Raw genomic sequence first — 57,671 nt, 5'->3', positions numbered from 1 at the left:
ACTTGCTAAGAAAGAACTTTCTAACAAGAAACTTTATGTAGTAGATGCTTTCTGTGGCGCTAACGAAGACACAAGAATGGCAGTTCGTTTCATCGTTGAAGTTGCATGGCAGGCTCATTTTGTTACAAATATGTTCATCAAGCCATCTGCTGAGGAACTTAAGAACTTCAAACCGGATTTCGTAGTTTACAATGCTTCAAAAGCAAAAGTTACAAACTACAAAGAGTTAGGTCTTAACTCAGAGACAGCAGTAATGTTCAACATTACAAGCCGTGAGCAGGTTATCGTAAACACATGGTATGGCGGAGAGATGAAGAAAGGTATGTTCTCTATGATGAACTACTACCTCCCATTAAAGGGTATTGCATCTATGCATTGTTCAGCAAACGCTGATATGGATGGAAAGAATACAGCAATCTTCTTCGGTCTTTCAGGTACAGGTAAGACAACATTATCTACAGATCCTAAGCGTCTCCTTATCGGTGATGATGAGCATGGCTGGGATGATAATGGCATATTTAATTTCGAGGGTGGCTGCTACGCTAAGGTTATCAACCTTGATAAAGAATCTGAGCCTGATATCTACAATGCGATCAGAAGAGATGCTCTTTTAGAGAACGTTACTATTGATGATAAGGGTGTTATCGACTTTGCTGATAAGACAGTTACAGAGAATACTCGTGTATCTTACCCAATTGATCATATCAAGAACATTGTACGTCCTGTATCGTCTGCTCCTGCAGCTAAGAACGTTATCTTCTTATCAGCAGATGCATTCGGAGTTCTTCCTCCGGTATCTATTTTGACACCAGAGCAGACAAAGTACTACTTCTTATCAGGATTTACAGCAAAGCTTGCAGGTACAGAGCGTGGAATCACAGAGCCGACTCCTACATTCTCAGCTTGCTTCGGACAGGCATTCTTAGAGTTACATCCTACAAAATATGCTGAAGAATTAGTTAAGAAGATGGAGAAGAGTGGTGCTAAGGCATACCTCGTAAATACAGGATGGAACGGAACAGGTAAGCGTATCTCTATTAAAGATACTCGTGGTATCATCGATGCTATCCTTGATGGTTCAATCAACAAAGCAGATACAAAGAAGATTCCACACTTTGATTTCGAAGTTCCTACATCACTTCCGGGTGTTGATCCTGCAATCCTTGATCCTCGTGATACTTATGCAGATGCTTCTGAATGGGAGACAAAGGCAGTAGATCTTGCACAGAGATTCGTTAAGAACTTTGCTAAGTATGAAGGAAATGAAGCTGGTAAGGCATTAGTAGCAGCAGGTCCTAAGGCTTAATTTTAACAAAAACTCTAAGGTACAATCGTATCCTACAGAGAAAAAAGAAAGTGTAATCGCATTTTTCTTGAAAATATAATATAGAGTATTATAAAAGCAGATACCCTCATTTTGATCGCTTGATCAGAATGAGGGTGTTTGCGATTTTGTATAATATAGATTGGTAAGGGGAGACAAAATGGAATATGAAAACAAACATGGGTTGAAACGTACAATACGTGGAGCTGTACGTGTAGCAATGGCAATTGCGGGTGGTGCTTTTGGAGAAAAATATAAGCAACCCAAATTTATTGAAAATTCCGCGCAGGATTCTTTGTACCGGAAGCTTACCCAAATGGTAGATGAAGGAAAGTTTGAAAAAGCAGAGAATATCCTTTGGGAACGTGCAGAGAAGAAAGATCTGCTGGATTTACAGCTTGCGGCAGCAGTATATTCTTATATGAATGAAAAAGAAGATACATTTATAGAACAGTCCGATTTTTCGCGGGAAGAAATAGAATATGGAATTCGCTGTGTAATGAATATGTATGGTTTTGATGCGTAGCTCGTTGAGACAGACAAAGAGAAAACTAATAATGTTATGGGTAGATTTATAAAAAATGAGTGTAAAAGAAAACTGACACAATTTTATAAAATATAACTTATAAGATGAAAACATCAAATGTTTTTACATTCATAGTATGTTATTTTTATGAAAAACAGGCAGTATATTTTTAAGTGACATTGTAAATGAAACTTTATAAGAAAACATCAGACTGCCGCAAAAGGAAAACTTTGCGTTTATTACGATGATAAAACAAGGAGAAGGAAAAATTATGTATGAAAAATTAGAAGCAATCGAGCAGGAGATTGGGAAAGTCATCAAAGGAAAAAAGGATGTGATCCAGAAGGTTTTAATGGCTATTTGTGCATCCGGTCATGTACTTTTGGAGGATCATCCGGGTTCTGGAAAGACTACTTTGGCAAAAGCGATTGCAAAAGCCATGGAACTGGATTATAACCGTCAGCAGTTCACACCGGATACAATGCCGAGCGACATTATCGGCTATTCTTTTTATAATAAGCAAAAAGAGGAATTTCAATATGTGCCGGGTGTCGTACAGTGCAACCTGCTTTTAGGGGATGAGATCAACCGAACCTCTTCTAAGACACAGTCTGCTTTGTTAGAAGCGATGGAAGAAAAGACTGTGACCGTAGATGGCAATACGATGGCACTTCCTGATCCTTTTATTGTGATCGCAACACAGAATCCGATCACAAGCGGGGGAACACAACCACTTCCTGATTCACAATGCGACCGTTTTATGGTTCGTTTGTCCATGGGATATCCGGCATTTGAGGATGAAGTGACGATCCTGCGTGAAAATTCGGATGAAGATGCCATGCAACAGATTCATCAGATTGCGACAAAAGAAGATCTGTACCGGATCAAGGAACAGATTGCAAAGGTTGTTGTAAAAGATCAGATTTTAGAGTACATATGCCGGTTATGTGAAGCAACCCGCAGTCATGATGAGATTGAGCGTGGTGTCAGCACGCGTGGAGCGATTGCGGTCAAAAGAATGGCAATGGCAAATGCAGCATTTCATGAACGCAATTATGTGATACCAAAAGATGTCGAAGAAATTTTTATTGATGTGTGTGCCCATCGTATTATATGCAATGCAAGAGCAAAGCTTGAAGAAAACAGTGAACAGCACATTTTACAGAGGATCTTAGAACAGGTTACACCACCTTCTCTGTTTCAATAGGATGAACATATATTGTTATCTGATATAAGTATAGTGAAACGCAGTTGACCGGTATGCAATCATGAATAAGACAGCTATCATTATCCGGTACAAGTATATATAGATACCGATTATGGATGTGAATAGGAACGGATGTTTTTTCATTAAACGATATAGATTGGCAGAGCGTGAGTGACAGAAGGAGGGAGAATCGGCATGTGGCTTGTGATTTTGGCAGGGTTTGTTGTTCTTTTGTGTATAGTGGCACACCAAATGCTGAGACATCATGTTACAGTAGCGGTACATGCGACGGAATATACCATGGCAGAACACCCTGTTATAGAAATAGAGATACAGAATACCGGAAGGATACCGCTTTTTCAGGTGAAAGCAGTTTTACAGATAGAAAATCGTGTCTTTGAAGAAACAAAGAAGATAGGTTATACCGGGCTGGTTGCAGCACATAGTAACAAACGGTTTGCCATTCCTCTCGATATGGAATATCCGGGAACCGTATGTATTACTGTACCTAAAATTATAGCAAAAGATTTTTTTCATTTATCTTTCTTTCAGATTGCATTAGAAAAGAAAGAATATTTCACGACGATCATGCCACAGACGATCCGGCTTGACCGGCTTGCACAGGTATGGAAAGAAAATTATGAGAAGGAACGTTTCTTTTTGCATCGGAAAGGCAACAACTTAAGCGAGATTTTGCAATATCGCAATTATGTCAGAGGGGACAGCCGTAAAAATATCAACTGGAAGCTTTCTGCCAAATACGACGAATGGATCGTGCGAGAATTTGATACCCCTACAGATAACTTTGTATTGATCACTTTTGATGTGCCACACAGTCAGTCAAAAGAAGAACGTAAACGGTTCTATGAGGTCTTGGTATCAATCTGTCAGGCATATATGCAGCAGAAAGTAGTTTATAATATCGGCTGGTTTGACTATGCAAGCAGACATTTTATCTGTTATGAGATCGTTGATTTCGCACATTATCTCAAAGCAGTCAGTTTGTTAATGAAAAATAGTCCAACAGATGCAAAAGACTGGTATGATTCGTTACAGTATTTACGAAGTCATAAAGAAGTCGGTGCAAAATATGCAAGAGTAATCTATGTGACAGAGGATCTTACCAAAGAACAGCAAAGAATGCTTCCGATGCAGGAGGGATTTTGCGTAGTAGATATAAAAAAATACGCACCGGTTACACAAAGTCTCGAAGAAGCGACAGGAGCGTTATATGCACTTCTTTCAAAGTAGCTGTTATTGCAGTTTAATGCTAAGTGTATAAGTATAGAAACCAGATCAGCAGGATCGGAATAGGAGCAGTATATGAAAGCATATTCGTATGAAGAGAAAAAGGCAACAGCACATATCGGAATGATCGGGACAAATGTGCTTATTCTCTTTGCGTTTTCTTTACTTGCGGGAATTCTGTTTTGCGAATTCGTTTGTCATAAGAATATTACGATCTATCAGGGTCTCGTGCTTGTATGCTGTTGCGTTGTCATATCATTTCTTTGGTATTTTTTAAAAAGGAAAGTACATCATCCCTTTTTGATAGGAAGTGCCGGGATCTGCCTGCTTTCTTTGTTTGGTGGTGTCTTTTGGTGGAATGGTGCATTACAGACAATAAATGGCATTTTGCAATGGTATAGCAAACGAACAGGAAATCTTGCAGAAGAATATGCTGTCAGTGACCGGTTTGTGGCAGTTGGAACTATCTTTTTTGCAAGCAGTCTGTTACTGCTTTCCTTATGGATCATACAATATTTTCTGGATCGTCGGAACGTACTGGGCATGGTTATCGGTATGCTTCCGTTTTATCTGGTCGCATTTTTCTTTGGAAAGCATTTTGTGATAATGTGTGCGATCGGATTGTGGATAGTATTTTTGTATTGTCTGCATGATGCATTTCGTTATGGTTATGTTCTTTCTGACCAAAAAGAGAAATGCACAATCGGGCTTTTGACATTGTGTATATTGTTGACGGGGATTGCTACCGGAACAGGAATTGTTTATGAGGATCAGTTTGTGCAGTGGAAAAGGGCAGAAAAGAACAAGATAGAAACAAAAGCGTTTGGTACAGCCGATCTTTACGAAGGCGATTTTACAGGAAAGAGAAAAGCGATCGATTCAAAAGAGCTGCGTCTTACAGTAGAGACAGACAGTGACAGCGTATTTTATCTGAAAGGTTTTGTCGGCAGTAATTATCAGGATCGACAATGGAAAGCACCGGATGATTCAGTATATACAAAGAAACACAAAGAACGTTTCCGCTGGCTTGCGAACCGGAATTGGAGTGTCTGGACGCAGGAATTTAAAGCATTGTCGGCAACTTCTTATAGAGAGCAGGGTACGAAAAAGGTTCGTGTTAAGAATGTACAGGCAAGCAGAAAATATCAATATCAGCCGTATTTTGGCATGACAAATGCCGGAAGTATGCTAAACAAGGGTCATGACAGTACATTGCAAAATGAATGGTACGCTGTCAAAAAAGACACGACATACCGGATGATCGAAATGAAAGATATGGATTATCTGACGATTCAGACTTTGGCACAGTTAGAAGCCAGACAATCCCAAAAAGAAATATCTGATTATCTGGAAAGTGAATGGACTTACAGAGAATTTGTAAAAGAAGAATATCTTACCATTCCAAAAGAATTTCAACACTTTTTTACACAACAGATCAAAAAGAATGTACAAACAATGTCTGTGCAGGAAAAAGCAACGATGATCCGCCAGTATTTATTAGATCTGACAGATGGAAATGAAGAGACAGCCGATGATTTTACTGATCAGAACTATGCTGATCCAATCCTTGCTTTTTTGCAGAAACAAAGAGCCGGGGGAAGTGCTTCTTATGCGTCAGCCGGAACGCTTTTGTTTCGGTATCTGGGAGTCCCGGCAAGATATGTGGAAGGATATGTGTCTTTACCGGAGAGTATGAACAGTACGGCTGCCGATACACAGACAGATGAAGAGACAGACGGAACTTTGCACGAAAAAAACAGCGGAAAGTCCGCGCAGACTATCCGTAATATCTATGCAGACGAAGCTCATGCATGGGTTGAGATCTATCAGGATGGACTTGGATGGATACCGGTTGAGGTCTCTCCGAAATATTATGGAGAAGGCGAGAAGGCACACAGAAAACAGCGTGTGGATCAGGTTAAAACAGAAGAATTGCAAATGAATGTTAAGATGCCGCCGAAAAAACTTTCTGAGAAACATACAATACCGATTCAGAGATACGTTGGCATTATGCTTGGTATGATTGTGCTATTAATTGTATTTTTGCTTTTACATCGGAGTATCTGCCGATATCAGAGGAAGAAAGGAAGGCAGCAGGGAACACTGCCGGATCAGATCGGCTATCTTGCAAAAGAATTGTCCTATTGGTTAAAAGCAGATGGAATGCATGAAATGATACAAAGAAGTGATGCCTTTATCGATCAGATGCAAAAGTATGAGCGTCTATCTGATGATCATACTCAAAAGAGCCCGTCAAATGATTTGTCACAGCAACGTGAAAATGATTTGTCACAGCAACGTGAAAATGATTGGAAAGAGCATCAAGATGAAAAATCTAAGAATGGTTTTGCTAAGACAGATAAATATATTCAACGGAATTTTCAGAAAAAAGCTTCTTCAAGCGATTTTGCAAAAGCAGGAAAAAATATATCGTCCGATATTTGGAAAAAGGAATGCAATATTGAGCAGGTTCTTACAATTCTAGAGCGAAGAGCTTTCTCGGAAGAAGAAGCAAAAGCAGAAGAAAAACACTCTATGGAAATCTACGTAGAACATATCAGAAAGCAGATTTTTCGGAACGCAAGTCGTTTCAAAAAGGCAGTTCTTGTAATCTGGTATGGTATTTAAAGAAGGGAGGGTGCCGGTTTGAGAAAGAAACGAAAAAGTATATTATATTTTTTTATGATCGGATCGATAGCAATTATGCTCAGCGGTTGTCAGAAAAAGAAGATTACATATCACCCGACCTCCTATTTAATGACTAAAGAGTCAGGGAAGAACTATCCGGCATTAAAAACACAAAAAAAGTTTGAAGATGCCTTTGCAATGACAAAATTATCTGCTAAAAAAGATACAACGCAGGAAAAGACAGATCGCAAAAGCGATGAGACGCTGAAAGAAGAAAATGCTCCTGCGGTACAGGAGACTGATATGGCGGATCGAATTAACAATCAGACTTCTGACGAAAAGAGAGTCTCACAGAAAGAGCAAAAGTCGAAAAGGAACAGCAGCACTTCCAGTAAAAAAGATTCTGCTGACACAAAGACAAAGAAAGCTGCTACGGAGAAAAAGCCAGAGACAAACCGTACAGCTGATCAGACTGCGCAGCCATCGACTGCGACGCAGACGCCGACAGAAGAACCGAAGCCAACGCAGACTTCCACGCCAAAGCCAACAGCGACACCAAAACCAAAAAAATTAGCAGAAATACAGGTGGATGGCGAATTGCGAAATGACTATAACAAAGGCGAAACCGTAGACTTATCAGTTCTTACTGTAAAAGCCGTTTACGAAGATGGCAGCACTAAAACGCTTTCCCGAGATGAATATGAGATGGATGGGCTAAGCACAGCCTCCCTTGGGAAGCATACCTGCACGATTACTTATCAGGGAAAAAGCAAAGAACTGAACTATCGTGTCTACCAATATATGGTGGCAACGTATGTGGTCTCGGATGAAGATACTGACGACGCGGTATGGCATGAGATCAGCGGTTTTACTTTGACAAAACAGCAGATTGCAAGCCTTTTCGGAAATGGTGTAACAGCAGATGATAAAATCACCTTAACAACCGGAAGTGCAGTAGGAGATTCCTATACCTTTGAACATGGAAAGGGGCTGATCTACAACACAACAAACCAGATCCAACTATACATAGGATTTCGCTATAATAAAAAATCGTAATAAATAAGCCATTTACAACCCAACATTTTACGTTGTGTCATGCATTCCCTGCAAAGCACATGTCATGTACAAAAGCTTTCTTTTCGTAAATGCTATTTCTTTTTGCCTTTTGGTAAGACACGCTGACCGGTTAGAATATCTGATTTTTAAGACTTTTTTGCTGATTGGGCGCGGGTCATAACTATAGGGGCGACTCAGCCTGAGTAGCATTGTTGTTTGGGACACGCTCCCGCTTCGCAAAGCCACGTAGCGCACACATAGCACTGCAAAAAAGCAAACATTTTTGCAGCGCAAGTGGCGACGGCCTTTGAGATTCCCAAACAGCAATGTACATCAGGACTGGCCCTGCCCCTATATCAGATGAGAGCGCCCATAATCATGGCAAAAAAGTCAAAAATCTTAGATATTCTTACCGGGCAAAACAGTGCTCCAAAAGTCAAAAGAAATAGAATTACGAAAGCATATTACTTTAACATGACATGTATTTTGCAGGGAATGCATCAAAGAAGGGTGAGAGGGTGTGGGTTGCAAATGGTTTAGGGATGATGAAAAGGAGGAGATTAGGAGATGTTATTAGGAAGAGTGAAGAAAGTGATCAGTGGTTTGGTCGCATTGTCGATGCTTACGACATTTGCTGTGCCAAGTGGTATGGCAAAGGCGGCTGACAGCAGTGAACTGAAAAATCCGGTAGTAAGTAAGACCGAGACGACATGGGATCGTGTTGTCTTTGGCAGCTATTATTCTGAGGTACAGGAAAAGGATGTACCAATTACATGGCGTGTATTGAATGTCAGTGGAAATGATGCGTTTTTGATTTCGGATGAAATTCTTGCCATGAAGAATTACAATGACGAAGCAAAGGCAGTTACATGGGCAGACAGTTCTCTTAGAAGCTGGCTCAATGATGATTTTTTCAATTATGCATTTACGGAAGAAGAAAGAGCGGCAGTCATTCAGACGGAGATACAAAATAATAACTTTGATCTGACACAGACGGATTATGAAATGACAAATGATTATGTATATCTTCCGTCGTATCAGGAAATGCAATTAAAATCATATGGATTTAGCAATAACATTTTAGATCATGAAAGCCGTCTGGCATATACAAATACATATCTGGAAGCATCTAATATAGATGATACGGACGATCCGGCGGATGACAGCACCGATATCGGAGCACAGTGGCTTTTACGAACCAATGGAGAGAATCGTAATACTGTGTGCTATGTAGATGAATCCGGAGCACTTAGCAATGATTATGATATTTTAATGACAGATACAAGCGAGGGCATGGAGGATGATAATCTTTGCGGTGTCCGTCCGGTGCTTCATCTGGATCTGAGCAAGACAGATTGTTATACCGTTACATCTTCTTTTACGCAGACATTCGATCCGGATTGGGGAGGTTCCGATATAGATGACGAAAATGTAAAAGTCAATCTCTGGAGCTGTGTCTGGTTTGGAAATTATTATCAAAGTGATGAAAAGGGACAGACAAAAGATCCGATCAAATGGCGTGTACTGAAAAAAGACGGTAATGATCTGTATCTGATGGCAGATAAACTTCTGGATGTGTTGCCATATGGTACGACGGAGACAACGGATTGGAGTGATTCGACACTTCGCACATGGTTAAATGATACATTTATCAACGAAGCATTTAATGACACTCAGAAAGCGGCAATCGTTGATACGTCATATTGTGACAGTGATGCTTCGATCAAAGATAAAATAGCAATTCCTTCGAAGGCAGAAGCAACGCTGGCTTCCGAAGAGACAGTTGCAGCCGGTGATGAAGAATATTGCACAGCGGCAGCGACAGTATATAGCAGTAAAAAGCTTGATGTTGAAAAAGATACATATGTGGAAGGAAGTTACTGGCTGCGTGATGTATGTGAAACAGGATATGATGAAAGCAGTGATATTGAATATGTCGAGGGGTATAAGAATTATATCAATTGTATTGAAGGAAATTCTTTCCAGGTGACGTCGGCATATCCGGAAGCAACAGGCATTGCAGTTCGTCCGGTGCTTCATTTGGATGCTTCTAAGATCAATGTATGGCAGAATGCCGGTGAAATCTGTGAAAACGAAGAGATCAATGAGATTCCTTATGGAAGCGGAACAGCAGATATCAGCAAGATCAAATCCCCTACATTAGTAAATGATGATTATACCGGATCGGAAACAGTCTATAAGGTATCTACATGGGATTGTGTCTGGTTTGGTAACTACTATCAGACATCTTCCACGGCAAAAACTCCTGTTAAATGGCGTGTTCTGGATAAGGATGATACAAAGAATACAGCGGTTCTGATTGCAGATGCCGTTCTGGATGCTCAAAAATACGATGAAGATGGTACATCAAATGGCTGGTCAGACGCGACACTTCGTGAATGGCTGAATACAACAATGTATCAGGAACTTTTCTCAGAGCGGGAAAAAGAAGCAATTGTTGAAACAGATACAACGGTAAAACAAGAGGGCGATGAAGACTGTGAAGCAGCAACCGGATCTGCAATTTCGACAACAGATCGTGTGTATCTGCTTGCAGAATCCGATTTTGTTAATGAATTATATGGTCTGATTCAAGAAGATGCCGATGTTTCACCAACTTGTAAAGCGATAGCAACTGCGTATCTGGAAAAGAAATACCCATTGCTAGGAGCGGCAGGAACTGTTGTCAACTGGTGGATGCGTGATAAGGGCTATTCAGTAGACAGTGCAAATTATGTAGATACAACGGGAACTATTTCTGAAGAATACAAAGAAAAGCTTTATGGAATCCGACCGGTGATCACGGTAGATCTTTCTAAAGCGACATTATATGATGCCGGAACCGTATCTTCTGATGGTAAGATCGAAGAAAAGGCTTATCCTGACAATACGACAAAAGATCCCGGTGATAATGGAAACATCGGCACGAAAGATCCGGGGATCCAGAATCCTTCTACAGGAACTAATACAACAGACAATAAGACAGGAGTTACGCCAAGTACCGGCAATGCGAAAAAGACGTATACGATCACCTATAAACTCAATGGTGGTATCAATGCATCGAATCCGACAACCTATACCGAAGGAAGTGCAGCGCTCACATTGCAAAAGGCTAAGAGAGCAAGATATCTGTTTGCCGGCTGGTATCGTGATGCTAAGTTTAAGAATGCCGTAACAAAGCTTTCTAACCTGACACAGAATATCACAGTTTATGCAAAATGGAAGAAAGTAACAGTAAGTAAAGTGTCATTGAAAAAGGCAAAGAAATCCGGCAAGAAGAAATGCAAGCTTACCTGGAAGAAGTGCAAGAGAATAGCCGGATATGAAATTGCCTGCGGTACAAACAAGAAGTTTAAGAAAGCTAAGAAGACAACTGCGAAAGCAAAGGTGACATCAAAGAAGATCACAATCAAAAAAGGAAAGAAAAATTACATCCGTATACGTGCCTTTGCAAAAGATTCAATGGGTAAAAAAGTATATGGTAAATGGAGTAAAGTAAAAGTCGTAAAATAGATTTTAGTCTGTTTGTGCTATTGTCTGTTTTGCAAAATATGTGATACTTTTTGAATAAATTATTTTTTATTATAAAAACCTCTAAACTGAGTAGTCGTATACTCTCGTTTGGGCAATATGTTTTATGATTTTGTTTGTCTAAAGGGAGTATATGAAATATATTTTACATCAGTTTGGAGGTTTTATTTGGTTTTGAAAATATTTGAAAGCAAACACAATGTAAATGATTAAATAATAAAGATATTGAAAAAAATATAAACAAAATATATAATATAAATAAAAACAAAGGAGGAAAATATGAAAATTAGTAAGGTAGTAATGGTATCAATGATAGTGGGAATAATATCTTTTTGCGGGGTGGCGAATTCTGCAAAAGCATATTCATTAACAGGTGCTTGGTGGAACAAAGGAAAAATAGAATGGAGATACGAAAATTATATATCATATCGGGCAAAACAAATGTATGTAGAAGGAATAAATGAGTGGAAAAAGAAATCTATTGATGCAAAAATAAGTAGCGGGAATAAGGTCGTTTGTGGTGAAAGAAATATCAACGATACATGGGATGGATTAACATGTCCTGAATATAAAACCGGGAGTTTGGAGTTTAAAAGTCAAAATGTTTTTTTAAATAAATGTAAAAAGCAAACATGGTCTTCCGACGGGGCATTAAAATCCGTGGTAATACATGAGTTTGGTCATGTTTTTGGATTGGCAGATACAAGTAAGACAAAAAATATAATGAATGGATCAACATGGGGAACAAAGAGCCGTTATGGTACATATAAACTTACAACACCACAAAAAGATGATATATCGGGTGTGAACAAAATATATTAGATTTGAGGAGGAAGCAGATAAAAATGAACAAAAGAAAGTTATTTTTTGCAATAGGAGTGATAGCAGTTATTCTGCTAGGCAGTACCTTTTTTGCACTGAATCAGAGGGGAAAGGAAGAAAAGAAAGAAAAAAAGATTGGTTATCTGACTGCCAGCTGGGAACAAAATTATACATCTATGGATGAGTTGGTGAAGGGCAGTGATTTAATTGCACATGTTAGAATGTTAGATGATGGTAAAAAAGTGCAAGGAAAAAGTAATACAATACAATACCGGGCAAAAGTTCAAAATGCTTTATATGGTTGTGAGAAAAATGATATAATATTGATTCAGATGACTGGACGAAGAGAACAAAATAAGATATGGGAGATAAAGGAAGATCCCTTGATGAATCAAAGAGAAGAATATGTTATGTTTTTGCAATTAGTCAAAAAAAATACATATATCACATTAACGGCAACACAAGGAAGGTTCTGGTATGATACTCATACAAAAACAGTATCGTCTATGAATTACATAGACAAAAACATAAAAGATTTTTGTGCGGTAAATGTAAAAAATATATCTTGGAATACATGGAAACAAAAGGTGCAAAGTTCACTGCCGGAAGAAAAGAGATTGCCTAAAGCTGTAATGCATGCAAGTTGGCATAAAAATTATACAACGATCAAGCAATTAAAAGTAGCGAGTGATCTGATTGGTGTAGTTCAGGTAAAAGAAAAAGTATATGACAGAATAGATAAGATTCCAATCACGAAAACGACTGTAGTGGTCAAGAGGGTGGTTAAGGGATGTAAGATAGCTCAGGAAAAAGAAATTATAATGACAGGTGGAATTTACAATGGGCATTATTATGAAATAGAAGATGCTCCTTTGTTAGAAAAAGAGCAGGAATATTTGATTTTTGCGCAAAAGAATAATGATGGAACATATTCTATTTTGAGTGGCGCACAGGGCAGAATGCTTTATAATTCACAAGCAAAGCAGATTATATCAACAGATGTGGCAGAAAAATGGGACATGAAAGGGATTTCATATCAGGGCATTTCTCTTGATCATGAACCATATGATAAAATTTTTGAAAAATAAATGGTAAATGGAGTGAAGTCAGATTTCAGCCGATTTTGGGTATTGACTGCATTGCAAAATGTTATGTTATAAAATAACAAAATCATTATAACGAAAAAGAAGCCAACAAGAATTGCATTAGCAAACTTGCTGGCTTCCATTTTTCTATCAGAAAATATTATTTCGTAAATTTCCAGTTAGCAAATTTCTTTACATGACCATCAAAAGCAAAGTAGATATCGTGTACACCTGTGATCTTGTCAACCGGAAGCTTTAAGGAAACGTTTCCGGTTGCATCCGGTGTAAGCTTTGTAGAAAGCACCGTCTGGCCGTCACGGGTATCTAATAAAACTTTAAAAGTGACTTCTTTTGTCTCCGTTGTATCACATTCAAAGTTGGCTTCTAATGTCATCTGATCCGAGCCATCGCCAAAGTCGGCAGCAGAGATTTTACTCCAGCTATATTGGTAGCTGACATCTGTAACCGGTTCAAAGTAAGAATCTTCGACATAGGTTTTATTTTCACGCATATGACTTGTGATTGCACCGGCACAGTCAGAATATACCGTACCCTCTGTCAGTTCATATGGATCAAAAGACTGGATCTGAGAGACACCCTTCATATCCTGATTGATCTTACCGATACTGCCGTCTTCATTGATCGAAAAGCTGTTGACTTGCAAACAGCGGTGTCCTGCATTGTTGCCGTTACGGTCAAAGTTTCCGTTGCGGTTAGAGGCTTCCAGCGTATGATATAACATATACCATTGACCTTTGAATTCGATCATATGGTGATGGTTGTTTGATATCGTTCCAAAAGCATCACCGGCATTATCAAAGATATCACCGGCATAGGTGTATGGTCCCATTGGAGATTTTGAAGTCATATATGCGATATGGCATTGTCCCAGTGTGGCATAGTCTCCGGTACGGTTGTCGGTATTCCAGTCTGTGCAGTAAGAATAATAATAGGTATCACCGATCTTATTTAACTCACTGTCTTCAAAGAAAGCAGGTGCATTTAAGTCAATCGTGGAACCGACTGTAGACATCAGATCATCACCAAGCTGAATGATACCTGCACCACGGTTTGTAAAACCATATGCAAGATAACCTGTGCCGTCATCATCAATGAAAACACCCGGATCTAATGCTTCTTTTTTGTTATTTTTGGTGTTCCAGCCCTCGATCAATGGCTTTCCGATTTCGTCACGGAAAGGACCGGTTGGAGAATCCGCCACAACAACGTTAATGTTTGCTCCATTGTTTGTATAGTAAAGATAGAAACGATCCTTGCCGTTTTCGTTACGCCATACAACGCTAGGCGCCCATGAGTGGCTGCCCTCTCCGGCATATTTGTTGCAAATACCATCTTTGCCGGTCAGGTTGATGACACCATGATCCTGCCAGTTTACCATATCAGCAGTGGAAATGACACGAATTGACATAATGTTCTTATAATCATTGTTACCCTTACGAAGTCCGAGTTCATAATTTTGCTGGTCGTTTGTCAGATAGACATACATTCTGCCGTTGTAGGAGATTGCCGTCGGATCGGCAACATAGCCGTTTGTTGTGATCGGATTGTTTTCACCATCTGCTTTGATCGTCTGTGCATAGGTTTCGTAAGTATCCGGCTGTAAGTTAGGAAGCTGCGAGTTTGACAGGAAATCCGTCGGGCGAGGAGTTCTTGTCGGAGCAGGGATCTTCGTTGGTGTTGGTATACTGCTTGCTGTTGGAGCAGTTGTCGGTGTTACTGTTGTTGGAGCCACGGATGGCAGTGCAGAGACGACAGGATTTGTACTGCTTTTTGGTGTACTTGTTTTTGCTACAGAAGTTTTGGCTGCTTTCTTTACTTTGATATTACAAGTCAAAGTTGCTTTTTTCTTTCCTTTGATCAGGATCGTAGCACGAATCTTTGCTTTGCCTTTGGCTTTTGCTTTGACAACACCTTTCTGGTTGACTGATGCAATCTTTGGTTTTGTGGATTTCCAGCGGATCTTGCTTTTTGCTGTCTTTTTAAAGCCTTTGACTTTTAATGTTGTGCTTTTTTTAACGGTCAGTGTTTTCTTGGTAACATTGAGTTTCCATTTCTTTTGTGCTGCATTTCCATGTGCCGGGATCACAAGTCCTGTACATAGAGAAATGAGCAATAAACCTGTAATACATTTTTTTCTCATATGCTTTTCCTTTCTGTGCTTTTTTATCAAAGCACGCATCAATATAATTTACCTTTTTGCCGGATTTTTGCATTAGGACAACATCCGGCTTTGCTATCTTTATTTTATAAAGCGGTTATCCGACTGACAATGTAATAATGTGTTAAAAGATGTGTTAAATTGTGCTTCTGTCCGAAAAGTGTATGTATTATTGTGCAAAAAGATGTTAGAGTGGAGATAGGCAAAAAAGACGAAGGATATATGAAAACAGGAAAAATAGTGGCTATATGGAAAAATGTATTTGGAAGCAGTCAGACTGATAGAAAAAAATACACGGATACTGTATAAAAATGTAGAAAAAGCGTGAAAAGTTTATCGGAAAAAGGAGGACAAAAATGGCAAACCCATATTTACCGGTCTGGGAATATATCCCGGACGGAGAACCAAGAGTATTTGGAGACCGGATCTATGTGTATGGTTCACATGATAAAGCCGGTTCTACCAGATTTTGTGATCATGTTTTAAAATGCTGGAGCGCATCAACTGATGATCTGGAGCATTGGACCTGTCACGGAGACATCTTTCATACAAAGGATGACCGGGATCATTTGGCAGATGCAGACTGGGCAGGCGAAGAAAATGAATTGTATGCACCGGATGTTGTAGAAAAGGATGGAAAATATTATCTGTATGCATATATTGCCGGAGCAAAAGGCTGTGTAGCAGTCAGTGAGAAGCCGGAAGGACCGTTTCATCTGGTATCGCAATACCGATATGATATGCCGGAAGAAGTCTGTGTAGACGGACAGTTTATCGATCCGGGTGTGTTAGTGGATGATGATGGAAGAGTGTACATTTATTGCGGCTTTCAACGTTCTTTTGCAGCAGAAGTCAATCCGCAGAATATGTATGAGATCTTACCGGACACCTATGTGCAGGATGTTATTCCGATTGAACCGGATGCAGAGCATGGCTTTGCGGATGAGAAGTCTCTCTTTTTTGAAGCGTGTTCCCCACGAAAGATCAATGGGAAATATTATCTGATCTATTCACCAAAGCAGGGCAGCAGACTTGCTTATGCCGTTTCAGATAAACCGCTTGGACCTTTCTGCTATAAGGGATACATCATTGACAATGAAATAGATTATCCGGGTGGCAATGACCATGGTTCTGTCGTACAGATCCATGACCAGTGGTATATCTTCTATCATAAGATGACAAACGGTACGATCTTTTCAAGAAGAGGATGTGTAGAACCGATCACCATAGATGATGAAGGAAACTTTTCCACTGTGGAAATGACTTCTTTGGGATTTTCAAAAGCGTTATATCCTTTTGAGATCACGCAGGCAGAATATGCCTGTGTCTTGAAAAACGGACCGTTTATTACAGAAAAAAATGTATTGGAACGTGTTGTGACACACATCTTAGACGGCAGCGTGATCGGATATAAATACTTTGACTTTGGAGAAGATCTTGCAAGCAAAACAATGGAATTTGCAATTAAAACAGACGGAAGAGGATGTGACAGCGAAATTCATATTCATCTTGACAGCGAAGATGGAAAAGAAATCGGAACCTGTTTGATCGGCAAAGAAGATGGTGTGTATACTACAGTTGTCGAAAGACCAACCGGAAGACATGCGATTTACTTTACGGTTCAGACATCCTATCCAAAAGATGGCTGGGAGGCAACCTTTTTTGCAGGACGTGAACTCTTTGCAATGCACTCATTCACATTCATGCTCTAAAGAACCATTCTCCCATCTGCCCTGTCAACTCTGCCACCCATACATAGCATCCACACAATACCTGTCTTCTTAGAACTTTTTTCTGAATTTTTTGATATAAGAAAATTGATTGCGTCCTCTTTTTTGGGGTATTGCATTCGTATTTCCGGTTGTTTTGGCTTTTGGGGGCACTGTATCGCCCGGTAAGGATATCTAGGATTTTTTTGCTTTTTTTGCTCTGATCGTGGGCGCTCTCATCTGATATAGGGGCAAGGCCAGTCCTGATGTACATTGCTGTTTGGGCTCTCTAAGCCCGTCGCCACTTGCGCTGCAAAAAGAGTGTTACGCTTTTTGCAACGCTATGTGTGCGCTACGTGGCTTTGCGAAGCGGAAGCGTGCCCTACACAGCAATGCTACTCAGGCTGAGTCGCCCCTATAGTTATGACCCGCGCCCACCTGCAAAAAAAGCTTAAAAAATCAGATATCCTAACCGACCGTCGTGTCTCCCCAAAAGACAATAACAAACCGGAAATACGATACGCAGACTAAGAAGATGACGCAAGCGTTTCTCCTTAAGCCGGGAAAATTCAGAAAAAAGGTTCTAACAGCACAGGTGATCCCAAGGGATGGAATATGGGTGGCGTATTTGAAGAAAGAGAAAGGAGAATGGTTATGAAAATAGGTTCGATTGGTTATGATCATTCACATGATGAGCGTTTTGTGATGGACTTTGAAGATGGCTTGGAATGCTGGCTTTTTTTGATCATTAAGACGACAGCAAAGTTTGTGATCGGCAAGGAAAAGATGCAGGCTGAGCCGGGAACGATCCTGCTTTTAGAACCGGGAACACCTTGCAAATACTGTGCAAAAGACAAAGTGTATACAGATGACTGGTTCTTTGCCGAGACGGAAGAGACAGACAAAGCATATCTGCTGGAAAGAAAGATCCCAACCAATACGTTGTTACATCTCGGACAGACAGCAGAACTTTCTTCTTTGATGCATCGCATGAGCTTAGAACATTATTCGGTTGGAATTTACCGGGAAGAAATTGAAAAAAATTATCTTGAGATCCTTTTTGATACGATCAGCAGGTCGATCCAGACAAAAGTATATGTAATGCCACAGTCTTTTTTAAAGAAAAATCATAAATTAACACGGATCCGAATGGAAATATATGCACAGCCGGAGCAGATATGTACGGTGGATGAATTAGCACAGCGTGCCGGTTTCAGCCGCTCCGGACTGCAACATCTTTATAAGAAACTTTTTGGTGTCAGTATTACACAGGACATGGTACAAAGCCGTATGGACTGTGCAAAGAGACTATTATCGACAACCACATTGTCGGTACATGATATTGCCATCAAATGCGGTTATCGTAATGCGTACTATTTTATGAAACAATTTAAGAAACATTTGCAAATGACACCGACCGAGTACAGAAGATCAGTCTCTTCGGTATAAATCTCTTGTGTAGATCTTGTCTTCGACATCGGCAAGTTCTTCTGCGTAGCGGTTTGCGATGATCACATCACATTTCTCCTTGAAAGCGGTAAGAGATTTTTCAACAACGCTGTTAAAGAAAGTATCAGCATCTAAAGTCGGTTCGTAAATGATCACTTCAGCACCCTTTGCCTTCAGACGTTTCATAACACCCTGGATTGAAGACTGACGGAAATTATCGGAATTGGCTTTCATCGTCAGACGATATACACCGATCGTTACCTGCTTGCCCGGTGTGCCATCTCTTCCGGCATTGCCAACAAAATAACCGGCTTTTTCTAAGATACGTTCCGTAACAAAATCTTTACGGGTAGAGTTTGAATTTACGATCGCTCCGATCAGATTTTCAGGAACATCTTTGTAATTAGCGAGTAACTGCTTCGTATCTTTTGGGAGACAGTAACCGCCATAACCGAAAGACGGATTGTTGTAATGTGTGCCGATACGCGGATCAAGACAGACACCATCAATGATCTGACGTGTATTTAAATTGTGTACTTCGGCATAGCTGTCTAATTCATTAAAGAAACTGACACGAAGTGCAAGATACGTGTTAGCAAAAAGTTTAACTGCTTCGGCTTCTGTTGTCTCGGTAAAGAGAATATCAATGTTTTCTTTGATCGCACCGGCAGCCAGAAGGCTTGCAAAAGTCTTTGCCGCTTCTTTTAAGGAATCATCTTCCTGCGGTGCACCGACAATGATGCGGGATGGGTAGAGATTATCATATAATGCCCTTCCCTCTCGCAGGAATTCCGGTGAAAAGATAATATTATTACAATGATATTTCTCACGGACGGATTTGGTATATCCTACCGGAACGGTAGATTTAATGACCATGATCGCCTCCGGGTTATATTTCATTACCAGTTCAATTACATTTTCTACGCTGGATGTATCAAAGAAATTTAATTTAGGATCGTAATTAGTCGGTGTGCTGATAATTACGAAGTCTGCTTTTTCATAGGCTGCTTTACTGTCTAAAGTAGCAGTCAGATTAAGATCGCGATCAGCAAGATACTCTTCAATCTCAGCATCAACGATCGGCGATTTCTTTTGGTTGATCATATCAACTTTTTCCGGCACAATATCTACCGCATAAACTTTATTGTGCTGCGACAATAAGATCGCATTTGAAAGTCCGACATAGCCGGTTCCTGCCACGGCGATTGTATATGAAGCTTTTTTTGTCATATTGATTCTCCATTTCTGCATCAGGCATAATATACCTGAATATCATTACCTATACATAATATATCATTGTAAGCATAGCGGTAAGGATTGTCAAGTATGCGGTAGATGGTGTATAATACAATGGAGTGACTTTGTAACCATGAAAAATAGAAGAGAGGGAATGGATTAAGAAATGACAAAGAATACGATTCCTGTTGTTTTTTCAGCAGATGCAAATTATGGATATCCGATGATCTTTTCAGTACTTTCGATGATACGCCATGCAAAGGAGGACACCCGTTATGAGTTTATACTGCTGGTGTCTCATGATTTTCCGCAGAAATATAAAGATGTGATCGACCGACACGCCAAAGAAGCAGATATGCTTGTCAGATATATTGATATGCAGGATGCTTTCGAAGATGTAAATATGCATATTAAACATATTACACAGGCGACATATTATCGTTTGAAACTGCCGGGACTTTTGCCGGATATAGACAAATGCCTGTATCTGGATGTCGATATTGTGGTACAGAACGATCTGACAGAATTATATGAACAGGATATGGAAGAGTATTACATTGCCGGTGTCAAAGCAGCAGGGTATTATTATCCGCCGGAAAAGAAACAGCGTAACATGGATCGTCTTGAGATGCCGGTTTTTGACCAATATATCAATGCCGGAGTGCTTTTGATGAATTTGAAGAAACTGCGGGAAGATCACATGGAAGAGCAGTTTGAAAAGCTGATGGAACGCGATTACTCCAGTCAGGATCAGGACATTTTGAATGTGGCATGTTATGGTAAGATCAAGATACTTCCATTGAAATATAATGTGATGAATAAATACTATGTCAGTCATCCCGAAAATTATGATACCGATCAGAGAGTATCCGTCTGCTTTTCAAGAGAAGAGTTTGAAGAAGCTGGGAAAGATCCGTACATTATCCATTTTGCGGATCGATGGAAACCATGGGATGACATGGTTGGTGACATGGCAGAAAAGTGGTGGGAAGAAGTTATGGCTTCCGGTGAGTTCGTACACTTTTTTGAAGATTTTTATTTAGAGATCCAGAAGCACCAGCGTCGCATCAGTGAGACAAAGCAGAAAGAAAATGAAGCTTTTCGCGAGAAAGTGCTGAATGAGAGAAGAAAAATTGAGAATAAATATAACAAAGTGCGTGATGAAAAAGCAGCACTTCGTATTGAAAAAAATGAACGCATTAATGGTTTGAAACAGCGTATTGCGGAGAAGAACGAGCGTATTAACGGTTTGAAAGAAAATGTAGTCAAAAAGAGAGAAAGTATTGATTCGCTCAAGAAGAGAAATCAGGCATTGACGCATGAGATCGCGCAGATTAAAAATTCCAGATCTTATAAGATCAGCCGTGCGCTTACCTGGCTTCCAAGAAAGCTGAAAAGTCTTTTGAAAAGATAATTAAGATCAAAAATAATCAGAAAGAAGTAATCAGATTACGTGAGGAATAAGCAGGATGATAAGTGAGACAAACAAAAAAAGACGGATCCTATATCCGGTGGCATTTCTTTTGCCATTGCTGATCGCAACGACAGCCTGTATCTGTATGGGAATTACACCGTTTGGAGACAGAGCGTGGATCAAATGGGATTTGGAAATCCAGTATATTGATTATTTTGGATGGCTTCATAGTGTCATGCATGGTAATAGCAGCATTGCCTATTCGTTTTCAAAATCGTTAGGCGGTGCAACGATCGCACTGTATGCGTATTATCTGGCAAGTCCGGTCAACCTGCTTGTTTATTTCTTTGATCTGTCTCATCTGACAGAATTTGTGACTTTGGCACTTTTATTAAAGATCGCATTGAGCGGACTGACGTCGTATCTGTATCTGAGCATCCGTTTTCAAAAGAAAAAGGTCAGTTATCTGTTGCTTAGTACATCCTATGCTTTGATGGAATATGTCGTTGCTTATGCAAGCAATATGATGTTCTTGGATGGAGTGATCATGCTTCCGCTTGTTGCATTAGGTGTATATAAGCTTTTATATCAGAAGAAACCGACACTTCTTTTGTTCTCTGCAGCCGGAACAATCCTTTTTAACTGGTATACCGGGTACATGGTATGTGCATTCTCTGTGATCATGTTCCTTTTTGAACTCGGAATGCAAAAGAGAGCATGGAAGGAAAAGCTGGGGTCTTTCCTGTCCTATGGAGTTACGATGTTTCTCGGTCTTGGTACAAGCGCAATGCTCTTTTTGCCGGCAATCCTTGCACAGATGAAAGGAAAGAGTAACTTTAGTTTAGAACAGCTTGCTCCGGCAGTACGGACAAGTTTAAAAGCCGTATTATCGACACTTTATATTTATTCCGAGACAAATGTCAGCAGTAATCCGGTTATCTATACCGGGGGGGTTGTACTGGTACTGTGTCTGGTGTTACTGCTCCATAAGGCGGTTCCAAAGCGTATACGGATCGGTCATCTGCTTTTCTTAGCGGTAGGGATTGGCTGCTTCTGCCTGACAACGACAGATGTGCTGTTATCCTGCGTCAGAATCGTCGGATCGTATTTCTTCCGCTATTCGTTCCTGCTAAGCTTCCTTTTCGTCATGATCGCAGGACAGTGTCTGGAATATATAGGTCAGAATGAAAATGACAGCAAAGAAAGAAAAGGGATCAGTGAGAAATACGCTTTTTGCCTTGCCGTTCTGATCCTGATCGCCGGTACGCTTGTACTGGAATGGCAATCAGCGAAAAAGACTGCTCTTATAGCTATCGTGTTACTTCTTGCCATTTATGGCATCTGCTATTACGGCTTTTTGCATACGAAGAAAGTCTGGGCTCGTTATGCCTGTCTGCTTCTTGTCTTTGCAGGACTTTCAGGAGAGCTTTTCTTTAATATGAAAGAACAGCTGGGAACATATGTGATATCCGCAAAGACTGTTTCGAACTATTATAAAGAAACAAGTAATATGATCGACAGTTTACAGCTTGAAAAAGGTGACAGACTTGAAAAAACATTTAGCAAATTAACACTTTGGAGAGAGGGAGGCATTCCGCCGACATCAGAAGGTATGTCTCTGGGTTATCATGGTATTACGCATTACAGCTCTACTTTTAATACCGAGCTTGCCGATCTTGGCAGACGCATGGGATATACCAAGGGTGCGGTTGCACCGACCGAGCTTACTTACAATGAGCCGATCCTTTTTTCGGATTCTCTTTTTGGTGTACGTTATACATTGACGGACAAGAAACTTTCGACTTCGACCTATCGAAGCAAAAAAACAGATTCCAAGAATTATTATGCATATGACAATCCGTATGCGTTGTCTCTTGGTTTTCTGGTATCGGAAAAAGCCAGAGATTTTACACCAAAGACGAATGTTTTTGAAAATCACCGAAAGACTGCCAAGCTTTTGATGGGAAAAGATGTTACGTTGTATCAGGATGCACAGATTACAATGAAAAAGACAAAGACATCGCTTGTATGGACCGCAAAAGCAACAGCAGACGGACCATTTTATATGTATATGGATTGCAGCCATCCTGATAAGAAAATGTATATCGACGGAGAGTACCGCCAGATCTATTTTAATCGTTTCTATCGTAACTTAGTCTATCTTGGAGATTATAAGAAAGGACAGACGGTGACGATCGAACTGCGGGACGATCATGACAGCAAGACAGATCATCATGTGCTTGTCAAGACATTGAATATGCCGGTATTCGAAAAAATGATCGCAACATTTCAGGATAGTGCATGGAATCTAAAAGAGTTCTCGGACGGCAATGTCAAGGCGACGATTTCTTCTGATAAAAGAAGGCTTTGCATGACAACGGTACCGTATGATCCCGATTGGACCGTCCGTGTCAATGGCAAGAGTGTAAAGACAAAGTCCGTTGTCAATGGCATGATGGCATTTCATGTGCCAAAGGGTAAGAGTACGATCACGATGCATTACCGGCTTGCCGGACAGAAAAAAGGAATTGCGATCACGATCGTCAGTCTGCTTGTATTCTTTGGCTGGCAGTATATAGCAAAGAAACGTTTTTATCTTGCAAAAGAAGAGACCAAAGAAATACAAAATTAGAAAATATCTGCTTCTTTACGAAAAGGAAACATTTCCTAGATAGAATGATCCTACGAAAAGGAAACATCTTCCGGGTAGAATGATCCTGTAAAAAGGAAATATCTACTGAGGAGAGATACTGAAAAAGAAGTGTCTTCCGGACAAAATGATTCTGATAAAGAAGCAGTACAGATAAAAAAGAAAGAGCAGGAAAAAGAGAATGTGGCAAAAAATCAAAAAAATCATATGCAGCGAAGCATTTATGTATTTGTTTATCGGTGGATGTACGACATTAGTAAATCTGGTCGTTTTTTCCGTTTTGACATATGGAACATCATTAGGGAACAGTGATCTGGGAATTACGATCAGCAATGTGATCTCTATCGTGTTGTCTATCCTGTTTGCTTATGTGACTAATAAACTGTTTGTGTTTCATTCAAAGACAAATTCTTTCAAAGAACTTTTGTATGAAATGGGCAAATTCATCGGTGCCCGTATTGCGACACTGGTTATAGAGGTCGGTGGTGTCTGGCTTGCTGTCAGCGTGATCGGTCAGGATAAAATGATAGGAAAATTAGAGACACAGGTGCTTGTGGTGATCGGAAATTACTTTATCAGTAAGTTTCTCGTCTTTACAGGCAATAAGGAGGACAAAGAATAATGAAAGATAAGAAGATTTCTGCGGTTGTATCCGTTTATAATGAAGAATTATCTTTACGGCATTTTTATCAGGTGACTTCCGAAATTTTAGAGAAATGTGCATGGGATTATGAGATCGTTTTTGTCAATGACGGAAGTCAGGATAAAAGCATGGAAATCTTAACGGAATTTGCACAGGCAAATGAAAAAGTAAAAGTAGTGAATTTTGCAAGAAACTTTGGTCATGAAGCAGCTATGATCGCAGGGATCGATCATGCAGGTGGAGATGGGATCGTTTGTATGGATGCCGATCTGCAGCATCCACCGGAAAGCATTCCGGCAATCATTGAGAAATTTGAAGAAGGTTATGAAGTGATCTCCATGATCCGTACAAAGAATGAAGGTGCAGGGGTGATCAAAAAGATCACATCCGCAGCATTTTATCGTGTGCTGAATATGATGTCACCGGTTAAGTTTGAGAATAATTCTTCTGATTTTTTTGCGATCAGTAAGAATGTAGCCGAAGTTCTTCGGCAAGACTATAGAGAGAAAGTACGTTATCTGCGCGGATATGTACAGAGTGTCGGATTTAAGAAGACTACTTTGGAATTTGAAGCAAGAGACAGGGAAGCAGGAGAAAGCAAGTACAGTATCCGTAAGTTGATGCATTTTTCGATCAATGCATTATGCAGCTTTTCGGATCTGCCGTTAAAGCTTGGTATTTATTCCGGCATCTTTGTCGCATTGTGCGGAGTGATCTTAATGATCTATACGATCGTCAACAAGTTTGTCTATGGTGCGCCGGGAGGATATTCTACGATCATTGTGGCACTTTGCTTTATGTTTGCGATCACATTGATCATCATCGGCATTATCGGAGAATATATTTCGATTCTGTTTGCCGAGATCAAGGACAGACCGATCTACATTGTGCATAATGTCTTAAATGATGACAAGGCAGAAAAAGAAGAGGACACACATTAGAAAATGTTTCAAAATTTGAAAAGAAGCAGAGTGTATGGTATAATATTATAATTGCCTAGAGTATTTATTGTTTGATGCAGAACGCATACAGCGTTTGTTATAGGAAGAATGCGAAGGGGAGGTAAAGAATGCATTACGATTATCTGATTGTTGGCGCCGGACTATTTGGCGCAGTATTTGCACATGAGATGACAAAGGAAGGTAAGAAATGTCTCGTAGTAGAAAAGAGAGACCATATTGCCGGTAATATATATTGTGAAACAGTAGATGATATTCATGTTCATAAGTATGGTGCACATATTTTCCATACGTCGAATAAAAAAGTATGGGACTATATCAACACATTTGCGGAGTTTAATAATTATATTAATTCTCCGGTCGCATCATATAAGGATGAGCTTTACAATCTTCCGTTTAATATGAATACGTTCAGTAAGATGTGGGGGATCAAGACACCACAGGAAGCAAAAGATATCATTGCAAAGCAGATCAAAGAACTGGATATCAAGGAGCCCCAGAATTTGGAAGAGCAGGCTTTGTCTTTGGTTGGTCAGGATGTTTACCAAAAGCTGATCAAAGGCTATACAGAAAAGCAGTGGGGAAGAGATTGCAAAGATCTTCCAAGCTTTATCATCAAGCGTCTGCCGCTTCGCTTTGTCTATGATAACAATTATTTCAATGATCGTTTTCAGGGGATTCCGATCGGCGGTTATACACCGATCGTTGAGAAGATGTTAGAGGGTTGTGATGTTTTATTAAATACCGATTATTTTGAATATCGCAAAACCAATCCGGATATTGCCGATAAAGTGGTTTATACCGGAATGTTGGATAAATATTTTGATTATAAGCTTGGTGTTTTGGAATACCGTTCTGTACGCTTTGAGCATGAAAGACTGGATACAGACAATTATCAGGGAAATGCCGTTGTTAATTATACAGAAAGAGAAGTGCCTTATACACGTATTATCGAGCATAAGCATTTTGAGTTTGGCACACAGCCGACAACGGTGATCTCGAAAGAGTATCCGAGCGAATGGAAGCTTGGTGACGAACCATATTATCCGGTCAATGATAAAAAGAATGAAGAGTTAGCAAACGGATATCGTGAGCTGGCGGCAAAAGAGGAAAATGTGATCTTTGGAGGTCGTCTTGGCGAATATCGTTATTATGATATGGATAAAGTAATTGAGGCTGCATTACAGGCTGCAGCAGCACAAAAAGCAGAGTAAACAAAAAGAACAGCATTTGGTGAAGGAGTGGAAAATGGCTAAAGTATCAATAATTATCCCGACATATAATGTAGAGATGTATCTGGTAGAATGTATGGAAAGTGTGATACATCAGACATTGAAGGATATAGAGATCATCTGTATCAACGATGGTTCTACAGATGGTTCTTTGGAAATTTTAAAAAGCTATGCGCAAAAAGATGACAGGATCGTATTAGTAGACAAAGAGAATGGTGGTTATGGTATCGCCATGAATATCGGTCTTGAGAAAGCAACCGGTGAATATATCGGTATCGTTGAGCCGGATGATTTTGTTAAGCTTGATATGTATGAATCATTGTATCAGATCGCTAAGGATAACGATCTCGATTTTGTAAAAGCAGATTTTTATCGTTTCAAAAGAACGGATGAAGATGATATGAACATGGTTTATAACCGTTTGTCTAAAAATCCGGAAGATTATAATAAAGTTTTTAACCCGAGCGAGGATACAGAAGCAATCCGCTATATTATGAATACCTGGAGCGGTATTTACAAAAAAGAATTTATCGAGAAGCATCATATCCGTCACAATGAGACACCGGGAGCTTCTTTCCAGGATAACGGATTCTGGTTCCAGACATTTATCTTTGCGACAAGAGCAATGATCGTAGACAAGCCATATTATATGAATCGTAGAGATAATCCGAACTCATCGGTTCATAACAGAGAAAAAGTATATTGCATGAATATCGAATACGATCATATCCGTGATATTCTTATGGAACATCCTGAGCTTTGGGAACGCTTTAAGGGAATGTACTGGTATAAGAAATACAATAACTATATCGGTACGATCCGTCGTATCGGGATGGAATATCGTCATGAGTTTGTGGAACGATTCAGTGCAGAATTTAAGCGCGGCTTAGAGAAGAAAGAATTAGATCCGTCTGTATTTTCGGTAGCAGCATGGAAGAAGATCCAGGTAGTGGCAGCAGAACCGGATACATTTTATAAAGTATGGGTTGTTGCCAGCGTAACCGAAAGAAAACTCAACAAGAAGATCATGCAGTTAGAAAGAAAGAACCAGAAACTTTCGAATGAACTTGCGATGATCAAAAGTTCAAAATCATACCGTATCGGACGCATTCTTTTGTTCATTCCACGCAAGCTTAAGGAATGGATCAAAGGGTCAAAGTAAGATTTTTCAGATAACAGACCGGGAGAAATCCCAGTAGAAGATCAGGGTTATAGATTGTAAAATAAGAAATGAGGTGTCATATGAATCATCCAAAAGTATCGGTGATCCTGCCGGTTTATAATGTAGAGAAATATTTAAAACAATGTATGGACAGTATTGTGAATCAGACATTGAAAGATATTGAGATCATTTGTGTAGATGATGGTTCAACAGATGCATCTCTTTCAATCTTGAAAGAATATGAAAAAGAAGATGACAGAGTAAAAGTGATCTGTCAGCAGAATGCCGGAGCCGGAGCAGCCCGTAACAACGGACTTTCAATCGCAACCGGTGAATATCTTTCTTTTTTGGATTCCGATGATTTCTTTTCATTGGATATGCTTGAGAAGTCTTATGCACAGGCAAAAAAGGAAGATGCAGATCTGATCGTCTTTCGTTCCGATCAATACAGGGAAGACTTAGATAAGATCGTAAAAGTAAGCTGGACATTACGTGAAAAAGCATTGCCTCCGTATCGTCCGATGACACATAGAACCTTTACGGATAATGTGTTTAAAGTATTTGTAGGCTGGGCATGGGACAAGCTTTTCAAAAGAGAATTTGTATTAGAACATGAATTACAATTTCAAGAGCAGCGCACCTCAAATGACTTGCTGTTTGTTTTTTCAGCGATCGTATTGGCAAAAAGAATTACGATCTTAGATGAACCGCTTGCCCACCAGAGAAGAAATAATCCGAATTCTTTATCAAATACCAGAGAGAAATCATGGCAGTGTTTTTACAATGCTTTAACAGCTCTGAAAGATAATCTGGTGAAATTTGGACTTTACAAGGAGCTTGAGCAGGACTATATTAATTATGGGCTTCATTTTAGCTTATGGAATCTGGATACTCTGACAGGTGCAAAGAAAGAGGTTCTTTTTGATAAGTTGAAAAAAGAATGGTTTGCGGCATTAGGGATTGCAAACAAGCCAAAAGAGTATTTTTATAATAAAAAAGAATTTGCAAAGTTTGAAAAGATCATGAATCAGTCATTTCAGGAAGTATATCCTGATGCAAAGTGATCAGGAAGCTGTATTTTAGAAGAGTGCAATATGAATTTTAAAGATCAGAAAATATAATAGCAATATAAAGTTTAACAGAATAAGAGGGCACAAGTACAATGAGGAAGCAATTGTTTTTTTATTGTATCAGGGGTAGTGCATAATAGCATGGAGGAAAAGATGAAAGATATTAAGGTGTCGGTGATTATGCCGGTATATAATGCGGCAGAATATTTATCCCGGACATTAGATGATGTAACGAACCAGACATTACGGGATATACAGATTATTTGTGTGGATGATGGTTCAAAAGACAATTCCCGTGAGATTGTAAAAGAATATCAGAAAAAAGATGAACGTATTCAGTTAGTAGAGCAGGAAAATAAAAATGCCGGAGCAGCCAGAAATCATGGAATGCAATATGCAAAAGGCAAGTATGTTGTTTTTTGGGATTCGGATGACCTCTTTTTGGAGAATGCATTAGAAACCATGTATCTACAGGCAGAAAAGACACAGGCAGACATCTGTATTTGTGCTGCCAGAAGATATGATAACCAGACAGGAAAATATTTCTCATCCGATGCTTATCTGCGTTTGGATTACCTGCCGGAAAAAGAAGTCTTTCAAAAGACTGATATTCCGGATCATATTTTTAATCTGGCAACTAATGTACCATGGAATAAGATGTTTCTACGAAGCTTTATTATAGAAAATCATTTGGAATTTCAGGAGATCCGTCAGGCGAATGATACATTCTTTACATTGAGTGCATTTTACTTTGCAAAACGCATTTCTTATGTGACGGATGTATTGATCTCCTATCGTGTCAATAATGAGCAGAGTTTATCGGGGAAAGCGTCTGATACTGTTTTTTGTGCGTATGATTCCTATTGCAAGACAAAGGAATTGTTAGAAAAGCAGCCGGATTATGAGTTGGTCAGGAGAAGTTTTTTAAACAGAGCGATCAGTGGTTTTTATCATGCATTAAACATTCAGACAAATTTTGCATCGTATCAGATATTATATGAAAAACTTGTAAAAGAGGGCTTTGAGGAATTTGGTCTGACAAAATGCACGGAAGATTTTTTCTTTGACAGTTGGATGTACACGGATATGCATAATATGCTTGAGTGGGCGCCGGGAGATTTTCTGGTCCAGAAAAGTATGGTGCGTCGCTTGAACGTCGAGAAGGCAAATGCACAGAAAAAAGAGCTGAATGCCAAGCTTGCTGCCAAGACAGAGAAGATTGAATCGAAGGATCGCAGAATTGAGAAGTTGAATGCACGTATTCAGGAACTGAAAGATAAAAATTATGAGATCATGAATACAAAGCGATATAAAGTGGCAAGTTTTTTTGCAAAACCTTTTGAATGGTTCCGCAAAAGAAAGGCAGAACCGGAAGAAAAAGAATAACGGTAATATTTATATTCAGGCAGTACATCGGTACTGCCTGTGTTTGTGTTGTTATCACTTTTATTTTGTAATGCTGTATAGGTAGGCACGTCCCTTTGTGCCGTTTTTTTTAATTACACCGATTTCTCTTAGGATGTTGATTCCTATCTGGGCATAGCGAAGTTTGATCTTAGCTTTCTTGGCAAACTCTTTTGCCGTGAAAACTTCCGGCAGTCCTTCCGGGATCAGGCATAGGTAATCCTCCTTCCTTGCTAAGAGGATCTCGTCGACAAGACGGACCGGGATGCGGTCATAACGTGTCGAACCTTTCTTTTTATCAGAACTCCAGCCATTAAGCAGACGATATTCCTTTGCATCGACAAACGTTAGACAAATCTGTAGATTTGAATTTGTCAGATAGGATTTGATCTTGTACAATTCGTAAAATGCATCAAAAGGTCTTCCTGTTTTTGGGGATTTTCTTTTCTTACTGATCTCTCCGGTATTTTCATTGATCCAGTACAGCCATTTGGTATGAATGATCGGATACACGATTGTTACCGGATATTCTTCCAGAAACGTATCTAATTTTTTTCGCATTGCATTAAAACTTCCGGTCTGTATTTCAATGATTTCATTATCGCGGAAAATGTCCGCAACATATCCATTGATCCGTATTTCCTGATGAGTGTGATCCGGTTCATAAAAACGCTTGAGTACAGCATGCATTGTTTTTTCCTGTAACGTGCCAATACCGTTTTTGGCATGTTCTTTTTCTATGATATCTTCGCAGGCTGCATCAAAAAGTTTCTCATCGTATGCACTCACACTCATAATATGTTCCTCCGTAGTGTTGTTTCATGTACTTTCGGTATCTTCTCAAAACGAATCTTTTCGGCTGGATTTCCGATATAATAACTCTAAAATCCAAGCGTTGCACGCTTGTCGCACTTTGTGCTTGAAGATTATATCGTTTAAAAATCCATCTCGAAAAATTTCGTTCAAAAGATTATGAAAGTACAATATCTTTTTCTTTGAAAATACAACAAAATAATAATTATATTATAGGAGAAAATGTTATGTGTGAAAATAGTTTTTTGTGAATTAGGAAGATGCATTTATTTTTGTTATTTGGGAAAAGAAAAGTTTTACGCATTTCGTTTTTTTTGCACTTTAAAGGGATAGAACAAGCTTTTTTGGTTAATACTTTGTAGCGAAGAAAATGACGAGTTGTTGCATTGGAAAATGAGGAGCTTTTGATGCTATGGAAAAAGATATGACAGGAAAAGAATCAATACAGATGGAGCAAAAGAAGACGGATGTTTTTAGAGGGAATTATGACCAACGCAAGAAAGCAGTTGAAGAACTACTGCATTTGGATGTAAATTTTGATATTTTGCATAAAGAGCTGGTGATCGGGAATAAAAGGGCAGTATTATATTCTATTGACGGCTTTTTGAAAAGCTCGGTCATTGAGAAGATGTTAGAGTTTTTCAGTTCAATAAAAGCGGAAGACGTGCCGGAGAAATATGATGATTTTGTTAGAAAATTTGCACCTTTTGCTGATATTACAACGATTGAGACGCAAAAGGATTTTGTGAAATATGTCTTAGCGGGTTTGACTTGCTTTTTTATTGAGGGATATCAGCAGGTTCTTGCATTTGATCTGAGAGAATATCCGGGCAGAAATGTAGACGAACCGGAAAAGGACAAGGTGCTTCGTGGTTCAAGAGATGGTTTTATCGAAGCGTTGATCCCGAATGCCGGTCTGATACGACGAAGGATCCGGGATACCAATCTGATCTTTCAGATGGAAAATGTCGGGCGAAGTTCGAAGACGGATGTTGCCGTGATCTATATGAAGGATCGCGTTAAGCCGCAGGCTTTACAAAATGTGATACAAAAGATCCAAAAAATTAATGTGGATTCCCTGTCGATGAACAAAGAAAGCCTGGCTGAAGTGCTTTTTCCGAGAAGCTGGTATAATCCATTTCCGAAGTTTAAATATACAGAGCGACCGGACGCCACAGCGGCCTGTCTGTTAGAAGGCAGTATTGTGATCATGGTGGATAATTCGCCGGCTGCGATGATTATTCCGACTTCTTTATTTAGCATACTTGAGGATGCAAACGATTATTATTTTCCGCCGATCACCGGCACATATCTGCGTCTGACACGTATTATAACGAGTATAGTTGCAATTTATATTACACCATTGTTTCTGCTTCTGATCGAACATCCTGAATGGGTACCACAGGTATTTGATTTTATTTTGATCGAAGATGAAGTAAATGTACCACCGGTGATCCAGTTTCTGATATTGGAATTTGCGATCGATGGTTTGAAGATGGCATCGATCAATACGCCTAATATGCTGACAACGCCGCTTAGTATCGTTGCCGGTATCGTTTTTGGCGATTATACGGTAAATTCCGGCTGGTTTAATTCGGAGATCATGCTATATATGGCATTTGTCGCAGTTGCGAATTATACACAGGCGAATATGGAATTGGGTTATGCGATCAAGTTTTTCAGAATGTTATGTCTGATCTTAACGGCAGCTTTTGGACTGGGTGGTTTTATCGTTGGAAGTTTACTGATTGTCGCTGCCTTGTTTTTAAATCCTGTTTTGAATGGCAGAGGATATCTCTTTCCGCTGTTCCCGTTTGATGGGCAGCAACTTTTGCGACGATTTTTTCGTGTGTCTCTGCCTTATGTCGAAAAAAAGACAAAAACCGGTCAAAAATAGTTACTGTTCATAAAGGAAAATTTTGTATGTTTTTTCTTTTTTCGATTTATTTGCTGGATTTAATTTATAGATTTTATAGAATTGTTGCAAAAAAAGCCTGAAAGTAAGTCAGAAATATTGTAAAAATATCTGAAAGTATGCTGAAAATGTTGTAAAATTTTCCGGTTTTTATGCACTTCAAATTGATTTTATGACTTGTATTTTAATAAGAAGTGTGATAAGATACGTTCGGCACTTGGGGAAAAGTACTTTTTCAAGTGATTTTTTGCTTTATATGTAGTCCGATAAAGCAGACGCGAAATATGCTATAGCGAGAGATAGTATACGAAAAAACGATGACGCACTCGTGCAGTAATGGATTTGATTGACTGTTTTGAGCCGCCACCGAAGGTACACCGGGAAAAAGAGACATAGGAGGCGTTATATTATGAAGAGTTGTAAGAAACTTTTATGGGCTATCGGATTGCTCCTGGGCGCATTTGTGTTAAATCCAACCGTTGCATTTGCGGCTGAAAAGGGAGCAGAGCAGAATATAGGAAGCACATTACCATTAGCTTTTTGTATTCCGTTTGCAGGTTTGCTGTTATGTATTGCTGTATGCCCGCTGGTTATTGAAAGATGGTGGGATAAAAATAAGCAGTATGCTGTTATTTTGTGGTCACTTGCCTTTGTGATTCCTTTTATCTTCTATGCAGGAGCACACGAAGCGTTTAGTGAAGTATTAGAGACTGTATTTGGTGATTATATCACATTTATTGTTTTATTATTTGGTCTTTTCTGTGTAGCAGGAAATATCTGTCTGGAAGGCGATCTGGTTGGTAAACCGAAGTTAAATGTATTGCTTTTACTGATAGGTACGTTGCTTTCAAGCTGGATCGGTACAACCGGTGCAAGCATGGTTATGATCCGTCCGTTGATCCGTGCTAACAAATGGCGTCATCGTAAAGTACAGATAGTCGTATTCTTTATCTTTTTGGTATCAAATATCGGCGGTTGTCTGACACCGGTGGGTGATCCGCCATTGTTAATGGGATTTACCAGAGGCGTTGATTTCTTCTGGAGCATGCATTTACTTCCTGTTATGCTTCTAAATGTTGTATTGCTTTTAACTTTGTTCTTTATTCTTGATACAAGAGCGTATAAGAAAGATCTTGCTGATGGTGCAGCACCGGATCAGAGTGAAGATAAGAAACCTTTGAAACTGTCAGGTGCTCACAACATTATTTTCCTTGTAATGATTGTAGGTGCGGTTGTACTGAGTGGCGTTCTGCCTAAGACAGTTCCGTTCTTTAGTCGCAGCATTCATATTTTTGGCGCTGCTAAGTTAGAATTTTCTGCGATCTTTGAAGTGGTCATTATTCTGTTGGCAGCATTTGGTTCTTATAAGACAACGAAGAATGAAGTGCGTGAAGCAAATAACTTTACATGGGGAGCGATTCAGGAAGTTGCGATCCTTTTCATTGGTATTTTCATTACTATGATTCCTGCTCTTTTGATATTAAAGGCACAGGGTGCTTCTCTTGGTATTGAAAAGCCATGGCAGTTCTTCTGGATCACAGGTGCATTATCAAGCTTCCTTGATAACACACCAACGTATCTGGTATTCTTTACCACAGCAGCTTCTTTAGGTTTCCATGAAGGAATCAAGACGGTTGTAGGATATATTCCGGAGATCATCTTAATGGCGATCTCATGCGGTGCGGTATTTATGGGTGCGATCACATATATCGGAAATGCACCAAACTTCATGGTTCGTTCGATCGCAGAGGAAAACGGAATCAAAATGCCATCATTCTTTAGTTATCTGGGATGGTCATTAACCTGTTTAATACCTGTCTTTTTGATCGACATGCTGGTCTTCTTCCTATAAGATCATATCTTCAAAAAGCACAAGACATATCGCAATAAAAATGTTATGATAATTCAGGGGATACCCCATACGATTTTAGTATCAAAAATCACGGGTGTCTCCTGAATTTTTTGCATCTTCCAACCTATACAGCATTCTGTCCTTCTGCACGGCACTATGCCTGATAATGTATGGGATGTGTCAGCCGCATAAGCATGACTGCTGTGTTTTGATATTTTTCTAATTTTTAGAGATACGCCAGCCTGTTAGGATATCAGAATTTTTATGCTTTTTTGCATGTGGGCGCGGTTCATAACTATAGGGGCGACTCAGCCTGAGTAGCATTGCTGTGCAGGGCACGCTTTCGCTTCGCAAAGCCACGTAGCGCACACATAGCACTTCAAAAAAGCAGATCATTTTTTGAAGCGCAAGTGGCGACGGGCTTAGAGAGCCCTAACAGCAATGTACATCAGGACTGGCCTTGCCCCTATATCAGATGAGAGCGCCCCACAATAGGGCAAAAAAGCAAAAATTCATAGATATCCTTACAGGGTGATACAGTACCTGAAAATTAGAAAAATATCAAAATATAGCTTGATGTCTTACTAGCTGACACAATAAAAAACAGAACTCTATCAAAATATGACATGGAGATCATAGGCTGACACAATAAAAAACAGATCTTATCAAAATATGGCATAGAGATAACAGGCTGACATATAAAAAGCAGAAAGTTATCAAAATATGGCATAAAGGATAGCAGGCTGGCACGGTATGAGGCCTTGTGAGCATAGTGCCATGCAGAAGGAAAAAGCTGTGTTTGTTGGAAGATGCAAAAAGAAATGGAGGAAGAAGACGTGATTTTTGATACGCATGCACATTATGATGATGAGGCTTATGAGGAAGATAGAGAGGATATATTGAAGTTGATACGGCAGGATGGTGTCGGTCTGGTTACAGATGTTGGTGCAACGATCGCATCTACCAAAAAAGCAGTTGCTTTGAGTGAACAATATGACTTTATTTATGCGGCTGTCGGTGTGCATCCCGAAGGGGTGGAAGAACTGACCAATCAGGATATGGACTGGCTTTGCGAACTTGCAAAAAGAGAGAAAGTTGTAGCAATCGGAGAGATTGGGTTAGATTATTACTATGAAGATCCGAAGCGTGATATACAAAAGATATGGTTTCGTAAGCAGCTTGAGGTTGCCAGAAAGACAGGACTTCCGGTTGTGATCCACAGCAGGGATGCAGCACAGGATACGCTAGATATCATAAAGGAAGAGCATGGCGAGCAGATAGGCGGTGTGATCCATTGTTTTTCTTATGGAAAAGAAATGGCACAGGTTTATCTGGATATGGGATTTTATCTTGGAATTGGCGGTGTCGTTACTTTTAAGAACGGTAAGAAATTAAAAGAGGTCGTAAAATGTACCCCGATCGAGCGTATTGTTCTTGAAACGGATGCACCGTATCTGACACCGGAGCCAAACAGGGGAAAGAGAAATGCTTCCCATTATTTAAAGTATGTCGCACAGGAGATTGCGCAGTTAAAAGGAATGACGGCTAAAGAAGTTATTGACGTGACAACGAAAAATGCAAAAGAGATGTATCGCATTTAGACAGGGAGAATAGGAGTCATAGCATGATAGAAAAAGTAGCTGCTGGGTAACAGAAGTGAGAACGCTATAAGAAGAATATAGAAAAAGCAACCGCTGGATAACGTTATAAGAAGAATGAAGAAAAGCAGCTTTGGAGAATAGGAACAGTAAATTCATAGATAAAGCAATTGCTGCTTAACAGAGGTGATAACGCGATAGGCAAAGCACAGTAAAGTTATGAAAAGCAAAACGTCTTCGAGTAAGATAGTAAAATGTAACACAGAAGAAAGCTGATAGGATAAGATAACAGGTCTGCAAAAGACAGAAAGGATGTGGCAGATGGCAACATTAGGAATTCCGCAAAATACGATTGAAATATTACAGAAATATAATTTTCGTTTTCAAAAAAAGTTTGGTCAGAATTTTCTGATCGATACACATGTACTTGAAAAGATCATTGAGTCGGCAGGAATTACAAAAGACGATTTTGTGCTGGAGATCGGACCGGGAATCGGAACAATGACGCAGTATCTTTGTGAAAATGCACGTCAGGTCATGGCGGTAGAGATTGATGATAATTTAATCCCGATCTTACAGGATACATTGTCGGCATATGATAATGTTACGGTGGTCAATCAGGACATTTTGAAGTTAGACATTGCAAAAACAGCACAGGAATATAATGATGGTAAACCGATTAAAGTTGTCGCAAATCTGCCATATTATATTACTACACCGATCATTATGGGGCTGTTTGAAAGCCATGTACCTTTAGAAAGCATTACCGTTATGGTGCAAAAAGAGGTGGCTGACCGTATGCAGTCAGATCCCGGATCAAAGGATTACGGTGCACTTTCGTTAGCAGTACAATATTATGCAAAGGCAGAGATTGTTGCGAATGTACCGCCAAACTGCTTTATGCCAAGGCCAAATGTAGGAAGTGCTGTGATCCGACTGACCTGTCATAAGCAGAATCCGATACAGGTGCAGGATGAAAAATTTATGTTTCGTGTTATTCGCGCATCATTTAACCAGCGCAGAAAGACATTGCAAAATGGTCTTGGAAATGATGCGAGTCTGCCTGTTACGAAAGAGCAGGCAAAAGAAGCATTAGAGCAGATGGGACTGGCACCGACGATTCGCGGAGAACGTTTATCGTTAGAGGAATTTGCCCGGTTAAGTGATATTTTATCAGCTATGAGAAAAGCCTGAGAAGCTGATGTGATCAGAACACTATAGGAATGGTAACAAAGAAGAAAAGATCCTTATTAAGATAAAAATGAAAAGAATGGCAAATAGTATAGGAGATGACAGGAATGGATATTCGCGGACGTTTAGCAGAGTTCAGAAAGCAGATGGAAAAGGAACAAATGGATCTGTATTATGTACCGACAAATGATTTTCATGGATCGGAATATATCAGTGATTATTTTAAAGTCAGAGAGTTTTTATCCGGCTTTGATGGATCTGCAGGTGAATTAGTGATCACACAGCAGGAAGCAGGACTGTGGACAGATGGCAGATACTTTTTACAGGCTAAAAAGCAGTTAGAAGGCAGTGGCATCACATTATATCGTTCCGGTCAGGAAGGTGTGATAAAGCTTAATGATTTCATTTATGAAAAAATGCCGGAAGGCGGAAAACTGGGATGTGACGGACGACTGGTGTCACAGGCATGGGCAGAAGGCATAGTAAGAATGCTTAGCCGCAAGAGTGCAGGATTGGTCACTTCACCAGATATTGCAAATCTTGTCTGGAAAGACAGACCGGAACTGCTCCATCAAAAAGCATGGATATTATCAGAAGATTATGCAGGCGAAAGCCGTCAGAGTAAATTGCAAAAAGTACGCAAATTTATGGAGAAATGGAACGGATCACATTTTATCCTGAATTCGCTTGATGACATTGCGTGGCTTTTAAATATCAGAGGAAATGATATTCCATGTAATCCGGTTGTTTTATCATATTTGGTCGTTGAAAAAGAACAATGTTTTCTTTTTGCGGGAAATAACATTTTCGATCAGGAGCAAAAGCAGCAATTAGAAGCAGATGGTATTATTTTGCGTGAGTATGATGCGGTTTATGATTATGCGAAGAGTTTTCCACAAGGAGACAAGATATTCGCAGATAAACGCACAATAAACCATGAAATTGTGGAAAACTTCCCGAAAAACACAAGAATTGTGGATATGGCAAGTCCGGTTACGTATTGGAAGTCCATTAAAAATGAGACAGAGATTGCTAATGAAAAAGATGCACATATCAAAGATGGAGTTGCTGTTACCCGTTTTATTTACTGGCTAAAGAAAAATATCGGAAAAGAAACGATTACTGAGATTTCAGCGGCACAAAAGCTTGAGGCATTTCGAATGGGAGGAAAGCATTACCTTGGACCAAGCTTTGATCCGATCGCAGGCTACGGAGCACATGGTGCGATCGTACATTATTCTGCAACGAAAGAAACCAATGCGGTTTTAAAAGAGCAGAATTTTCTTTTGCTTGATACCGGTGGTCAGTATATGGAAGGAACGACAGATATTACAAGAACGATTCTGCTTGGTAAGCCGACGAAAGAACAGCAGAAATATTATACAGCCGTTCTTCGAGGTAACCTAAATCTTTGCAATGCGACGTTCTTATATGGCTGTTCCGGTGTGGCTCTGGATTATGCAGCGCGCGAGCCTTTGTGGGAAATGGGTTGTGATTACAATCATGGCACCGGACATGGTGTTGGTTATCTTTTAAATGTACATGAAGGTAATAATGCATTCCGCTATAGAATCCTTTCAGGCCCCGGCAAAAATCCGGTACTGGAAGCAGGTATGATCACATCGGATGAACCGGGAATCTATCTGGAAGGAAAGTTTGGAATCCGTCTGGAAAATCTGATCCTTTGTGTAAAGAAAGAAAAAAATGAATTTGGTCAGTTTATGGGATTCGAGCCATTGACGTATGTTCCTTTTGACCGTGCAGCGATTGACATATCACAAATGAACCAAAAAGAGATTGCACGCTTGAATGCATATCACCGGGAGGTATACGAAAAGATCAGCCCATATCTGAATGAAGAAGAAAAAGAGTGGTTGCAAAAAGAGTGCGAACCATTTGCATAAAACTGAAAAAAGAAAGTATGCCATAAGAGAACAAACTACTTGCATTCATTCCTTTTTCCACTGCGGGATTACTTTATAGATCAAGGTTGCATACAGCAGATACAAAAGCAAAGCTGCGATCACGTCTAAGAAAGAATGTTGCTTTAAGAACATTGTAGACAGACAGATCAAAGAGCAAAGCAGCAATGAAGCCGGTCGCAGCCATTTGATCTTTTTAATCCGTGGACTTGTGACCAAGGCTACATGGATCGCTACAGCGTTAAAGACATGAATGCTTGGAAAGACATTTGTATGCGTATCACTATCATAAATAAATTGTACAATATCTGTCAGGATATTTGGATGTGCAAAAGCTTCCGGGCGAAGATTTTGTTCATTTGGAAAAAAGTAATAGATCAACAGGCAGGTTGTCATTCCTGTGATCAAAGTGATCACACAATGATAATAGTCTTCTAAGTGATCTTTTTGAAAATAAAGATATACAATGACAACTAACACATATAAGAACCACAAAACATACGGAATTACAAAAAGTTCATTAAAGGGAATGATATCATCAATAAAACAATGGATCGGTTGAAAAGATACATCATTTCTTGCTTCCAGCCATGTAAAAAAATGCATGTAAACCGGGATATATAATGCAAAAAGAGCATGTTTGTTCTTTTTTAAAAAATTCAATAACATAAAATGTATCCTCTCTGTATCTGTTTTATTAAAGCTTCAAAAATGGATGTACCGGCTTTTCTGATACATCTGCTTCATGGAATAGGAAACTGCTCGTATGGTAGCGGTACACCAGCAAGAATTGCTTTAGCAATTCTTGGAGTGCAAAGCGCCGGCTTTGCACTTTTTTATGGAATAGGAAACTGCTCGTACAGTGGTGGTACACCAACAAGAATTGCTTTAGCAATTCTTGGAGTGCAAAGCGCTGGCTTTGCACTTTTTTATGGAATAGGAAACTGCTCGTACAGTGGTGGTACACCAACAAGAATTGCTTTAGCAATTCTTGGAGTGCAAAGCGCTGGCTTTGCACTTTTTTATGGAATAGGAAACTGCTCGTACAGTGGTGGTACACCAACAAGAATTGCTTTAGCAATTCTTGGAGTGCAAAGCGCTGGCTTTGCACTTTTTTATTTTCTGGTCTGTTGATAATTTAAAATATTTTATCTAAGGTGATTGCACGATTACCATTTTGGAGAATGTTTCCAATCTATATTTTTGCGGATATAAGCAAATGTCTTGTCTTCGCCTTCATCGGCAAGCATATGCAAAAGACGTTCCAAAAGTTCTTTTGTATCCTTGTGCAGGATATAATGGGATTTGTTCTTTTCATAATAAGCAAGAGGAAAAGAATCGTCATAATTCTTACGATTGTAGTTTTTGCTTGCTGCGATGCGGTCGCAAAACATTTCCAACACATATCTGGTCGGCATTGGCATTCCTTGCAAGCCCTCATCGGGATTTAAAGTGAAGTCGATCCAGTATTCAAAATGGTGACGATTACGTCCTTTGTGATGAAGCCAGGAAGAAGAATATCCCTTCGTTGCTTTTTCACCAAAGTTTGGGCTTTTTTTGCCGCCTTGGAAATTGCGGACACTATTGATAAATTCGACCGGAGAATATTTTGACCAGTCATGCATGATTCCCTGCTTATAAAGTCCGGCACGAAAACAATAATGACGAACCAGATTCTTATGATGCAGGATCGTTCGTAAATGTCCCCAAAAGTTATACCAAAGACTCATCAAAAAGCCACCTTTCTTTTTGTGGAATAGAAAACTGCTCGTATAGTGGTGTACTCTCGGAATCTTTTGAATGAAAAATTTCGAGAAGGATTTTTGATATACAATGACATTTTACTTCAATGAATACCATGATAGCGTTTTCAACTGTAAAATCAAGGTATGATTTATTCATACACATAAAAGTAAATATACCACATCTTGTCCTAAAATCATAGACTTACTGTGTGACTTTAAGATTTGTTTATGAAATGAATTCAAAATAAAGTTCATAGGGATTTGCTTTTCTTTAGCGAATGAACGGATAAATAGTTCTATGAAATAAAAAGAGAAAATTGTAAGAGCAAATTATGTGTTTGAAGCAGCATGTATGATATCAAAGAGCAGATTTATATATTTGAAACAGCATTCACGATATAAAAGAGTAGATTTATGTGCTCGAAGCAGCATTCATAATATCAAAGAGTAGATTTATATGTTTGAAACAGCATTCACGATTCATCCGTATTATGCTTATTACGTTCTTCCAACAGTTCTGTTGCAATCTTTTCATTGCTCCAGTCAGGATGAGCCTTTATGCTTTCTAATATTTCTTCAATGGTCAATTGGTCAAATCCGAGCAGGGAAGCCAGTTGGCTGGCAGAAAATTGTTCCATATTAGTTCTTACCTGTCGGACGCAGGTTGATAATTCACCCAGTTCTTTTCCAACTTCTTTGCCAAGTTTTTCACCAATCTCCTTGCCAAGTTCAATGTTTTCTTGATCTCTTATCAGTAGTTTCATATATCTTCGCCTCCACTCTTCACTCACTTTGACCTCTGTGATCTCGTCCTTCAGCGATTCTGTATAGGTATCGGATATCTGACCGTTTTTTAGAAAATCCATCAATGCGGCAAATCCTTTTCCGAATTGCTTTGTGTCATTTCCGTAAGGATTGATCATGATCTTAACGGAATCGTCCTTCAGTTTCAGGGATGGATCGTCAACGCAGACATTTTCAAAACGGTAAAAACATCTTCCTTTTCTAAACGGATCGTAATTACAGATAAAGATCACATAGCTTTTCTTTAGCTTGTTATAGGATTCCCCTTTGTTTAGAATGTTCAGATCGATCATTCCCTGATAAAACCGCGATCTTTTAGGAAGATTTTTTTCATCGGTTGTCTGGATCTCGATATTATAGACAGAGTCCAGATCATCCTCTACATATACATCCAGCCGAATGCTTTTTGCATCGTATTGCAGATCAATTGTTTTTTGAAGTTCTGTATATCGGATGTCCTTGATTTTCTTTTGGAGAATGATCTCAAGCAGATGTTTGCAAAGTTCTTTGTTGCTCATCACAGCTCCAAACATAAAATCATCCCATATTTCCAGTTCTTCGAGTCTTTTGTACTTTCTTGTCATATGTTTCTCCATTTCTTGTGTTGGCAGAAAAATCTTACTTTTATATATTCGAGAAACATGATTTAGGCGTGATGCTCTGTCAGCGATAATCGATTGCTCTTTTCAATCAAACGAAAGGAATACCGCTCCAATAAATAAAAGCAAAACAGATTTTTACACAAAAAATGGTGTGTTTCTGCTTTTATTATATACAGCAAGCAGCTGCGTTTCAACCGGATTTTAGTATAAAATTAAGATTCTTCCTGAGGTTATTTTGTTGGATTTAAAAAGTAATAACTGTGTTTTGAAGTGTATTGATTTTGAAAAATTAGATAAAAATATAGAAGGAGTTGCTTTTTAGTGTAAGGTATATTTCTTACACTTCCAAAGAATATTTCATAGAATAATACGCTTTAGGAAAACGAAAATTTCAAAAGAGCGGGTTTATGTGCCTGAAGCAACGTTTATGATATAAAAGAGCGGATTTATGTGCTTGAAGCAGCAAGCATAATATAAAAGAGCGGATCGATGTATGGGAGCAACATTCACGATTCATCCGTATTATTATGTTTATTACGTTCTTCCAACAGTTCTGTTGCAATCTTTTCATTGCTCCAGTCAGGATGAGCCTTTATGCTTTCTGATATTTCTTCAATGGTCAATTGGTCAAATCCGAGCAGGGAAGCCAGTTGGCTGGCAGAAAATTGTTCCATATTAGTTTTTACCTGTCGGACGCAGGTTGATAATTCACCCAGTTCTTTTCCAACTTCTTTGCCAAGTTCAATGTTTTCCTGATCTCTTATCAGTAGTTTCATATATCTTCGCCTCCACTCTTCACTCACTTTGACCTCTGTGATCTCATCCTTCAGCGATTCTGTATAGGTATCGGATATCTGACCGTTTTTTAGAAAATCCATCAATGCGGCAAATCCTTTTCCGAATTGCTTCGTGTCATTTCCGTAAGGATTGATCATGATCTTAACGGAATCGTCCTTCAGTTTCAGGGATGGATCGTCAACGCAGACATTTTCAAAACGGTAAAAACATCTTCCTTTTCCAAACGGATCGTAATTACAGATAAAGATCACATAGTTTCTTTGCAAGTTGTTCTTTTAATATACACAGTTTCATTAGAAAAAAATATTGACATTTTTGCTGAAAAGCTAGCGGTTGTTTTTAGCAAATTGCATGATAACATCATGGTGTCAAAAGTTCCGAATGCTTCCGAAGGACTATTTCCTTAATAGGATTTTGCTCCACTGATCTTTACAAATTAATGTACTTTGATGCTTGTGTGTTCTGTTTCCTCCATTGTTTCGGAGTGATCCCCTTTCTTTTTCGAAATGTGCGGATCAGATGGCTGCAATCTGCAAATCCGGTTTCCTGACTGATATAAGTCAGATCATAATCGGTAAAATATAACAGATCCATTACTTTACTGATCCGGATAAATTCAATGTATTCTTTGCAGGACTGGTTATATGTCTGGCGAAACAGTTTAGCAAAATAGGAATAACTCATATTGCAGCGGTTTGCAAGATCTTGAACCTGCAGGGGTTCATTATAATGGCTGTCAATATATTGCGTGATCTCGTCAAAAGCCTGACTTCCCGAAGCGTTTTGTGTCTTGTGATGGTTCCAGTCGATCCCGTTCTTTTTCCAGAGCCGCATGATATTAGTCAACAGGGCAGTAGTATAAGAACTTGCCATGACATCGTAACCATATTGGTGTTTACGCATTTCATGAATACAAGAAGCTATCAGATCACCGGCATCAAAACCGGTCATTCGGTCTTTACAAAAGAAAATATTAGCCGGATCCTGTTCAAATGCGTAGAGAAGTGTTCTCGAAAAACTGGTTTTGAACTGATTACCGGTCTGCAAAAAGTTAAGGTCAAACTTTAGGACCTCATAATGAATATCCGTTTGTGGTGTTTGTGCGATCGTCTGGTCACACAGGATCGGATAGATCGCATTATGCTTCGGATTTGTCAGAGCTTTTGAAGCCTGATCATAGAGCCGGCATTCATCAGTCGATTTTTCTTTATAATAGCCGGACGGAAGAGCAGGATCACTCAGGACATCCACGGAATGGATCTTTTGCGGGCAGAAAATGATCATATCTCCGGGATGCAGCACATAAACTGCCTGATCACAAGTTGCTTCGATATGTCCTTTGGTCAGATAAATGATCTCAATGAAATAGTGCCAATGCGGAAGGATTGGAAAATTATGATCATTAGTGATATGAAAAAAAGCTTCCATCGGGTGGTTCAACCCGTCCGTATATTCAAATAGATTCCTCATACTTTCTCTCCTTGATTGATAATTGATAAAAAATAGAAATGTAATAAAATTATTTTGTCAAAAATTAATACTATTTTGTTATCATCAAACGTAAAACAGACTGCTTTTTCTGTGTGATATAAGTCTATATTGCCAAAAGGGAAAAAAGAAGTCAAGAAAAAAGAATCAAGCAAAAGAGAAAAGAAAATAGATTTGTTCTATTTTTGTATCATACTATTATATTATCTCTTGGAATTAATATGTATACTTGCAAAAGATAAAAAGAACAGCCATTTACGAAACAACATCACAAGAACGGCAAATTCTCACAACACAATGTATGTCCCATATGATATCTAAGTGTTGCAGTTTTATTTTGAGTTTTGTCTTTTCAGAGACACGACGGCTGTTTAGAATATCTGATTTTTAAGCTTTTTTGCTTATTGGGCGCGGGTCATAACTATAGGGGCGACTCAGTCTGAGTAGCATTGTTGTTTGGGACACGCTTCCGCTTCGCAAAGCCACGTAGCGCACACGTAGCACTGCAAAAAGCAAATACTTTTTTGCAGTGCAAGTGGCGACGGTCTTTGAGATTCCCAAACAGCAATGTACATCAGACCGGCCTTGCCCCTATATCAGATGAGAGCGCCCATAATAAGAGCAAAAAAGCAAAAAATCTTAGATATTCTTGACAGACGAAACAGTGCCTGAAAAGACAAAAACAAAATAAAACTGCCAGACACAGACATTACATAAGACATACATTGTGTTGTGAGATCGGGTATAAGATTTGGATGTTGTTTGGTAAATGGCATATGCATATACGATAGGAAAAAGCGAGAGGAGAGAAGATGATGACAGCGATGAAATGGTTTTATGCTTTCTTGAAAAAATACCGCCTGCGTATGTTCTTTGGTATGGTTTTAGTTACGATCTTAGCAGCAGCGGCACTGGCGAGTCCCTATATCTCCAAGATTATAGTAGATACCGTGATCAAAGGAGGAAAGACAGAATATCTGATTCCGCTTGTCGGGATCCTTGTCGGGCTTGTAGTCGTAAAGGGGGTATGCCGGTTTAGTTCACAGGTGCTTTTTGAAACCAGCTCACAGGGAGTTCTTTATGCGATGCGTGATAAGGTTTACCGCAAGCTTTTGATGGAAGATTTTGCTTTCTATAATAAGAATAGGACCGGAGATCTGATGGGACGACAGACCGGTGATATGGATGCAATCCGTCATTTTGTGGCATATGTCATTTATACGATTTATGAAAACATATTATATTTTGTGCTGGCATTGGTCATGATTTTTACAATCAATGTTCCGATGGCACTTTGCATGGTGATCGTATTGCCGCTGGCAGCACTTACAACATATTTGCAGGCAAAAAGTGTACATCCTGCATTTAAGAAATGCCGTGATGCATTTTCCGGTCTGAACACATTTGTACAGGAAAATATCAGCGGAAACCGCGTGGTGAAAGCATTTGCAAAAGAAGATTATGAAAAGGAAAAATTCAATGTGCAAAATGACATATACAGAGAAGCAGAATTAGGAGCTGCAAAGATCTGGAGAAGATATGTGCCGGTATTTGAGTTTTTATCCTATGTTTTAACGATCATCTTAATGCTTGTTGGCGGTATCATGGTAGTAAAAGGGCAGATGACACTCGGTGATCTTGTCGCAGTAAACGGATATCTCTGGATGCTGACAGTTCCTCTGCGTATGGCAGGATGGTGGATCAATGATGTGCAGAGATTTACTACATCTGTAGAAAAAATCTATGATACTTACAGTGCGGAACCGGATATCAAACGTCCGAAAAAGCCTGTGAAGCATAAAAAATTAGAAGGAAATGTGACCTTCAAAAATGTATCATACCGTGCCGATGATGAAGATATTCTTCAAAACATCAACTTTGATGTAAAAAAAGGTGAAACGGTCGGCATTATTGGGACAACAGGAGCAGGCAAATCAACAATAGTCAATCTGATGTGCCGTTTCTTTGATGCAACAGAGGGAGAAGTCTTAGTCGATGGTGTCAATGTAAAAGATTATGATATGCATGATCTGCGCGACAACATCGGTATGGCGATGCAGGATGTTTTCCTTTTCTCTGATACGATCGAAGGAAATATTGCTTATGGCAAGCCGGATATCAGCTTTGAAAAAGTCAAAGAAGTTGCCCGTATGGCGGATGCCAATCATTTTATTCAGAATCTTCCGGAAGGATATGATACGATCGTAGGTGAAAGAGGTGTCGGACTGTCAGGAGGACAAAAGCAGCGTATTTCACTGGCAAGAGCATTACTGAAAGAACCGGCAATTCTGGTATTGGATGATACCACCTCCGCAGTGGATATGGAGACAGAAAGTTATATCCAGAAGCAGCTTGAGAACATCGACCATGCCTGCACGATCTTTATTATTGCATACCGTATTTCTTCGATCATGAATGCGGATCAGATTCTGGTACTGGATCAGGGAAAGATCATTGAGCATGGTACGCATAAAGAGCTTCTTAAGAAGAATGGTTATTACGCTACCGTATATAAACACCAGTTCCCGGAAGCAGCCGATGCGGTCAGAGAGTAAGCAGGAAATGAAAAAGAGATATACAGTCTCTGAAAGGAGTCTGTATAGGAAAGGATGGTATAGATAAATGGCTAGAAACCGTTATGATATGGATGAAGTCTTAGAAGAAAAGTTTGATATCAATCAGGTAAAGCGGCTGGCAAAATATGTGGCACCACATAAGACAAAGATGCTTCTTGCTTTATTTTTGATGCTGTCATCTGCATTTTTATCAACATTTCTGCCAAAGTTTTTACAGCTTGAAATGGATGTATATATTCCGGATAAAAATATAACAGGGATTGTAGGAATCGTGCTTTTGACAGCAGTGATCTGTATCTATCTTGTTGTTTGCATTCGCTTAAAGATCACACTGACCATGCATGTAGGACAGGATGTGATACATCAATTAAGAGAAGATATCTTTGAAAAGCTGCAAGAACTTCCGTTTAGTTATTATGATGAGCGGCCACATGGAAAGATTCAGGTGCGTGTAGTCAATTATGTAAATAACCTGAGTGATATTTTATCCAATGGTATTTTACAAACGATCACCGATCTGTTTAACTTACTTTTTATTATTGGCTTTATGTTTTATATGAATGTCCGATTAACATTGATCTGTCTGTGCGGACTGCCGTTTTTGTTTCTGTTCATTGTGCTGATCAAAAGAGGACAGCGTCGGGCATGGCAGATACAGAGCAACAAACAATCGAATCTGAACGCATATATCTCGGAAAGTATCAATGGTATTCGTGTGACACAGGCATTTGTCCGGGAAGATAAAAATACAGAGATCTTTAATGATCTGAGTCAGAACTATAGAGATTCCTGGATGCATGCATCGTATTATGGCTTCGCAATGGGGCCAATGGTCGACCTGATCTCAACGATCACAACAGCCTTTGTCTACGTGCTGGGTGTTCATTATATAATAGATGGCAATGTATCAGGTGTCAGTATTGGTGTGCTGATCGCATTTACAGCGTATATCAGCCGTTTCTGGGCACCGATCAATACGATCGCAAGCTTTTATAACAGCGTGGTCACAGCAGTTTCCTATTTAGAAAGGATTTTTGAAACCATTGATGAGCCGGTAGAAGTAAAGGATGCCAAAGATGCAATCGAAATGCCTGCCATTCAGGGTAAACTCGAATTTGAACATGTGACATTCAGTTATGAAAAAGGAGTAGAAATCTTAAAGGATGTTAATTTCAGCGTTGAGCCGGGCAAAACCATTGCATTCGTAGGTCCGACCGGAGCGGGAAAAAGCACGATCGTCAATCTGATCAGCCGGTTCTACAATGTGGATAGCGGAAGAATCCTGATCGACGGTGTGGACATTTCGAAAGTGACTCTTCGTTCCCTGCGTAAACAGATGGGTGTTATGATGCAGGACAGTTTCATCTTTGGTGGAACGATCATGGATAATATCCGATATGGAAATAAGACAGCAACGGATGAAGAAGTGATCCGTGCTGCTAAGACAGTATGCGCACATGATTTTATCATGCAAATGGAGGACGGTTACCAGACACAGGTGAATGAAAGAGGAAGCCGTCTGTCCGTAGGACAAAGACAGTTAATCTCTTTTGCAAGAGCACTTTTAGCAGATCCGGCAATCCTGATCTTAGATGAAGCAACCTCAAGCATTGATACAGAGACAGAGATCGTTTTGCAGGAAGGCCTAAACCACCTTTTAAAAGGAAGAACTTCTTTTATCATTGCACATCGTCTGTCAACCATACAGAATGCAGACTGTATCATGTATATCAGCGATGGCGGTATCGCGGAAGCCGGAACGCATGAAGAACTTTTGCAAAAGCATGGAAAATATTATGAATTGTATGAAGCACAGTATAAGAGTGTGTAAAAGCCGGTTCAGAAAAGAAATAGCAGTATTAGCGCATTCGTACCGCAAATGCCATAAAGGCTTTTCGAACATCATTTAAGTAGGATCGTCCGATCTGCAGCGTCAGGTGATTCGAAAGCGAGATGGTAGTGCCTTCAATCTTATAGATGTGCTTCATATTTACAATATTAGAACGGTGACAGCGGATAAAGCAGTCGGGGAGATAACCGGCAATGGTATTCAGAGTAGATCTCTGTTTGAATATGTCTTTTGTTGTCAGAATATCTACAGAGTGTTTAAGACTCGTAAAGCAGATGATCTCGTTATATGGGATCTGCAAAGTGGTCTTATAGTCATTAAAGATATAACATTGATTGGAATGATCCTTTGTCAGTGCATCCATACAGCGCATCAGAGGTTCAAAAGAGACCGGTTTTAAAAGATAATGGAACGCACGGACTTCATACCCCTGAAAGACATATTCCGTAAAAGCAGTCAGAAAAATGATCTCTCCGTCAAAGCCTTTATTACGTAAATTCTGTGCGATCTGAATACCGTTCATAATAGCAGGATCATCTTCCAAAGAAAGCCTGATATCGAGAAAAAAGATATCGGCTTTTTTTATTATGTCTTCTGTAGCAAAAAGTTTCTCTCCGGAAGAATATACGTGGCAGGAAATCTGATGCCCGCGTTCTTTTGCCCATGTGTCAAGGTGATCGGTCAGCGTTTCACTGGCAGTTGCCTGATCTTCTACGATAGCAATTTCAAAAATCATGATAAATACCTCCCCTGTTTCATATCATCAGTTTGTTGATCCGTCAGGATCCTTGTCAGGATCTTTCTCAAGCAAAGGAATCATAATATGCAGCTTAAAATCCTCCTTGCCCGGATTAATATCAATCAGGCCGTCTGCCTGTTCTGCAAGTTCCTGTATTCTTTTTAGTCCGATTCCATGAGACAGGCGTTTTTTGGCTGTATCGGATTTTGTTGAGAGCAGCATACCATTTTTGTCAAACAGATACTCTCCGTTACTGCCATTTTCCATGTAAATGCCAAACATGTTTTGATAAGGCTGTATCGTGAAATTGATCCAGCACCGGTCTTTTTTGTCCGGGGAGATCTTTTCGCATGCTTCGATCGCATTATTAAAAAGATTTCCGATCAGAGAACACAGGCTGATATCATCAAGAGGGATTTTCTGAGGCAATAAGATAGAATAAGAAACCTGAATCCCTTTTTGCTTAGCGGCAGAAAGCTTTGTTGAAACAATGCAATCAATAGCCGTATTTCCGGTGCTTAAAAAATGATGAATGTTATCAATGTGTTTGCGGTAATCGGCAATGTATTCTAACAGCTTATCGTTTTTGTTTTGAGAAGCGAGAATTTCAATCGTATCAAGATACAGATTCATATCGTGCTTTAATGTGCGCAGATCATGTGTCATTTCTAAAATGTTATTAAACTGTGCCTGCTCTAATTCAAACTGTGCTTTCTCTTCCAGATAGGTTATGTTTTTTTGCTTTGCCACACCAAGCTGATAAACAAAGACTAAAAGCGATACAAAAAGAATCACAAAGAGGAAGCAGATGATTCCAAGGCTGTTTGCTATTTCGCGGGTAACTGTTTTTGTCGTTGTTTTTAAAGTGATTGCAAAAATATATTGTGCAACGATCATACTTGTCAAAGACAGAAAAGAGAAAGCAATTTTTTGACGCAGAGTGAAAAATAATTGCTTATCCGTCAGCAGTATTATCAAAAAGATAAAGAGCGACAGCAGACTGATATAGGTAAAAGTGATCGGTATACGAAAAGCTCCGCCCAGTAATATCGTATTCACATTTACATTTGCTAAAACAGTAGGAAGCAAAATGGTCATCATATCAGCAAGCATACAAAGTATCGTGTAGATAATGATCCAAAACAAACATGGAAATAACGGTGCATAAAAGAAATAAATTGTAAAAAGAAAACGCACAATATCAAAAAAACCGATCGTTATTAAAGTTGAGACACCAAAATGATTAAACACATATAATAATGCCACCTGACAGCATAAAAATAATGTTATTTTCTGCGAGCGGTATGGCATTTCTTTTGCTTTCATTTTCTTTTTGACCAGCAGATAGTATAAAAAAGCTTCTATCCCATTGATCATAATTTCCCAGAGCTGTAAAAACAGATAAAGCATTTCAAATCCTCCATGTATAAAAATCTCATCCTAATCCATAGTATCATTTCAAAATAACAGAAGCAAGAAGTGTCGTATGTCGTTTGGGACGTTTAGAATGCTACTCGTGCCTTGTGGATTGAGAAAATGAGTGAGTATGATCTGACAAAATACTTATAAAGGAAAGCAGAATTGTGTCTAATGTTGATATTGTTATATAAGATGTCCAGGACGTTGCAAGAAAAAAACAAATGGTAAATTCTATAAGAAGTATTATGATACTTTTCAATTTTTCGATATGTTTGCGGTGATCAGACAGATGCTTTTTAGGGTTGTTTACAGGAACAAGAAATACTGTATATAAAACGGAAATAATATATAAAATAAGAACAAACAGAGGATCCGAATAAATGGGAAAATGATGAAAAAGCATAGCGGTAATCCCAAGTAAAGAGGATATAGTAATACATAGAAAATGATTTGGAGCATGATAGCCACCGAAATGATTTCTAAGCAATACAAATGCGCCAAGCCAGATTAAGATTTGTGGAAACTGATGCATGAAAAAAGAAGCGATAATAATGAAAAAAATTGTTATAGATGAATTTAAAATACATTCTGTTCCATATATGTAAATATCAATCATATTTTGGTCGTCTGTATTATTTTTGACCAGTTGTTCTGTGATTTTTGATGCAATCTCGTGTAACATAATGTTTCCTTTCTGGTAGATAGTTATACCTTAATGTTAGCAGTGAAAAGGACTATTTTCAAGAAGCCGGATTGTTGTTTGTGTTGTTTAAAGTGCTGTTTATGCCGAAAATATATGTTTGCCTTGAGTTATCTTTTTTAAGACAAACTTGTATTAAAAAGGATATTCAAATGTTGTTTGCGTTGTTTAGATTGCTGTTCGTGCCATAAGGGATTGAAAATTGCAATGTATATATTATATTGAAGGTATTACACAAAGAAAGGAGGAGACTGGTATGGTATCAGAAAAAAAGACTTCTGTAGCTTTAAAAGCAATTTCATATATTGCAAAAAAGAAAGCTAATGCAGCATGTTTAGGTTTTGCATATGAACCGGATGTTCCAGAGAAACTGAAAAGTATGATGGATACAAAAGTGAAAAAAGAAAAGAATTAATATGCAGCGTTTTCTATGAAAACAAGAGAATGAAAGAATGAGAATAATAAATGGGTTCCAACTCAAGATTTGGGGAGAAGTTTTGAGTTGGTATATTAAGACAATGATTTAAAATGTCATATTTACAGGGAAGAATATAGACTTTGTCAAGAAGAGACGGGTTTTTGAATTATAACGTTATAAAAAGAGAAGGTGCAAAAAGATGAAATTGATATGTAGAGAAGGGGATGTGAACCTGACCAAGGATAATTTTGTCTATGCAGAGAGTGAATTGCATTATGTCGGTATATGGGTGTTAGAGAATGATGCACTACAGAAATATTCTTTGCGTATCACATTGGATGGTTTAGAAAAACAGATTACAGTATCGGATATATGGCGGATACATAAAAGTTATCTGGTAAATGCAACGTATGTTAAAGCAATCAGAAGATATGGGGTAAATCTGACTACAGGAAATATTCTTTCTGTTTCACAGGCAAAGTATAATGTAGTACAGCAAAAATATACGGAATATAACCACAAAATATGTAAATAAAAGTAAAAAAGATGCTATTTCTGCCAAAAAATCGTTAATTCTGCCAGAATGTTGAATTACATCTATAAAATGTGTATGGTGAAAATGAGATTTTAATTTATAAAACTATAAAATAATATTTATAAAAGCGGGGGGTGATATGCAGAGGTTGAAATAAAGAAACAGGGGTTATATGAAGCTAAGAAAAAAGAAGATATTATATGGAAAACAACAAAGTACGATCAAGAAAGGAGAAGCTTATATGCGAAAGGCCAAAAAATGTATTCTGGCTATATGTGTAGCCGTTTTATTAGTTGGAGTAGGTGCAGGTGTGCTTATATACCAACAGGTGCAGGGAAGTGAAAGCTTATGGGGAACATTTGCCAAGGAGCACAAAGAACTGGTACAAAAGTACCCGGACTGGTTTGATAAAAATGGTGAGTTTTATTTTAAAATATCCGAAAAGAAAAAGACCGGAGAATGGGATAAGATGTCTTGGGATGAACAGACAGGAAAAGAAACGCAGATACCGGAAGAGTTGATCAAAGCTATGACAACAGAGCAGTTGTTAGATGCCTGTGCAAGACATCCATTAGCAATAGCATTTTATAATCAGTTTGAAAAACCATATCAGACATGGGAAGATGGTAAATTTAAGGCATTTAATGGTATGGAGGCATTGATCCATCGAAAAGATGTATGGAATGTGTGCTATCAAGATTATATCAATTCGGAAATGCCACAGAATAAGAACGAGAAAGAAGAAAAAGTGGAATACTGTTTATACAGGCAGTGTCTGGATGCAGATATGCTGTTGAGTCCTAAATCATATGATCATTTTACAAAGAAACAAAGACAAATGATCATAAAAAAAACATCGGAAAATGCAAACATAGTTGATAATTCAGAACTATTAATGGGAAAAGCAAGTTGTTTTGTTAGTTTGTTATGTACGCTAGATACTGCGGATGATACTGAGACTCCGTGGGTAAAAGCAAAAGAAAGATATGATACTGCGAATGACTGATAATTCTACGTTTCTTGTCGTGAAAAGACGCAGAATATAGGAGGTTATTTTGCAATAAAACACAATGCCAGCCAAAAGACCTTAGAAAATTAGCTTTTGGCTGGTAGGATAAAAACGTTTTATTTTGTAAAAGGTGATAGAAAATAGGGGAGAAGAAGCATGGAAAAAGAAGAAATAGCAACATATGCATATGAAAATACGGAGTTTTATAAAGAAAAATGGAAAGATATTATGGAAGAAGGAAATGAATGGACATGGGATGAATTGCCAATTGTTTCGAAGAAGGAACTTGTTCATGCCGGAATTCAGGCGGTTTCGGCAGAGTATTATGCTAAGTTCGGCAGAGATGACATTATAACAGATTATACATCCGGTTCAACCGGAGAATGTATGGAAGTCTACACGACGCATAAAGAGCAGATCAGAGCATTATTATCTTTATGGTTATACAGAAAAAAGTTTTATGGAATTGATTCAACAGCAAGACTTTGCTATTTTTATACATTTCGAGATTGCAAAGGGGATGAACCATACGAATATTTTAAAAATTCATTAGGTTTTTCAAAAGGGATTCTGGAGCCGGAAAATTTACAATTTATATATGATAAGATGAAAGAATTTCAACCGGTATGGTTACTGTTACAGCCAAGTGTTGCAATGGTATTGGCAAGATATATGCTGGAAGAAGGATTAGAAACGATCACATCTGTTCAATACATTGAATTATCAGGAGAGATGTTTACGAAAGAGCAAAAGAATTTTATTAGTGTCGCATTTAATGCGGTTGTAGCAAGTCAGTATGGATGTAATGAAGTAGGAACGATCGCATACCAATGTCCCCATGGTAAGTTGCATATCATGGATCAAAATGTACATGTGGACATTATTAATCAGGGAATGATAAAGGAAGATTCTGATTATGGAAATATCATTGTTACCGGGAAAAATAACAAAGTCATGCCATTTGTAAAGTATAATACCGGTGACATTGGGAAGATATGCAAAGAAGGCTGTAAATGTTCCTATAAAGGAAAGGTATTAGAACTTTTTGCCGCAAGACAGAACGATCTGGTAAAAATCAATGATGAATGGGTATCAGCAGATATTTTCAAAAGAATATTTCAGGCAATGGAATGGAGTCTTGATGGACGGATATATCAATACCGGGTAGAACAAAAAGAGGAAAAAGTATTTGCGGTATATCTTGCAACGAATATGGAAAAAGAAGTTGTTCAGGATTGTTTTTGTCATTATGCAGCAGAAACCAGTCTATCAGGTAGCAAATTTTATTTTCAATTTTATGATTATATATTACCTGATTTGCAAACAGGAAAGTTAAAATTTTTTATCAATGATATAGTACAATAAACTATTTATAATAGGTTTCATTTTTATTGCACTGGTCAGATGAGTTATTTATGAGAAAAATATACAAAAGAAATAAAGAGGAGCAGTTTACATTATGGATAAAAAGGAAATATGGAGAAAACTTCAGCAGATAATATGGGAGATTACAGGGGATGATACGATTGCAATAGAACAGGATACTAAGCTGATCGAAGATTGTAATTTTGATTCATTGAATGTAATGGATATGTTGTCAGAAATAGAGCGTGTTTTCGGAGTAGATTTTATGGATCTGGAAGATTTTGAAGAAAAATTCAATGAATGTTCCATGTTGTGCGATGGAATTGCTGAGCTGATGGAGATTCATGAGTAGAAAGTAAGTTAAAATACTCATTAGAATATGTGTTTTTAACGTTTAGATGGATGAAGTAAATACCAAAAAGAGAGGGGGAAATATGCAAATGATAAGAGGAGGATAGTAGGAAAAAGAAGAAAGAGTACTGATTATTAATATTGGGTTAAAAATTTCAAATTGAAAGGAAAAGGTGTTAATTTATGGTAAGAATGGTTGAATTAAAAGGCATAAGTATTAAGGTGTTAATGAAAAAAGTATTTATTGTTTTATTAGCTATGGGTGTAATGTTGTCTAATTTAATTAATGTGAAGTTTGCATTTGCTAAGAGTTGTGATCAATATATTAGAGAGTACTATAATTGTATTAATACAAAAGATTATTCTGGTTTATATAATTTGTTTTGTCAAAGTTATTATGAAGAAACAAATTGTATATATGAAAATTTGGAAAATCGGAAAAATCATGTTGGTATATTTGATATAAAATCAGCAAAGGTGAAATCTATATGTAGAGAAAGTGATACTAAAAAATTTGAATTAGACACATATGAAAGTCGAGTGACTAGTATTTATAAAGTAACTGTTGAAATGAAAGTTTATACAGGAAAAGATTGTTTTGTGGCAGGTGATAATGTATGTTATTTTTTGTTTGATTCAAGTAATAAAATAGTGGGATGCTGGAACTTTGAAGAAGACGATTCTAAGGAAGCATCAGCAATTGCTACTGTTTCATATGATACACCAGTAGCGAATGTTAATAAAAATCCTGATACAATACGGGTGTATTATAATAATCAAATTCATAAGGTTGATTTCAATAAATACGTTAAGGTTGTAGAAAGATGCGAGGTTGGTTATTCTTCATGGAATTTCGAAGCATTAAAAGCATGTGCTGTTGCAATAAAAAATTATGGTATTGTTCGTGTTAAAAAGCATAAATATGCAGGTCAAGGATACGACGTAAAGGCTACAGAAGCAGATCAGGTTTACAATACAAAGAAAGAAAATATTCCAATCTGTAATGATGCTGTAGATGCTGTATGGAATGTAATTTGGTTGGATTCAAAGGATAGAGTTTTCCCAGGTTTTCATGTTCATAGTAAGTCATATAATTCTTATGCTGTAAAAAATGGAGGTGTTTTATCACAAACAGGTGCACAAAAATTAGCAAAGGAGAACGGATATGATTGGGTTAAAATTCTAAGGTATTATTATGACCGCAAAAAAGGTGTGGCTTATTACAATTCAGAAGTGGCAGTTGGTACAACAACATTTATAAATATATTTAAATAATATAGCAATATGAGAATAGACAATTAACATATGCTTACTTTATTGACAAAAAAATTATATAATGATGGAAAGGAAAATGATCATGAGAAAAATTTTAATGACATGTTTGTTAGCGGGGTTGTTTCTAACAGGATGTGGAGCGTCTGCTTCAAAAAATGAACAACAAACAAATG

General features: G+C 38.6%; 44 protein-coding genes (1 of these 44 running past the window's edge). 33 read left to right on the top strand and 11 right to left on the bottom strand.

Annotation, left to right across the window (positions count from 1 at the left end; all coding sequences use genetic code 11):
* The 9 genes from pckA to H8700_RS07650 form a co-directional block, all read left to right on the top strand.
* On the top strand, positions 1–1,306 hold the 3' portion of the coding sequence (gene pckA / locus H8700_RS07690; protein ID WP_249304883.1) for a phosphoenolpyruvate carboxykinase (ATP). 299 nt of this gene lie to the left of the window's left edge; only the last 1,306 of its 1,605 coding nucleotides appear in the window; its start codon lies off the left edge, out of view; its stop codon occupies positions 1,304–1,306.
* Between the two features lie 178 nt (positions 1,307–1,484).
* The gene (locus H8700_RS07685) at positions 1,485–1,850 is read left to right on the top strand and encodes a DUF6483 family protein (protein WP_249304882.1); all 366 of its coding nucleotides are present in this window, start codon (positions 1,485–1,487) and stop codon (positions 1,848–1,850) included.
* A gap of 271 nt (positions 1,851–2,121) precedes the next feature.
* Positions 2,122–3,057, top strand: a complete 936-nt coding sequence (locus H8700_RS07680) for an AAA family ATPase (RefSeq protein WP_249304881.1) — start codon at positions 2,122–2,124, stop codon at positions 3,055–3,057.
* Positions 3,058–3,252: 195 nt separating this feature from the next.
* Positions 3,253–4,308, top strand: a complete 1,056-nt coding sequence (locus tag H8700_RS07675) for a DUF58 domain-containing protein (RefSeq protein ID WP_249304880.1) — start codon at positions 3,253–3,255, stop codon at positions 4,306–4,308.
* 72 nt (positions 4,309–4,380) lie between these two features.
* Entirely contained in the window at positions 4,381–6,933 is a 2,553-nt protein-coding gene (locus H8700_RS07670) for a transglutaminase-like domain-containing protein (RefSeq protein WP_249304879.1), read from the top strand.
* Positions 6,934–6,951: 18 nt separating this feature from the next.
* Positions 6,952–7,989, top strand: coding sequence for a bacterial Ig-like domain-containing protein (locus tag H8700_RS07665; RefSeq protein ID WP_249304878.1), 1,038 nt, complete (start codon positions 6,952–6,954; stop codon positions 7,987–7,989).
* Between the two features lie 567 nt (positions 7,990–8,556).
* Positions 8,557–11,502, top strand: coding sequence for a DUF6273 domain-containing protein (locus H8700_RS07660; RefSeq protein WP_249304877.1), 2,946 nt, complete (start codon positions 8,557–8,559; stop codon positions 11,500–11,502).
* A 297-nt stretch (positions 11,503–11,799) separates the two neighbouring features.
* Complete coding sequence (locus tag H8700_RS07655; RefSeq protein ID WP_022140538.1) at positions 11,800–12,342, top strand: matrixin family metalloprotease; 543 nt, start codon at positions 11,800–11,802, stop codon at positions 12,340–12,342.
* Between the two features lie 23 nt (positions 12,343–12,365).
* Positions 12,366–13,430, top strand: coding sequence for a hypothetical protein (locus H8700_RS07650; protein WP_022140539.1), 1,065 nt, complete (start codon positions 12,366–12,368; stop codon positions 13,428–13,430).
* 157 nt (positions 13,431–13,587) lie between these two features.
* Here H8700_RS07650 and H8700_RS07645 read toward each other — a convergent pair whose 3' ends face one another.
* Entirely contained in the window at positions 13,588–15,588 is a 2,001-nt protein-coding gene (locus H8700_RS07645) for a family 43 glycosylhydrolase (protein WP_249304876.1), read from the bottom strand.
* 374 nt (positions 15,589–15,962) lie between these two features.
* Between H8700_RS07645 and H8700_RS07640 the strand changes: the two genes are divergently transcribed.
* A complete protein-coding gene (locus H8700_RS07640; protein WP_249304875.1) occupies positions 15,963–17,318 on the top strand; it encodes a family 43 glycosylhydrolase in 1,356 nt (451 codons plus the stop codon).
* A 651-nt stretch (positions 17,319–17,969) separates the two neighbouring features.
* The gene (locus H8700_RS07635; protein ID WP_249304874.1) at positions 17,970–18,764 is read left to right on the top strand and encodes an AraC family transcriptional regulator; all 795 of its coding nucleotides are present in this window, start codon (positions 17,970–17,972) and stop codon (positions 18,762–18,764) included.
* Here H8700_RS07635 and H8700_RS07630 read toward each other — a convergent pair.
* The gene (locus H8700_RS07630) at positions 18,747–19,994 is read right to left on the bottom strand and encodes a nucleotide sugar dehydrogenase (protein ID WP_249304873.1); all 1,248 of its coding nucleotides are present in this window, start codon (positions 19,992–19,994) and stop codon (positions 18,747–18,749) included. The genes H8700_RS07635 and H8700_RS07630 overlap by 18 nt on opposite strands.
* Before the next feature lie 172 nt (positions 19,995–20,166).
* Between H8700_RS07630 and H8700_RS07625 the strand changes: the two genes are divergently transcribed.
* The 8 genes from H8700_RS07625 (at position 20,167) to H8700_RS07590 (ending at position 30,516) form a co-directional block, all read left to right on the top strand.
* Positions 20,167–21,414, top strand: coding sequence for a glycosyltransferase family 8 protein (locus H8700_RS07625; protein ID WP_249304872.1), 1,248 nt, complete (start codon positions 20,167–20,169; stop codon positions 21,412–21,414).
* 55 nt (positions 21,415–21,469) lie between these two features.
* A complete protein-coding gene (locus H8700_RS07620; RefSeq protein WP_249304871.1) occupies positions 21,470–24,046 on the top strand; it encodes a YfhO family protein in 2,577 nt (858 codons plus the stop codon).
* Positions 24,047–24,245: 199 nt separating this feature from the next.
* The gene (locus tag H8700_RS07615; protein WP_249304870.1) at positions 24,246–24,686 is read left to right on the top strand and encodes a GtrA family protein; all 441 of its coding nucleotides are present in this window, start codon (positions 24,246–24,248) and stop codon (positions 24,684–24,686) included.
* On the top strand, positions 24,686–25,648 hold the full coding sequence (locus H8700_RS07610; RefSeq protein ID WP_249304869.1) for a glycosyltransferase family 2 protein: 963 nt from the start codon (positions 24,686–24,688) through the stop codon (positions 25,646–25,648). Before H8700_RS07615 ends, H8700_RS07610 begins: the two co-directional genes overlap by 1 nt.
* Positions 25,649–25,776: 128 nt before the next feature.
* Complete coding sequence (gene glf, locus H8700_RS07605) at positions 25,777–26,880, top strand: UDP-galactopyranose mutase (protein WP_249304868.1); 1,104 nt, start codon at positions 25,777–25,779, stop codon at positions 26,878–26,880.
* Positions 26,881–26,914: 34 nt separating this feature from the next.
* Positions 26,915–28,060, top strand: a complete 1,146-nt coding sequence (locus tag H8700_RS07600; protein WP_249304867.1) for a glycosyltransferase — start codon at positions 26,915–26,917, stop codon at positions 28,058–28,060.
* Between the two features lie 80 nt (positions 28,061–28,140).
* Positions 28,141–29,124: a glycosyltransferase family 2 protein gene (locus tag H8700_RS07595; protein WP_022140617.1), complete on the top strand. Its 984-nt coding sequence runs from the start codon at positions 28,141–28,143 to the stop codon at positions 29,122–29,124.
* Positions 29,125–29,283: 159 nt separating this feature from the next.
* Complete coding sequence (locus tag H8700_RS07590) at positions 29,284–30,516, top strand: glycosyltransferase family 2 protein (RefSeq protein ID WP_249304866.1); 1,233 nt, start codon at positions 29,284–29,286, stop codon at positions 30,514–30,516.
* A gap of 60 nt (positions 30,517–30,576) precedes the next feature.
* Here the strand turns inward: H8700_RS07590 and H8700_RS07585 are convergent, their stop codons facing one another.
* The gene (locus tag H8700_RS07585; protein ID WP_249304865.1) at positions 30,577–31,329 is read right to left on the bottom strand and encodes a DUF8091 domain-containing protein; all 753 of its coding nucleotides are present in this window, start codon (positions 31,327–31,329) and stop codon (positions 30,577–30,579) included.
* A 430-nt stretch (positions 31,330–31,759) separates the two neighbouring features.
* Here H8700_RS07585 and H8700_RS07580 point away from each other — a divergent pair, with 430 nt between their 5' ends.
* From H8700_RS07580 to H8700_RS07560, 5 genes are all read left to right on the top strand, one after another.
* Positions 31,760–33,244: a spore germination protein gene (locus H8700_RS07580; protein ID WP_330606337.1), complete on the top strand. Its 1,485-nt coding sequence runs from the start codon at positions 31,760–31,762 to the stop codon at positions 33,242–33,244.
* A gap of 427 nt (positions 33,245–33,671) precedes the next feature.
* The gene (locus H8700_RS07575; RefSeq protein WP_249304864.1) at positions 33,672–35,114 is read left to right on the top strand and encodes a sodium:proton antiporter; all 1,443 of its coding nucleotides are present in this window, start codon (positions 33,672–33,674) and stop codon (positions 35,112–35,114) included.
* Positions 35,115–35,950: 836 nt separating this feature from the next.
* Positions 35,951–36,715: a TatD family hydrolase gene (locus tag H8700_RS07570; protein WP_249304863.1), complete on the top strand. Its 765-nt coding sequence runs from the start codon at positions 35,951–35,953 to the stop codon at positions 36,713–36,715.
* Between the two features lie 318 nt (positions 36,716–37,033).
* Positions 37,034–37,906, top strand: coding sequence for a 16S rRNA (adenine(1518)-N(6)/adenine(1519)-N(6))-dimethyltransferase RsmA (gene rsmA, locus H8700_RS07565; protein WP_249304862.1), 873 nt, complete (start codon positions 37,034–37,036; stop codon positions 37,904–37,906).
* A 104-nt stretch (positions 37,907–38,010) separates the two neighbouring features.
* Positions 38,011–39,807, top strand: a complete 1,797-nt coding sequence (locus H8700_RS07560; RefSeq protein WP_249304861.1) for an aminopeptidase P family protein — start codon at positions 38,011–38,013, stop codon at positions 39,805–39,807.
* 45 nt (positions 39,808–39,852) lie between these two features.
* On the opposite strand, the gene H8700_RS07555 is transcribed toward H8700_RS07560, so the two are convergent.
* On the bottom strand, positions 39,853–40,494 hold the full coding sequence (locus H8700_RS07555) for a phosphatase PAP2 family protein (RefSeq protein ID WP_249304860.1): 642 nt from the start codon (positions 40,492–40,494) through the stop codon (positions 39,853–39,855).
* 42 nt (positions 40,495–40,536) lie between these two features.
* Between H8700_RS07555 and H8700_RS07550 the strand changes: the two genes are divergently transcribed.
* Entirely contained in the window at positions 40,537–40,959 is a 423-nt protein-coding gene (locus H8700_RS07550; RefSeq protein WP_249304859.1) for a hypothetical protein, read from the top strand.
* A gap of 35 nt (positions 40,960–40,994) precedes the next feature.
* Here H8700_RS07550 and H8700_RS07545 read toward each other — a convergent pair whose 3' ends face one another.
* The 4 genes from H8700_RS07545 to H8700_RS07530 all read right to left on the bottom strand — a co-directional run bounded on the left by H8700_RS07545 (position 40,995) and on the right by H8700_RS07530 (position 45,244).
* Positions 40,995–41,555: a DUF5662 family protein gene (locus tag H8700_RS07545; protein WP_022140609.1), complete on the bottom strand. Its 561-nt coding sequence runs from the start codon at positions 41,553–41,555 to the stop codon at positions 40,995–40,997.
* A gap of 488 nt (positions 41,556–42,043) precedes the next feature.
* Positions 42,044–42,958 (bottom strand): Rpn family recombination-promoting nuclease/putative transposase, encoded by a 915-nt coding sequence (locus tag H8700_RS07540; RefSeq protein ID WP_249304856.1) that lies wholly within the window; start codon positions 42,956–42,958, stop codon positions 42,044–42,046.
* 524 nt (positions 42,959–43,482) lie between these two features.
* Positions 43,483–44,040 carry a hypothetical protein gene (locus tag H8700_RS07535; RefSeq protein WP_249304854.1) on the bottom strand — a complete coding sequence of 186 codons (558 nt, stop codon included), beginning with the start codon at positions 44,038–44,040 and terminating at the stop codon, positions 43,483–43,485.
* A 163-nt stretch (positions 44,041–44,203) separates the two neighbouring features.
* Positions 44,204–45,244, bottom strand: coding sequence for a helix-turn-helix domain-containing protein (locus tag H8700_RS07530; RefSeq protein ID WP_249304852.1), 1,041 nt, complete (start codon positions 45,242–45,244; stop codon positions 44,204–44,206).
* 830 nt (positions 45,245–46,074) lie between these two features.
* Between H8700_RS07530 and H8700_RS07525 the strand changes: the two genes are divergently transcribed.
* On the top strand, positions 46,075–47,817 hold the full coding sequence (locus H8700_RS07525) for an ABC transporter ATP-binding protein (RefSeq protein ID WP_330606336.1): 1,743 nt from the start codon (positions 46,075–46,077) through the stop codon (positions 47,815–47,817).
* A 67-nt stretch (positions 47,818–47,884) separates the two neighbouring features.
* Positions 47,885–49,669, top strand: coding sequence for an ABC transporter ATP-binding protein (locus H8700_RS07520; protein ID WP_249304850.1), 1,785 nt, complete (start codon positions 47,885–47,887; stop codon positions 49,667–49,669).
* Between the two features lie 28 nt (positions 49,670–49,697).
* Here H8700_RS07520 and H8700_RS07515 read toward each other — a convergent pair whose 3' ends face one another.
* From H8700_RS07515 to H8700_RS12580, 3 genes are all read right to left on the bottom strand, one after another.
* The gene (locus H8700_RS07515) at positions 49,698–50,423 is read right to left on the bottom strand and encodes a LytR/AlgR family response regulator transcription factor (protein ID WP_249304847.1); all 726 of its coding nucleotides are present in this window, start codon (positions 50,421–50,423) and stop codon (positions 49,698–49,700) included.
* A gap of 27 nt (positions 50,424–50,450) precedes the next feature.
* Positions 50,451–51,836 carry a sensor histidine kinase gene (locus tag H8700_RS07510; RefSeq protein ID WP_249304845.1) on the bottom strand — a complete coding sequence of 462 codons (1,386 nt, stop codon included), beginning with the start codon at positions 51,834–51,836 and terminating at the stop codon, positions 50,451–50,453.
* A 100-nt stretch (positions 51,837–51,936) separates the two neighbouring features.
* Positions 51,937–52,527 (bottom strand): accessory gene regulator ArgB-like protein, encoded by a 591-nt coding sequence (locus H8700_RS12580; protein ID WP_408610851.1) that lies wholly within the window; start codon positions 52,525–52,527, stop codon positions 51,937–51,939.
* A 274-nt stretch (positions 52,528–52,801) separates the two neighbouring features.
* Here H8700_RS12580 and H8700_RS07505 point away from each other — a divergent pair, with 274 nt between their 5' ends.
* The 6 genes from H8700_RS07505 (at position 52,802) to H8700_RS07480 (ending at position 57,498) form a co-directional block, all read left to right on the top strand.
* On the top strand, positions 52,802–52,960 hold the full coding sequence (locus tag H8700_RS07505) for a cyclic lactone autoinducer peptide (protein WP_022141459.1): 159 nt from the start codon (positions 52,802–52,804) through the stop codon (positions 52,958–52,960).
* Positions 52,961–53,162: 202 nt separating this feature from the next.
* On the top strand, positions 53,163–53,498 hold the full coding sequence (locus H8700_RS07500) for a LytTR family DNA-binding domain-containing protein (RefSeq protein WP_249304843.1): 336 nt from the start codon (positions 53,163–53,165) through the stop codon (positions 53,496–53,498).
* 172 nt (positions 53,499–53,670) lie between these two features.
* The gene (locus H8700_RS07495; protein ID WP_249304841.1) at positions 53,671–54,504 is read left to right on the top strand and encodes a hypothetical protein; all 834 of its coding nucleotides are present in this window, start codon (positions 53,671–53,673) and stop codon (positions 54,502–54,504) included.
* A 159-nt stretch (positions 54,505–54,663) separates the two neighbouring features.
* On the top strand, positions 54,664–55,872 hold the full coding sequence (locus tag H8700_RS07490) for a phenylacetate--CoA ligase family protein (protein ID WP_249304839.1): 1,209 nt from the start codon (positions 54,664–54,666) through the stop codon (positions 55,870–55,872).
* Positions 55,873–55,966: 94 nt separating this feature from the next.
* The gene (locus tag H8700_RS07485; RefSeq protein ID WP_249304837.1) at positions 55,967–56,224 is read left to right on the top strand and encodes an acyl carrier protein; all 258 of its coding nucleotides are present in this window, start codon (positions 55,967–55,969) and stop codon (positions 56,222–56,224) included.
* Between the two features lie 182 nt (positions 56,225–56,406).
* A complete protein-coding gene (locus tag H8700_RS07480) occupies positions 56,407–57,498 on the top strand; it encodes a SpoIID/LytB domain-containing protein (protein ID WP_249304835.1) in 1,092 nt (363 codons plus the stop codon).
* The last annotated feature ends 173 nt before the right edge of the window (positions 57,499–57,671 follow it).

The organism is Jutongia hominis, assembly GCF_014384965.1.
GTDB classification, from domain to species: domain Bacteria; phylum Bacillota; class Clostridia; order Lachnospirales; family Lachnospiraceae; genus Butyribacter; species Butyribacter hominis.
The sequence above is the reverse complement of the archived record's forward strand: the minus strand, read 5'-3'. Positions and strand labels throughout refer to the sequence as shown.

Bases quoted from the DNA above. Each gene is read 5' to 3' on its own strand.
- H8700_RS07650 (WP_022140539.1), top strand. From the start codon at position 12,366: ATGAACAAAAGAAAGTTATTTTTTGCAATAGGAGTGATAGCAGTTATT.
- H8700_RS07515 (WP_249304847.1), bottom strand. From the start codon at position 50,423: ATGATTTTTGAAATTGCTATCGTAGAAGATCAGGCAACTGCCAGTGAA.
- H8700_RS07635 (WP_249304874.1), top strand. From the start codon at position 17,970: ATGAAAATAGGTTCGATTGGTTATGATCATTCACATGATGAGCGTTTT.
- rsmA (WP_249304862.1), top strand. From the start codon at position 37,034: ATGGCAACATTAGGAATTCCGCAAAATACGATTGAAATATTACAGAAA.
- H8700_RS07620 (WP_249304871.1), top strand. From the start codon at position 21,470: ATGATAAGTGAGACAAACAAAAAAAGACGGATCCTATATCCGGTGGCA.
- H8700_RS07505 (WP_022141459.1), top strand. From the start codon at position 52,802: ATGGTATCAGAAAAAAAGACTTCTGTAGCTTTAAAAGCAATTTCATAT.
- H8700_RS07480 (WP_249304835.1), top strand. From the start codon at position 56,407: ATGGTAAGAATGGTTGAATTAAAAGGCATAAGTATTAAGGTGTTAATG.
- H8700_RS07655 (WP_022140538.1), top strand. From the start codon at position 11,800: ATGAAAATTAGTAAGGTAGTAATGGTATCAATGATAGTGGGAATAATA.
- H8700_RS07585 (WP_249304865.1), bottom strand. From the start codon at position 31,329: ATGAGTGTGAGTGCATACGATGAGAAACTTTTTGATGCAGCCTGCGAA.
- H8700_RS07600 (WP_249304867.1), top strand. From the start codon at position 26,915: ATGGCTAAAGTATCAATAATTATCCCGACATATAATGTAGAGATGTAT.
- H8700_RS07680 (WP_249304881.1), top strand. From the start codon at position 2,122: ATGTATGAAAAATTAGAAGCAATCGAGCAGGAGATTGGGAAAGTCATC.
- H8700_RS07490 (WP_249304839.1), top strand. From the start codon at position 54,664: ATGGAAAAAGAAGAAATAGCAACATATGCATATGAAAATACGGAGTTT.
- H8700_RS07640 (WP_249304875.1), top strand. From the start codon at position 15,963: ATGGCAAACCCATATTTACCGGTCTGGGAATATATCCCGGACGGAGAA.
- H8700_RS07610 (WP_249304869.1), top strand. From the start codon at position 24,686: ATGAAAGATAAGAAGATTTCTGCGGTTGTATCCGTTTATAATGAAGAA.
- H8700_RS07510 (WP_249304845.1), bottom strand. From the start codon at position 51,836: ATGCTTTATCTGTTTTTACAGCTCTGGGAAATTATGATCAATGGGATA.
- H8700_RS07485 (WP_249304837.1), top strand. From the start codon at position 55,967: ATGGATAAAAAGGAAATATGGAGAAAACTTCAGCAGATAATATGGGAG.
- H8700_RS07625 (WP_249304872.1), top strand. From the start codon at position 20,167: ATGACAAAGAATACGATTCCTGTTGTTTTTTCAGCAGATGCAAATTAT.
- H8700_RS07685 (WP_249304882.1), top strand. From the start codon at position 1,485: ATGGAATATGAAAACAAACATGGGTTGAAACGTACAATACGTGGAGCT.
- H8700_RS07645 (WP_249304876.1), bottom strand. From the start codon at position 15,588: ATGAGAAAAAAATGTATTACAGGTTTATTGCTCATTTCTCTATGTACA.
- H8700_RS07540 (WP_249304856.1), bottom strand. From the start codon at position 42,958: ATGACAAGAAAGTACAAAAGACTCGAAGAACTGGAAATATGGGATGAT.
- H8700_RS07555 (WP_249304860.1), bottom strand. From the start codon at position 40,494: ATGTTATTGAATTTTTTAAAAAAGAACAAACATGCTCTTTTTGCATTA.
- H8700_RS07520 (WP_249304850.1), top strand. From the start codon at position 47,885: ATGGCTAGAAACCGTTATGATATGGATGAAGTCTTAGAAGAAAAGTTT.
- H8700_RS07545 (WP_022140609.1), bottom strand. From the start codon at position 41,555: ATGAGTCTTTGGTATAACTTTTGGGGACATTTACGAACGATCCTGCAT.
- H8700_RS07525 (WP_330606336.1), top strand. From the start codon at position 46,075: ATGATGACAGCGATGAAATGGTTTTATGCTTTCTTGAAAAAATACCGC.
- H8700_RS07630 (WP_249304873.1), bottom strand. From the start codon at position 19,994: ATGACAAAAAAAGCTTCATATACAATCGCCGTGGCAGGAACCGGCTAT.
- H8700_RS07580 (WP_330606337.1), top strand. From the start codon at position 31,760: ATGGAAAAAGATATGACAGGAAAAGAATCAATACAGATGGAGCAAAAG.
- H8700_RS12580 (WP_408610851.1), bottom strand. From the start codon at position 52,527: ATGTTACACGAGATTGCATCAAAAATCACAGAACAACTGGTCAAAAAT.
- H8700_RS07575 (WP_249304864.1), top strand. From the start codon at position 33,672: ATGAAGAGTTGTAAGAAACTTTTATGGGCTATCGGATTGCTCCTGGGC.
- H8700_RS07495 (WP_249304841.1), top strand. From the start codon at position 53,671: ATGAAGCTAAGAAAAAAGAAGATATTATATGGAAAACAACAAAGTACG.
- H8700_RS07590 (WP_249304866.1), top strand. From the start codon at position 29,284: ATGAAAGATATTAAGGTGTCGGTGATTATGCCGGTATATAATGCGGCA.
- H8700_RS07550 (WP_249304859.1), top strand. From the start codon at position 40,537: ATGGATGTACCGGCTTTTCTGATACATCTGCTTCATGGAATAGGAAAC.
- H8700_RS07670 (WP_249304879.1), top strand. From the start codon at position 4,381: ATGAAAGCATATTCGTATGAAGAGAAAAAGGCAACAGCACATATCGGA.
- H8700_RS07560 (WP_249304861.1), top strand. From the start codon at position 38,011: ATGGATATTCGCGGACGTTTAGCAGAGTTCAGAAAGCAGATGGAAAAG.
- H8700_RS07675 (WP_249304880.1), top strand. From the start codon at position 3,253: ATGTGGCTTGTGATTTTGGCAGGGTTTGTTGTTCTTTTGTGTATAGTG.
- H8700_RS07660 (WP_249304877.1), top strand. From the start codon at position 8,557: ATGTTATTAGGAAGAGTGAAGAAAGTGATCAGTGGTTTGGTCGCATTG.
- H8700_RS07530 (WP_249304852.1), bottom strand. From the start codon at position 45,244: ATGAGGAATCTATTTGAATATACGGACGGGTTGAACCACCCGATGGAA.
- H8700_RS07500 (WP_249304843.1), top strand. From the start codon at position 53,163: ATGAAATTGATATGTAGAGAAGGGGATGTGAACCTGACCAAGGATAAT.
- H8700_RS07595 (WP_022140617.1), top strand. From the start codon at position 28,141: ATGAATCATCCAAAAGTATCGGTGATCCTGCCGGTTTATAATGTAGAG.
- H8700_RS07615 (WP_249304870.1), top strand. From the start codon at position 24,246: ATGTGGCAAAAAATCAAAAAAATCATATGCAGCGAAGCATTTATGTAT.
- glf (WP_249304868.1), top strand. From the start codon at position 25,777: ATGCATTACGATTATCTGATTGTTGGCGCCGGACTATTTGGCGCAGTA.